This is a genomic window from [Empedobacter] haloabium (assembly GCA_008011715.2).
GTDB lineage: Bacteria > Pseudomonadota > Gammaproteobacteria > Burkholderiales > Burkholderiaceae_D > Rugamonas > Rugamonas haloabia.
Map to the genome: position 1 here is coordinate 1,667,884 of CP136508.1, position 57,671 is coordinate 1,725,554.

Below are 57,671 nucleotides of genomic sequence, written 5' to 3' on the forward strand. Positions count from 1 at the left end.
GTGGGTAGGGGTGAAAGGCTAAACAAACTTGGAAATAGCTGGTTCTCTCCGAAAACTATTTAGGTAGTGCCTCAAGTATCACCATCGGGGGTAGAGCACTGTTATGGCTAGGGGGTCATCGCGACTTACCAAACCATTGCAAACTCCGAATACCGATGAGTGCGAGCTTGGGAGACAGACGTCGGGTGCTAACGTCCGGCGTCAAGAGGGAAACAACCCAGACCGCCAGCTAAGGTCCCAAAGATTGGCTAAGTGGAAAACGAAGTGGGAAGGCTAAAACAGTCAGGATGTTGGCTTAGAAGCAGCCATCATTTAAAGAAAGCGTAATAGCTCACTGATCGAGTCGTCCTGCGCGGAAGATGTAACGGGGCTAAGCCAGTCACCGAAGCTGCGGATATCCGCAAGGATATGGTAGGAGAGCGTTCTGTAAGCCTGCGAAGGTGTCTTGTAAAGGATGCTGGAGGTATCAGAAGTGCGAATGCTGACATGAGTAGCGATAATGCGGGTGAAAAGCCCGCACGCCGTAAGCCCAAGGTTTCCTGTTCAACGTTCATCGGAGCAGGGTGAGTCGGCCCCTAAGGCGAGGCAGAGATGCGTAGCTGATGGGAAGCAGGTTAATATTCCTGCACCGTCGTATGATGCGATGGGGGGACGGATCGCGGAAGGTTGTCTGACTGTTGGAATAGTCAGTTTCTGGTTCATAGGAGGTACTTAGGCAAATCCGGGTACGTAATCCAAGGGATCGGGACGAGCGCTCTTGTAGCGCGAAGCAATCGGAAGTGGTTCCAAGAAAAGCCTCTAAGCTTCAGTCATACGAGACCGTACCGCAAACCGACACAGGTGGGCGAGATGAGTATTCTAAGGCGCTTGAGAGAACTCGGGAGAAGGAACTCGGCAAATTGGTACCGTAACTTCGGGAAAAGGTACGCCCCGGTAGCTTGACCACTTTACTGTGGAAGGGTGAAAGGGTTGCAATAAACTGGTGGCTGCGACTGTTTAATAAAAACACAGCACTCTGCAAACACGAAAGTGGACGTATAGGGTGTGACGCCTGCCCGGTGCTGGAAGATTAAATGATGGGGTGCAAGCTCTTGATTGAAGTCCCAGTAAACGGCGGCCGTAACTATAACGGTCCTAAGGTAGCGAAATTCCTTGTCGGGTAAGTTCCGACCTGCACGAATGGCGTAACGATGGCCACACTGTCTCCTCCCGAGACTCAGCGAAGTTGAAGTGTTTGTGATGATGCAATCTACCCGCGGCTAGACGGAAAGACCCCATGAACCTTTACTGTAGCTTTGCATTGGACTTTGAACCAATCTGTGTAGGATAGGTGGGAGGCTTTGAAGCGGGGACGCCAGTTCTCGTGGAGCCAACCTTGAAATACCACCCTGGTTTGTTTGAGGTTCTAACCTTGGCCCGTGATCCGGGTCGGGGACAGTGCATGGTAGGCAGTTTGACTGGGGCGGTCTCCTCCTAAAGTGTAACGGAGGAGTTCGAAGGTACGCTAGGTACGGTCGGACATCGTGCTAATAGTGCAATGGCATAAGCGTGCTTAACTGCGAGACCGACAAGTCGAGCAGGTACGAAAGTAGGACATAGTGATCCGGTGGTTCTGTATGGAAGGGCCATCGCTCAACGGATAAAAGGTACTCTGGGGATAACAGGCTGATTCCTCCCAAGAGTTCATATCGACGGGGGAGTTTGGCACCTCGATGTCGGCTCATCACATCCTGGGGCTGTAGCCGGTCCCAAGGGTATGGCTGTTCGCCATTTAAAGTGGTACGTGAGCTGGGTTTAAAACGTCGTGAGACAGTTTGGTCCCTATCTGCCGTGGGCGTTGGAAATTTGAAGGGGGCTGCTCCTAGTACGAGAGGACCGGAGTGGACGAACCTCTGGTGTACCGGTTGTCACGCCAGTGGCATTGCCGGGTAGCTAAGTTCGGAAGAGATAACCGCTGAAAGCATCTAAGCGGGAAACTTGCCTTAAGATGAGATTTCCCGGAGCCTTGAGCTCCTTGAAGGGTCGTTCGAGACCAGGACGTTGATAGGTCAGGTGTGGAAGTGCAGTAATGCATTAAGCTAACTGATACTAATTGCCCGTACGGCTTGTCTCTATAACCTTGACGGTTACAGAGCATTTGCCTGTGTTTGAGTTTTACCAGTAACACCCAACTTACTTCTTCCAGATTAGTAGCCGCGTTGCCCAACAGGGAACGAGGCTACGTACAAGTCATGCCTGATGACCATAGCAAGTCGGTCCCACCCCTTCCCATCCCGAACAGGACCGTGAAACGACTTTGCGCCGATGATAGTGCTGCAACCAGTGTGAAAGTAGGTTATCGTCAGGCTGTTATATAGAAAAACCCCCGTCCAGTGATCTGGCGGGGGTTTTTTCATTTCTGCCCGCACATGACTGCACGCCGGCTCGGCGTAAGACGGACCAACGCCGTGCCGGCTCTTCGGCAAATCCCGATTTTTTCCAGATTTACCCTGCCTGGGTTTGCTGGCTATCCCGATGAAAGCTGCTATCGTGAAGAAGTAGGTTCTTGCGCCATCCAGTATCGACAGCTGAAAGGAGCGGGGTCCCATGCTGCAGTACTTCTCTTCGTTGATGCTCGAGATGTATGAGACGGCCGAGCAGGTTGCCTGCAGCGACTTTTCCGCCCGGGTTGCCGATCTGCTTGCAAGGGTACTGTCGTTCGATGTCGCTGAGTTGGGCTGTGGCGTCGTGCGCGAACGTCGGCAGAGCCTGCGGCAGGTGGTCGAAGGCGATTCCGTCGTGCTGTCGTCCAGCTTCCACCTCGATTTGCCGCCTCCTGCGCTCTGCAGCAGCGCGCAGCTGCGTCAGCTGTTCGATCCCGGCCGGCTGCTTGGCCATGCGCAACGACAGGGGCTGCGCCAGCTGCTGCTGATCGGTTCTGTCGAAACGCCGCTGCGTCCGCCCGATTGGCTGTTGCTGGGGCGCCGTGGGCGCCGGCCGTTCACGGCCGGCGCTGCCTTGTACGCCACGGCGCTGTGGCCGCATCTGTTGCGCTGCAAGCAGCTGTGCCAGCGGCGCTATCTTGCCGAGCAGGCCAGCGTCACCACCATGGGAGGATTCGCCCTCGTCAGCGCGTATGACGCAGTGGACGTCTGCGATGACGCGTTCAACGGCCTGGCCCGCCTTGAATGGCCGCACTGCCTGGCAGGGCAATTGCCAGGGGGAGTGCTGGTCACATTGCGCAGCCAGGGCCGTTACGACGGTCGCCTGACCCGGTGGTCGCTCGAACCGGGCCCCGGCGGCGCCTTCCTGTGCAAGGTCACCCAACGGCAGCCTTTCGACCTGCTGACGCCGGCGGAAGCAGTAACGGCCCGGCACTACGCGCAGGGCCGGACCCACGGCGAGATCGCCGCCCTGCTAGGTGTCAGCAGTAACACGGTGCGCACCCATCTCGCCCACGTGTTCTCCAAGCTGGACATCCACCGCAAATCGGAACTGCCGGCGCGCCTGCGCTAGCAGTTCCGCTCCACTCTGTCAGCCCAGCGGGACCGGCGTGATGTTCACGCCGATCAGCTCGACAGGGCCGAAGTCACCGTCGAAGTCGGTGACCTGGATCGGCAGGTTGAACGAGAACGGCTTGCCGGCCACCGCCTGGTCGACGCCGGCCGGCGCAATGTCGAAGCTGGTGCCGCCCAGCACTTGACCGCCCACCGTCTGGCCCGCGAAGTTCGACACCTCGACGCGGTTGAAGCCGGTCGCCGTGCTGACCTTGATGAGGGGATCGTCGCCGCCCGTGCCATCGCCGGTGGTGCCTTCGGACAGGCCCGTCAGCACGATGCCGCCGTTGTACAGCATGCCGGACACCACGCTGCCATTGATCGTCGCGCTGTGGAAGGTGCCGTCATAGATCGTCACGCCGTCGACCGTGACCTTCGTGATCGTATCGAGCACGTCGCCCGGGTCGTTGACCAGCACCTTGTCGTTGTCGGCATCGAACACCTGGATGTAGGCGGTGGCGGTGGTTCCGCTGGGCGTGTTCTGCGTCAGCAGGAAGGAGTAGCCGTTGACGGTCTGGTGCGTCCCGGCGACGAAGTCGCTGCCCAACGGCGAGCCGGCCAGCGCGGCGCCGGTGGCGAAGTCGATGCGCAGCGTTTCACCCAGCGTACCGCTGGCGTTCATGCTCTGGTTGTCCACCCCGGCGCCGTTGGTGCTGACGTTGACGGAATGCGCCGTCGGTACGCCGTGTCCCGTGTCGCCGCCCGAGAACAGCAGGTCGAGCGTCGTGCCGCCCACGTTGTCGATCAGGTTGTAGGTTGGATTGCCCGAGCGGATGGGTGCGGCACCCAGGAAGCTGACGCCGCTGCCGTCGTCGATGGCGCGGTCGAAGTCGATCGTGTACTGGTCGGTGGCGCTATTGAGTGTCGCGGTAAACACCGTCGCGCCGGAGACGGTCTTGGCCGTCAGCACATGGGTGCCAAAGCCGGACAGCACGATAGTTTCGCCGCCCGATTTCAGCAAGGTCGTGCCGTCGCTGGCATACAGGAAGTCATCGGCGGCGACCACGTCCACGAAGCGGGCGGTGCCGGGGATATCGGCGCCCACGCTGGCGGCCGCATGCATGGCCGCCGTACCCGTCGCGGTGCCGTTGTTGATCAGTGTGATCGACGCGGGGTTGAACGGACCGGGACCGTCATCGTCGAAGCGTACGTTGCCGCCCAGGTCCAGCTTCGCGGTGGACGTGGCGAAGTCGCCGTCGCCATCCGTGATGCGGACGGTGCCGTTCAAGGTGACCAGCCCGTTGGCCAGGATCGCTTCCTGGTCGGCGAAGTTCGAGCCGACGCCAGGCAGAGCATGGTCGATGCGGCTGTATTGTTGCAGCGTGACGTTGCCGTCGGCGCTCGCGCTCAGGTCGAACACGGTATTGCCGGCTGTAACGCCCGCAGCGGTCGCGGCCGTCGAACCGACGACCTTGCCGGCCACCGTGTACAGGAAGATCGTGGCGCCGCCGCTTTTCAGCCCGGAATTCTCGCCTTCGGCCGTCAGTCCCAGCGCATAGCTCCACGTGATCGTGCCAGGGCCATCGGTGTCATAGCTGCTCGAGCCGATCGCGAAGGCGGCGGCGAACGACTGGGTGGCGCTGTCCGTGGCGGGGCCGATCGTCTGTGCGTCTTGCGTGTTCAGGATCGTCGTGTCGAGCGCGACCGCTGCGCTGATGCGCGGGCCGGCGTCCTCGAAGTTCATGCGCGAGCCAATCTCGGCGGTATCGCTGGCGACCTGCAGCAGCGTGAAGCCGCCGATGTCGAAGCTGGCGCCATTGGCGCCCGTGCCGGTATTGTTGACCTGCAGGCGATTATGGTCGGTCACCGTGTGGTAATCGATCGTATAGCCTGCCTGGACTCCCGTGACGGTCGCGGTGCCGCTGCTGAAGGTAATCGTCAGCCCGGCCGTATTGACGCTGCCGTCCGAGTTTTCAATGATCGTGCCAGCGGCGTTGCGCACGATCACGTTATCGATCGCCACCGCCGTATTGTTGTTCAGGTTGTCGACATAATCGACGCCGCTGTGCACGGTCGTGCTGTAGGCGACCAGTTGGACCGTTGCGAGTTTGCCCTGTTGCATCTGGACGATGTCCAACGATGCCGCGCGGGCGTCCAGCATGCCGGTGAATTGGATATTACTTTCCAGTACCGCCTCGCCATGCGACAGGTTGGGGATCGTCAGCGCCGGGTTGGCCCCGGTCACGAACGAGAAGATCATGCCTTCACCCGCATCGACCATCTGGTTGTTGGCACCGATGGTCGTGGAACCGCCGCCTTGACTGGTGTTGACCGTGTCGCCGGTATTGATGCTGGCACCGGTGGACTGGTTGGCCGGCTTGGCACCTGTCACCACGATGGCGGCGGTCGCGTCGCCCATTGTCAGGAACAGGTTCTGGCCGGAAGGCGCATTGGCCAGTGAAAATTCCACTTCCTTGTCGACCGTCACGAATACCTTGTTCAGCAGGTTCAGCGACTCGTCGGGATTGGTGGTCGGGTCCTTGATGGCGGCGTATTGCACCATCCAGATTTTCGCCCCCGACAACGGCGTACCGGTTTCCTCCAGGTAGGCGGCAAACACCGTCGTGCCGTTGGCCTTGCCGTAGACGATATTGTTATTGACCGGATCGGTCCACAACGTGATCGGGATATTGCCGACGGTCGTGAACAGGCCGCTGGCGTCGCCATCGAGGGCGTTGCCGGCGCTGTCCGTGAAGCCGATGCCGACGGCCTTGGGAATGCTGAAGCTGAGGGCGTTGGCGCCCGTGTTGCTGCCGTTGTAGCCGCTGAGGGCGGCATTGATCGGCGTGGCCACGACGCCAGTCGCGCTCAGCCGGCTGGTGAAGGGTTGTGGCAGCGAGCTCGCCAGGATGTCGTTGTCATCGGCATCGCCGGGAACGGAGGGTGTGGCGAGCAGGTTCTGCAGACCAATGGACTCGTCGAGTGTGACCTCGGCGCCGTAAGTTACATTCAATATAGCCATGACGAACTCCTATCGTTATCGGAATCAAAGTTCTTGCCTGGCGCGCGCGCCGCGCGGCACCACCCACACCATAGGCGGGCGGACGCTCCCGCGAATCACGCAATTGCATGATCCGGTCCCAGCCGCAGGTCAGTCCGCTCCTACGCTACCGCGGCGCACGCTCCTATACAGCGCCCCAGCTGCCGCGCGCATGATCGATCTGTTCTCGCAATCAGCGACACCTTTCCAAGGAGGAGCAAGATGAGTTCGAAACAGCAGAAGCCGCCTGTCACCCGCCGCTCCGGCGATACCACCGAACCCACTGTGTCGCAGGACAGCATGCAGTCCAAGCCTCCTGGCGTGGTGGACCGCGGCGGTGGCAATGTCCAGTCGGCCTCCATCGAGGAGGGCGGCGCTTCGGTGCGTGACCGTGGTGCGATGCAGGGGGCGCGGCAGGACGACGTGGGCAGCGAGCGCGGTGGCGCCGGTGCCCAGCAGGCCGGCTGGAGCGCCCGGCAGCAGGCCCAGCAATCGGAGGCACGTGCCGAGGAAGACCGGCAGGGCTTGCCGCAGCAATCCGGCCACGGCGGGCTGGAACAGAAGCAGCGCGCCGGCTCGCAGGAGTCGCCGGTGGGGCCGCCGGGCTCGCGCCAGTCCGGTTCGCCCAGCAATGCCCAGCGGCAGGACAGTCCGGCACAATCCCGGACCGACTCGGGCAGCAGGACGGCCCGCTACGACGACAGCGGCGAAGGCGGCGGGACCCGCTACGATTCCGGCTCCAAGCGAGGCAAATGAGCCAGCACGGCCGGGCGGTGGCGGTGCGGGACGCCGCCCGGAACCGATGACATTCCCCTTGCCCGGCTGGTGCCGGCCAGGGACGGCATCGTTGCGGCCCGCGCGCAGCGATCGATAGCACGGCTGTACAATGCCACTTCGACAAGAAGGGAGCGGCATGAACGAACAGCTGGCCAGGGACGTGGTACTGGTGAAAGCCATCGAGACCACGGACCAGAAACGCGAAATCCTCAGCGACGACGACCGTCGCTACGCCAACCGCACGGCACGCGAGCTGGCCCAGTGGCAGGCGTCCGAAACGAAGTCGGCCGCCACCCCCGACCATTTCCTGCAGCAGCGTTCCGAACAGATCATCAAGAAGCTGGCCCAGCGCCATCCCGCCTTCGCCACGTTCGCCAAGCGCCGCACCGGCCTGCATGCGCTGGCCTGGCTGCTGCCCGTGCTGGCCTTCGTGCTGGGCGCGGGCCTCGACCGCATCACCGATCCGCACCGCGTCGACCTGCTGTCGGCACCGCTGCTGGCGATCATCGGCTGGAACCTGCTCGTCTACGCCATCATGCTCATCTGGCTGTGCATTCCGAAGGCCGGCGTCACACGGGCGCGGGCCGGCTGGATCCGGCGCCTGTCGGTCGGGCCGTCCTCCTTGCCGCGCAAGATGCCGCATGCGCTGTCGGCCGCGCTGTTCGCCTTCATGGCCGAATGGGGCCAGCTCAGCGCGCGGCTGAACGGGGCCCGGCTGGCCCGCACGGTGCACCTGTCCGCTGCGCTGTTCGCGCTGGGTGCGCTGGCGTCGCTGTACGCGCGCGGCATCATGGCCCAGTACGGCGCCGGCTGGGAAAGCACGTTCCTCGACGCGACCCAGGTGCACCAGCTGCTGTCGCTGCTGTTCTGGCCGGCGCTGACGCTGTTCCCACTGCAGGGCTTCACACTGGCGGAGGTGCAGGCGCTTCACTTCGCCAGCGGCGCCGGCGCCACGGCGGCCGGTGCCCGCTGGGTGCATCTGTACGCCGCCACGCTGCTGTTGCTGGTGGTGCTGCCGCGTCTCGTGCTGGCCGGCGTGGCTGCCCTGCGCGCCGGCTGGCTGGCGCGCCGCTTCCCGCTCGACGTGACGCAGCCGTATTTCCGCCAGCTGAGCGACGTTGCCGGTGGCGAGGCGGGCGTGCTGCGTGTGCTGCCGTACAGTTTCACCTTGGACGAGGCGCGCGCCAGGGGGCTGGAAACCGTCGCCGTCAGTCTGCTGGGCGAGCGCGCCAAGGTCCGGTTGCTGCCAGGCGTCGCATACGGCGCCGACGCGCCCGCGCTCGCGGACGACGCGCCCGTCACCCTGACGGCCGTGCTGTTCAACCTTGCCGCCACGCCGGAGAAGGAAAACCATGGCGCGTTCCTGGCCGCCGTGGTGCGCACCATCCGTCCGGCCACGGTATTGCTGGACGACTCCGCCTTCCGTGCCCGCACACCGGACGCGCAACGCGTGCGCGAGCGGGTCGAGCTGTGGCGCGAGTTCTGCATCTTCCATGGCGCCGAGCCTGCCGTCGTCGACCTGCTGGCGCCGGCCGGGGAGGTCGCATGAGCGACGACACGACCATCCAGCTGGCGTTGATTTCGCACACCAACAACGGCAAGACGACGCTGGCGCGTACCCTGCTGGGCGCGGACGTGGGCGAGGTGCGCGACGCGGCCCACGTCACCGCACTGGCCGAATCCCATCCGCTGCTGCAGACGCAGCAGGGCGACCGCCTGCTGCTGTGGGACACGCCCGGTTTCGGCGACTCGGTGCGGCTGATGAAGCGGCTGGCGATGTCCGGCAATCCCATCGGCTGGTTCCTGCGCGAAGTGCTGGACCGCTACCGCGACCGGCCGTTCTGGCTCAGCCAGCAGGCGCTGCGGGCGGCCCGCGACGCCGCTGACGTCGTGCTCTATCTGGTCAACTCGGCCGAACGGCCAGAGGACGCAGGCTATCTGCCGTCGGAGATGAAAATCCTGGAGTGGCTGGACAAGCCCGTGCTGGTCCTGCTGAATCAGATGGGGCCGCCGCGCCCGGCCCATGAGGAGCTGGCCGAACAGCAGCGCTGGCGCGCGCACCTGCGCCAGTTTGCCGGCGTCCGCGACGTATTGCCGCTGGATGCCTTTGCCCGCTGCTGGGTGCACGAGGCCGTGTTCTATGACGCCATCGCGCCGTTGCTGCCGGCCAGCAAGCAGGACGCTTACACGCGCCTGCGCGCCCAGTGGGACGACAACAACCAGCGCCGCTTCCACCAGTCGATGACGGTCACCGCGCAACTGCTGCTCGACGCCACCCGCGACCGCCAGCTGGTCGAGACGGTGGACAAGGGCGCGCTGGCGGCGGCGCTGAAACTGGTCGGGGTGGGCAAGGGGGACGAGCGCAAGCGCCAGGAGCGCGCGATGAACACGCTGGTGGCACGGCTGAACATGTCGATCAGCCAGGCCACCGTCGGCCTGCTGGCGCTGCATGGACTGGACGCCAGCGAGGCGCCGAAGATCAACGCCCGCGTCAGCAACCATTTCACCGTCAAGGCGCCGGTCGAAAAGACGCAGGCCGCGCTGCTGGGGGCGATCGTGTCCGGCGCGGCGACGGGGCTGTCGGCCGACCTGGCCGCCGGCGGGCTGACCTTGGGCACCGGTGCGCTGCTGGGCGGCGTCATCGGCGCACTGACGTTTGCCGGCGCCGCCTGGGGCTTCAATGCGAGCACGGACCGGCAGCATCCGGCGATCAGCCTGTCCGACGAGTTCCTGCGCACGATGCTGATTTCCAGCGTGCTGCGCTACCTGGCCGTCGCCCACTTCGGCCGGGGCCGCGGCAATTTCGTCGAAAGCGAGGCGCCGCCGTTCTGGCAGCAGGAGGTGGAGCAGGCGGTGGCGCTGCACGAGGACGAAGTCCGGCGCCTGTGGCCGGAGTTGCGCGAGCCGGACGAAGCCGACCTCGGCATCGCCAGCCGGCTGCTGACGAAGATCACGGCGCATGTGCTGGGCCGGCTTTACCCGGGCGCGAAACTGCCGGCGGCCACGGAGCCAGCCGCTAAAGGCTGAGCCCGTGTCCCACCGCGGGGTCAGTCACCAGAATGGGACACGAGCCCGGCTGTAAGCAGGCCGATGGCGCGGGTGTACAGATGAGGCCGTGTCCCGTTTCGGGGTCTGACCCCGTGGTGAGACACGGCCTGGACCGTATCGCGTCAGTCGCTCAGCGCAGCTGGATCGGCTTGAAGTACGGCGCCACCGGCGGTTTCGGGAACTGCACGCCGGCGTAGGCCTTACGGAAGCACTCGGCCTTGGCGTTCGATACGTCCGTGACGGAATCCGTGACCTTGCCGTCCGCGTCCAGGGTCAGCACGATCGTGACGGGGTATTTCGACTTGTCGTGGCAATTGCCGCGCTCGTCCAGCTTCTTCTCGTTGTTGAACTTGAGCGAGACGTCCTCGTACCTGGTTGCCTTGTCGCTGGGGAACTGGGCGTTGAATTTCGCCATGCTGCCGGCAAAGGCCGGGTTGGCCGGTGGCGGGGCTTCATCCCGCGAGGTGCCGCCTTGCTGGGGCGCCGTCTGGCAGCCTGCCAGCAGGGCGAGCGTGGCGATGGCGGCGGGACCGAAGAGTTGTTTGACCATTGAGATGCTCCTTATTGTTATCGGGATGAAGTTGTCTCAGTGTATATAAATTGCCAATTTGACAGCGCACGGCTGAGCTAGCCATAAAAAAACGGCGCAGGCCTTGCGGGCTGCGCCGTCGTCGTGGCTGACTGTCAGGTCACACGCAGGCCGCTTCCTCTTCCTTGGGCGGCAGGGCGATGCGGTTGTCCGTGCTGAACTGGTAGTCCTTGAACACGTGTTCGGCCGTCAGCAGCTGGTATTCGCCGTTGGGCAGCTTGTGCGTTGTGTCCTTCAGGCGGTAGGTGTAATGACCGCAGGTCCAGCAGTTGAAGTTGCGCATGTGCGTGCACAGGCAGGTCTTGTCCATCACCTTGATGCCCTTGTCGCTGCCGCCGTTGGCGACAACTTCGCGGTTGTACGAATTGATGTAGGCACAGTTGCCGGTGGCGTCCAGCAGGTAGCCATACGACTCGCAGCCCGGCCGCGTATTGGTGCCGATCGCTGGCGTGCTGCGCAGCATGCGCATCGGGTAGCCCGTCGGCGAGATGCCGTTGACGATGATGTCGTCCTCGGTGGCGCGGATGTATTCCTGCTTGACCTTGTCCGGCAGGCCGCATTCCTTGGTGATCGTGAAGCGGGTGGCGACCTGCACGCCGGCCGCGCCCATTTCCAGGAACGACACGGCATCGCTGCCGGTGAACACGCCGCCCGCGGCGATCACCGGGATGTCCAGCTGCTCGGCCTTCAGGTAGGCCAGCACCTCGCCGGTGATCGTGTGCAGGTCGTAGTTCTGCCAGTCGTCCAGGCCGAAGCCCAGGTGGCCGCCGGCCAGCGGACCCTCGACGATGACGTAGTCGGGCAGGCGGTCCAGCTTCTGGTTCTTGCGCAGGAAGATCTGCAGCGCGCGCACCGAGGAGACGATGATGCCCAGCTTGGCGTCGCGAAAGCGCGGATGGTCGGCCATCAGGCCGAAGGAGTTGAAGTGCAGGCCGGCGGACAAGGTAATGCCGTCGATGCCCGCGTCCAGCGCCGCGTTCAGGCGCACGCGCAAGGTCTCGCGCGGGCCGTTCATCGTCAGCTTTTCCATGCAGTTGACGAAGATGAGCCCCGGCCCCTTCTTTTGTTCCATCGTGCGGCCGATGTGCAGGCGCTGCGCCTCGGCCAGGCGGCCCAGGTCGAACTGCACCACCGCCTTGTCCATATTATTGATGTTGAACTTGTAGAGCTTCGTCTTTTCCTTGACGAACGTCGTATCGAAGCGGCGGTCCGAGACGTCTTCGACCATCGCGTCGGAGATATGACCGATGCCGCCCAGGCGCGCCGCTTCCAGCGCCAGTTCGGAAGTGGAAATGTCCACCCCCATGCCGCCGATCATGATCGGCACGTATTGCTTGTCGCCGAACCGCAGGCGGAAATCATCAACTCGTTTCATTGCTATCCTTAGACTGCCGGGCATGCCGGAAGGGTATCCCGGACCACCTGAATCAAGCGCTGCGAATTCGTCTGTCGCAGCTCAAAGCTCTGCCAACGTTACTTTCGACTCCGACATCAGTCGCGGAAGTTATTGAACTCCAGCGGCGTGTCCGTCACTTCCTTGCGCAGCAGCGCCATCGCGGCCTGCAGGTCGTCGCGCTTGGCGCCGGTCACGCGCACCGATTCGCCCTGGATGCTGGCCTGCACCTTCATCTTGCTTTCCTTGATGATCTTGGTGATCTTCTTGGCCGTTTCCGTTTCCAGGCCGTTCTTGACCTTGATGACCTGCTTGACCTTGTCGCCGCCGATCTTCTCGATCTTGCCTTCGTCCAGGAAGCGCACGTCGACCTTGCGCTTGGCCAGCTTGTTGGTCAGCACGTCCTTCACCTGGCTCAGCTGGAATTCCGAATCCGCGAACGCCGTCAGTTCGTGCTCCTTCTGCTCCACGCGTGCATCGCTGCCCTTGAAGTCGAAGCGGGTGGTGATTTCCTTGTTCGACTGGTCGACAGCGTTGCGCACCTCGATCATGTCCGCTTCGGAAACTACGTCAAACGATGGCATATTCTTTTTCCTCTCAACTTTTCTTAATCTTGTGCTTGCGCGTGCAATCCACCGCCCACGCAACAATCCGACATTTTAACGGACAACCAGGCGAACGCTCGGTCGTTTTTGTGCTTTACCCTCTATAATCGAGCAAATTACTCTGCCAGCTATGCATTCCGAACTAAGCCTTCAGCACGATATTTCCCTGCGTCCGTTCAATACCTTCGGCATCGAAGCGCACGCCCGCCATTATCTGCGCGTCACGGACGTCGAACAACTGCGGCACGCCTTGCTTGACCCGGCCCTGGCGGCCTTGCCCCGCCTGGTGCTGGGCGGCGGCAGCAACCTGCTGCTGACGGGCGACTTCGACGGCCTGGTGCTGCACATCGCCAGCACCGGCAAGGCGGTGCTGGCCGGGGACGCCGATCACGTGCACGTGCGCGCGGCGGCCGGCGAGAACTGGCACGAGTTCGTGCAGTGGACCCTGGCGCAGGGCCTGGGCGGGCTGGAAAACCTGGCCCTGATTCCCGGCACGGTGGGCGCGGCGCCGATCCAGAACATCGGCGCCTATGGCCTGGAAACCAAGGACGTGTTCCACAGCCTGACCGCCTACGATCCCGCCACGGGGGCCGAGGTGACGCTGGACGCCGCCGCCTGCCGCTTCGCCTACCGCGACAGCATGTTCAAGCACGACGACGGTCGCCACCTGATCATCACCAGTGTCACGTTCGCGCTGCCGCGCGCCTGGCAGCCGAACCTGCGTTATGCCGAGCTGGGGACGGCGCTGGCGGAGCAGGGCATCGCCACGCCGACGCCGCGCCAGGTCGCGGACACCGTCATCGCGATCCGCCAGCGCAAGCTGCCGGACCCGCGCGTGATCGGCAACGCCGGCAGCTTCTTCAAGAATCCGGTGGTCAGCGCGGCGCAGTGCGCGGCGCTGCTGGCACGCCATCCGGCCCTGGTGCATCATCGCCAGCCGGACGGCAGCGAGAAGCTGGCCGCCGGCTGGCTGATCGACCAGTGCGGCTGGAAGGGGAAAAGCCTGGGCGCCGCCGGGGTCTATCCGAAACAGGCGCTGGTCCTGGTGAACAACGGCGGTGCGACGGGAGCGGACGTGCAGCGGCTGGCGCGGGCGATCCAGGACGACGTCGAGGCGCGCTATGGGGTGCGGCTGGAGCCGGAGCCGGTGTTTGTCTGATTGTGAAGGGAACCCGTGGTGTCAGGCACCTGTTAGCGGGTCTTCGACCCGCTAACAGGTGCCTGACACCGGGGGCTCGGTGGCAGCCAACATTCGGTCGATTTCACTTCGGGGTCAGTCCCTTGCGGGGCGGTCCGGCGACCCGGCAGACCCCAAGACCCGAGCTACTCGATCTCGGCGATGCTGACCGCCCGGTTGCGGCCGTCGTTCTTGGCCACGTACAGCGCCCGGTCGGCGCTGTCGATCATGTCGCGTTCGACCACTTCGGCCGTCGGCACCACGGTGGCGATGCCGATCGACATCGTCACCACCTTGTGCGGCGACTGCGGATGCTCCATGCCGATCTCTTCGAGCTGGCGCAGGCACTGCTCGGCCACCTTGCGGGCGCCGGCAGCGTCCGTATCGGGCAGCACGATGGCGAACTCCTCGCCGCCGTAGCGTGCCGCCAGGTCGGTCGGGCGCTTCAGGCAGGCGGTCAGCACGGCCGCCGCCTTCTTCAGGCACAGGTCGCCGGCCAGGTGGCCGAAACTGTCGTTGTACAGCTTGAAGCAGTCGATATCGCACAGCAGCAGCGAGAGCGGGCGGCGCTGGCGCTGGCCGCGTTGCCACTCCAGGTGCATCGTCTCGTCGAAGCGGCGCCGGTTGGCGATGCCGGTCAGGCTGTCCAGCGCGGCCAGCTTCTGCAGTTCGATATTGGCGTCCGCCAGGTTTTTCTGGCTCTCGCGCAGGAAGCGGAAGGCCTCGTCGCGCTGCAGGCGGCTGATGTAGGCGCCCGAGTGGTAGCGCACCCGCGCCAGCAGCTCGAGCTTGTCCGGCAGCTTGACGAGGTAGTCGTTGGCGCCGACCGCGAAGCCGTGCGCCTTCAGCTTCGGCTCTTCCTTGGCCGACAGCACGATGACGGGCACGTGCGTCAGTTTCTCGACGCTGCGGTAGTGCCGGATCAGGTCGAAGCCGTCCGCATTGGGCATCACCAGGTCCTGCAGGATGACGGTCGGCTGCAGCCGCAGCGCGCAGTCCATGGCCTGCGCCGGATCGGTGACGAAGTGGAATTCGATGTCGGGCTGGTCGGCCAGCATGCGGCGCACGGCCTCCACCACCAGCAGCTGGTCGTCCACCAGCAGCACGCGCACCTTGAAGGCAGTGAAAGTCAGTTCCTGTTCCGCGCCTGCGGAGATAACCTGCGACATCGGATCTCTCTGGTTTGATCGTCCGACAGTGGCTGGTGCCGCGCGATCCGTTAATCAATCCGAACGCGGCGCCAGCGGGAGGCAACCACGTTCAGCTCCTGCCGCCGACGGTACTGCGCAGGAAAGGGCCGATCTTCGGCAGCGGCAGCACCAGCTGCGCCGCATCGAGCTCCGCGGCCGCGCGCGGCATGCCGTACACGGCGCTGGTGGCCTGGTCCTGCGCCACCGTCGTCTTGCCGGCCTGGCGCAGCGCCAGCAGCCCTTCGCCGCCGTCGCGGCCCATCCCGGTCAGCAGGATGCCGATGGCTTCGCCACGCCAGTGCTGCGCCACGCAGCGGAAAAAGACGTCGACGGAAGGCCGGTAAGCGTACTCCCTCGGCACCGCATCGTACCCCAACTGCAATTTTTCATCCAGTACCAGATGGTCGTTACTCTTTGCAATCATCACGGTGCCCGGCATCAGCGGGTCGCCTTGCTCGATGGCGCGCACGGGCATGATCAGCTGCTCGGCCAGCCACTTGGCGAAGTGGTCGGCGAAATTCTCGTCGATGTGCTGGACGACGACGATGCAGCAGTCCGCCGGTGCATGCCAGCCGCCCAGCGTGCGGGCGATGGCGACCGGGCCACCGGTCGAGGCGCCGATGGCGACCAGCGTCTGCACGCCCGCGCCGCGCCGCTCGACGGTGTGCAGGGGCGCCGGCCGCGTCATCGCCTGGTTGCCGCCGCTGTGGCGGATCAGTTTTTCCATCGTGCGCAGCTTGGCCAGCAGCTGGCCGCCGCCCTCGGCCTGGCCCGCCAGCATGGGCGTGGCCGTCACGTCCAGCGCGCCGGCGCCCAGCGCGCGGAACACCTGGTTGACGCTGTCTTGCGGGCGCCCCGTGACGATCAGGATCGCGCACGGCGACTCCTCCATGATGCGGCGGGTGGCTTCGACCCCGTCCAGCTCCGGCATGTTCAAGTCCATCAGCACCAGGTCGGGCCGGTTTTCCGCGCACATGCGCACCGCTTCCAGGCCGGTCCGGGCGATCCACAGCACCTGGTGGTGCCGGGTCGCGGCGATGACGCGCCGCAGCGCCTCGGCCGCCATCGGCACGTCGTTGGCGATGCCGATCCTCATTTGCTGGCATCCCCGATCAGGTCGTGCACGGCGTCGAGCAGGGTTTCGTCATGGAAGCTGCCCTTGGTCAGGTAGTAGTCGGCACCGGCCGCGAGGCCGCGCGCCCGGTCCTCCGGGCGGTCCTTGTACGAGACGATCATGACGGGCAGCTTGTGCAAGTGGATATCCTTCTTGATCAGGTTGACCAGCTCGATGCCGTCCATGCGCGGCATGTCGACGTCGGTGATGACGAGATCGTAGTCGCCCGAGCGCACCACGTTCCAGCCGTCCATGCCGTCGACGGCGATGTCGACCTCGAAGCCGCGCCCCGTCAGGAGCTTGCGTTCCATCTCGCGCACGGTCAGCGAATCGTCCACCACCAGGATGCGCTTCATTCTACGCCTTGCGGCAGAGTCGGCGCGCGCCAATTGGTGCAGGCCGCCTTCGGCCAATAGTTTCTCGATGGATAGCAAAAGGTCCGACACGTCCAGGATCAGTACCGGCTCGCCATCGTTGAGGAGGGCGGCGGCGGAGATGTCGCGCAGCTTGCCGAAGATGGGGTCGATGCTCTGCACGGCCAGGCTTTGCTCGCCGCGGATGCCGTCGACCACCAGGCCGTAACGGCGCGCGCCGGCGCCGATCACTATCACCGTCAGCAGCTCGTGGTGTTCCATGTCGCCCAGCTCCAGCACCTGGGCCGACGACACCAGCCCCAGGTGCTCGCCGTTCAGGTCGAAGAACTGCTTGTTTTCCAGCGTGTGGATGGCCGACTGCGGCACCTGCGCCACCCGTTCCACCTTGACGATGGGGATGGCATAGGCCTCGCCGCGTACGTCCACCACCAGCGCGCGCATGATCGACTGCGTCAGCGGCAGCGTGATCGCGGTATGGAAGCCCTGGCCAGGCTGCGACTCGATGCGCACCACGCCGTTCTGCTGGCGGATGGTGTCCTGCACGATGTCCAGCCCGACGCCGCGGCCGGAGATCTCGGTGATGTCTTCCTTCAGGCTGAACGCGGGCAGGAACAGGAACTCCATCAACTCCGCATGCGACATCGCCTCGGCCATCGCCGGCGTGGCCATGCGCCGCGCCACCACCGCGGCGCGGATGCGGGCCGGATCGACGCCGCGGCCGTCGTCGACGATGTCGATGTTGAGCATGCCGGCGCGGTGGCGCGCTTCCAGCACGATGCTGCCGGCGGCCGGCTTGCCCGCCGCGCTGCGTTCGGCCGGCGTTTCCAGTCCATGGTCGACGGCATTGCGCAGCATGTGGTTGAGCGGATTCTCGATGCGCGCCAGGATGTCGCGGTCGACCAGCGTGTCCTCGCCGCGGATCTCCAGCCGCACTTCCTTGCCGAGGGTGCGGGCCAGGTCGCGCACCATGCGCGGGAAGTGCTGCACGCCGTCGCGGAACGGGCGCATGCGCAGCGCCAGCACCTCGTCCACCAGCTGGCCCGCCACGTTCTGCAGGCGCCGCTCGAAGTTTTCCATGTCGGTGATCTGCGCCAGCGTCATCTGCTTGAGCGGATGGCTGCGCTGCAGCACCAGCGCGGCCTTTTCCTGCAGTGCCGGGTCGCCGCTGCGCGCCACGGCTTCCTGCAGGTCGTCCAGCGCGGCCAGCAGCGCCGACTGGCTGCGCTTGAAGCGCTGCATCGATTCGAGCAGCGGGTGCATCTGGTGCGCGCTGATGCGGCTCTCGCTGGCCAGCGACAGCAGGCGGTCGCCCTGTTGCCGGCTGGCCGCGGGGGCGGCGCGCCCGGCCGGTGCCGGCGCCGTTTCGGGCAGCGGCGCTGCCGCCGGCTCGGCGGCTTCAGGTGGCTGCGGCGCGGGTGCCGGGGCGGCGACAGCGGCGGGCCCCGGAGCCGGCACGGGAGCGGGCACAGAGGCGGGCACAGAGGCGGGCGCGGGTGGCGGCTCCAGCGGCTCGGGCAGGAAGGCGATGCCGGCGATGGCGTTCATCGTGCCGGTGATCGTCGCGTCGTGCGCACCCAGCCAGGCCGGCAGCTCGCTTTCCTTCAACTGCGAGCACTGCACGATCAGGTCGACGCCGGCCAGCAGCACGTCGACCCGGTTCGGCGTCAGGCGCAGCTTGCCGTGCTGGGCGGCGATGAACGCATCCTCCATGCCGTGCGCCAGTTGCACGATCACGTCCAGCCCGACGATGGCGGCGGCCCCTTTGATCGAGTGGGCGGCGCGCATCATCGGCTCGATCGCCGCGCCGTTGCTGCCCCGTTCCAGCGTCAGCAGGCCGTCCGTCAGGATCTGGGTCTGGCTGCCCGCCTCCATGCGGAACAGCTCCAGCATGGAGAACTGGCTCAGGTCTTCCGGCTCGCTCATCGCAGGATTCTCGCAAGTTGATGGCCGACCAGGCCGGCGTCCAGGCAGCCCACCTGCATGTCCTGTTCCGGCAGCACGCCAGTCAGGAAGCGCAGCAGGCCCTTGTTGATGGTCGCGGCGGGCGGCAGCACGCGGCCGGAGGCGTAACGCACGATGCCGTGCAGGTCCGCCACCGGCAGGGCGTAGGCCTGGTCTTCCCATTGCACCAGCAGCAGCCGGGCGAACGTATGGCGGCCCTGGCGGCTGCTGCCGCCTTCCTCCGCGATGCCCAGCAGCTCGGCCAGCGCCACGCAGGGGTACAGCCGCCCGGCGATATTGACGATGCCGCGCAGGCCGCGGCTGGTGCGGTGCGGCACCTTGTGCGGCAGCGTGTGCGGCGCGATGCGCAGGAACATGGCGGTGGGCAGGGCCAGCCATTCCCGGCCAATGCGGAACACGACGGCGGAGGCGTCCTGCCGTTCCTCGACCGCTTCGGGCGCGCGGAAATGTTCGGCCCATTCGCGCAGGTAGCCGGCATCGACCGGGCGCGCCAGGTGCTGCAGGGCGGCGCCGGCGTATTCGTCGCAATGGCGGCAGTGGCCATGGCCGGCCAGCAGTTCGCAGCTGCGGTCGCCCGCCACGCCGATGCGGCTCCAGCAGCCGGCACCGTGCGCGCCGGTCGCGGCGGCGGGCTGGTTGCGCTCTTCGTCAGGATTCATCGTCATGCCTTACTGGTGTGGTTGCGGCGCCGCCAGACCCGCGCGGCGCGGGCCTTCAGCATTGCCGCGGCGGTCGTGTCGCCATGCTGGCCCGCCAGCAGCGCCAGGTGGCACAGCGCGTCATAATGGTCCGGCTGCAGGTAGATGCAGCGGCGCAGGTGCTGCTCGGCTTCGTCCGGCCGCGCGCCTTCGGCCAGCAATCCGAGCAGGAACCACGCCTCGGCGTTGTCCGGCTGCTGCGCCAGCACGGCGCGGCAGGCTGCCTGGGCCTGGGCCGGACGGCCCTGGTCGGCCAGCTGGCGCGCCTGCGCCAGGTCGGCCACCGGCGCCAGGGCCGCGATGGCCGGCGCGATGGCCGGCGCGACTGCGGGCGCAACTGCGGGCGCAACTGCGGGGGCAGCGGCCGGGCGTGGCGCCACCGGCGCCGGGGCGGCGGCGCGTGGCCTGGCGCGCGCCAGCGTGGCCTTGGGTTTCGGCGCCGGCGCGCTGCCCTCGTCGCTGCGCGGCAGCGGCAGCCGGTTCCAAAGAGGTGCCTGCGCGCCTTCCGGTATGGCGGCCTTGCGCAGCGCGAACGCCTGCCGGTAGGGCAAGGGCACGAAACCGTTGCGGGTGAACGACGGCACTTCCGCGTAACCGGCCAGCATGACGCCGTCGTCCGCCAGCAGCACGGCCAGGCGCGCGATCGCGGCGGCGGTCGTCTCGGCGTCGAAATAGATCAGCAGGTTGCGGCAGAAGATCACGTCGTAGGTGCGCGGCGCGGCGATCTCGCTGGTCAAGAGGTTGCCCTGGCGGAAGCGCACGCGCCGGCGCAGGCCCGCGTCGATGGCGTACTGGTCGTCGCCCAGCGGCGCGAAGTGGCGGTCGCGGAACGACAGGTCCTTGCCGCGAAAGGCGTTGCGGCCGAAGATGCCCGCCTCGGCACGGGCGATGCAGGCCGCCGACAGGTCGATGGCATCGATGGCGAAGGCCGTCGGCGCGACGCCGGCGTCGGCCAGCGCCATCGCCAGCGAGTAGGGCTCCTCGCCGCCCGCGCAGGGGATCGACAGCATGCGCACCAGCCGCGCGCCGGCCGCCAGCCGGGCCTTGGCGAATGCGGTGGCGACGGCGAAACCCTGGGCGTCGCGGAACAACCAGGATTCCGGCACCACCACCAGCTCGATCAGCGCCGCCAGTTCGTCCTGCGTCAGCTGCGCGTGATAGGCCTGCTGGTCGTCGACCCCCAGCGCTTCCATGCGCTGGCGCACGGCCCGGTCCACCGTCGCGCGCGACAGGTTCAGGCCCGTGGCCTGGCGCAGCAGCGCCAGGGTTTTCATGGCGTGGCCGCCGCCGGCCCGGCGGGGAAGAGCGTGGCGCGCAGCGTCTCCGGCAGCAGACGTTCGGGATGCACCAGCTGCACCAGGCCATGTGCGTCGCCCGCCACCTGGCCCAGGAACGGCGCGGCCTGCACGCCGCTGGCGGCCAGCGCCGGTTCCGGCACGTCCTGCACGCCGACCACGCGTTCCACCAGCAGGCCCAGCGCGTAGACGCCGCCATCCTGGCCGGGATAATCGACCAGCACGATGCGGGTGTCGACCTGGCGTGCCGCCGGAGCGGCACCGCTGCTCAGCGCCACGTCGATCACGGGCACGCTGGCGCCGCGCAGGTTCATCAGGCCGGCCACCGCGGCGGGCGCCAGTGGCACCGCCTTCAGTTCCATCAACGGCAGTACCTGGCGGATGATGCCCAGCGGCAGGCCGTAGCGGTCGGCCCCGATGTGGAACACCAGCAGCTTCACGGCGCGCTCCTCGCCTGCCGCCTCAGACGGTCACCGCGAAGGTGGCGACCGAGGACTGCAGGTCGCTGGCGGCATACTGGAGCTGGTGCACTGCCTCGCTGGTGGCCTTGAGCGACTCCACCGTCTGCTGGGTGGCGTCGTTGAGCTGCATCATCGTCTCCGTGATCTGCTGGGCGCCGACCGACTGCGCCTGCATGCCTTGCAGTACCGCGTCGAACTGCGGTGCCAGCTTCTGCACCTGGTCCATGACGGTGGACAGCTGGTCCGTCACGCCCCGTACCTCGCCCACGCTGCGCCGGATCTCCTCGGAGAACTTGTCCATGCCCATCACGCTGGCCGACACGGCCGACTGCATTTCCTTGAGCATCTGTTCGATGTCCCAGGTCGAGACGGAGGTCTGGTCGGCCAGCCGGCGGATCTCGGTGGCGACCACGGAGAAGCCGCGGCCCGCCTCGCCAGCCTTCTCGGCCTCGATGGCGGCGTTCAGCGACAGGATGTTGGTCTGGTCGGCCACCTTGGTGATGGTGGTCAGCACGCTGTTGATGTTGCTGGCCTTTTCCGACAGCGCGGCCAGCTTGGCGTTGATGGAGTCGGTCGCCGAAACCATGTTCTGCATGGTCTGGTCCATCCGGCGCAGGTTGCCCTGCGCCTCGGCGGTGGCGCTGGTCGTGTAGTCGGCCACCGCCGTCGCGCTTTCCATGGTCTTCAGCAACTCGCTCGTGTTGGAGGCGATCTCCTTGGTGGTGCTGAGCACCTCGACGCTGGTCTGGGCCTGCTCCACGCCGGTGGCCTCCTGCTCCTTGGCCGAGGCGGCGATCTCGGTGGCCGAGGTGGTGACCTGGATGCCGGCCTTCTGCACGTTGTTGAGCAGGATGCGCAGGTTGTCGAACATGCGCGCCAGGCCATGGCCCAGCTGGCCGATGGCGTCGTCGCCGGTGATCGTGACCTTGCCGGTCAGGTCGCCCGACGCCGCCTTCGAGACGACCGCCAGCAGCGCGTCGACCTTGGCGCGCAGCTCGTCGGTGGCCGCACGCTCGCGCTCGCGGTTGTCCTGCACCGCCTGGGCCATGCGGTTGAATTCTTCCGATACCTTGCCCAGCTCGTCGCGCGAGACGATGTCGATACGGGCACCCTGGTCGCCGCCGGCGATGCGGCCGACGACGCCCGTCAGGTTCGTCAGCGGCGTCATGATGGCGCGCGTCAGCACGTAGACGATCGCCATCGACAGGGCGATGCAGGCCGCGCCGCCCGCCGCCAGCAGCGTCGTCATATTGCGCTGCTGCTCGGCGGCCGCTTGCGAACGCTGGGCCAGCAGTGCGTTCTCGTCGGCCCGGGCCTCGTCCAGTACCTTGTGCAGGGCCGCGATCATCGGGCTGCCTTGCTGCAGCTGCGGCATCTGGCCGATCGTGTCGGCCGCGCCAGGCGTCTTGCCCAGTTCCTGGCGGCGCGCCACCTGTGGCTCCAGCACGGTGCGCACCCAGCCCTGGATCATGCTGTCGAGTTTGCGGATACGGTCGACCTGGGCCGGGTTGTCGACCACCTGTTTCTGCAGTGCGGCGATGCTGGTCGGCAGCTCGGCCAGCTGTTCGCGCACCTTGGTCAGGCGCTGCTGGTCACCCGTCAGGTAATAGCCGCGCGTTTCCGACTGCAGCGACATGAGGTCGATGCTGACGCGGTCGATCGCGTGCAGCACCTGCATCGTGTGGCGGTCCCAGTTGTTGGCCTCGGACAGCCTGGCGAAGTTGGTATAGGCCAGCAGCAGGAGGACGAGAATGATGGCGAGGATGGCGCCGAACCCGGCGTAGAGTTTGTTCTTGATGCTCAGGTCTTTGATCATCGTGGCTCCGGATGAGGACGAGTTCGTATCGGTTGCAATGTAACATTTTGCGGTGACGGCAGCCACTTGCGCCGGGCAGGCGTGCGCCCCGGGCGTCAAACCAAGGGTCTTGCACGCGCTCCGGGACGCTCGAAAACACCGGTGTCAGGCACCTGTCCGAGGGTCGGAAGACCCTCGGACAGGTGCCTGACACCAAGGGTTGAGCATGCGCCGCCAGTAAACGACACCGGGGGCAGGCCCCGCCGCGCCAGCGCGACGGTGCCTGCCCCCGGAAATTATTGCTGGGCTTACTGTCCGCGCTTCAGCCGGGCATTGGCGGCGATGCGCATGCGCAGCGCGTTCAGCTTGATGAAGCCGCCGGCGTCGGCCTGGTTGTAGGCGCCGCCGTCTTCGTCGAAGGTGGCGATGGTCTGGTCGAACAGCGAGTCGGTCTTCGAATCGCGCGCCACCACGATCACATTGCCCTTGTACAGCTTGACGCGCACCCAGCCGTTGACGGTTTGCTGCGTGTGGTCGATCAGCGTTTGCAGCGCGACGCGCTCCGGCGCCCACCAGTAGCCGTTATAGATCAGCGAAGCGTAGCGCGGCATCAGGTCGTCCTTCAGGTGCGCCACTTCGCGGTCCAGGGTGATCGACTCGATGGCGCGGTGCGCCTTCAGCATGATCGTGCCGCCCGGCGTTTCATAGCAGCCGCGCGACTTCATGCCCACGTAGCGGTTCTCGACCAGGTCGAGGCGGCCGATGCCGTGCTTGCCGCCGATGCGGTTCAGTTCCGTCAGCACCTCGGCAGGGCTCATGCGCTTGCCGTTCAGGGCAACGATGTCGCCCTTCTCGTATTCGATGTCCAGGTACTCGGCCTGGTCCGGTGCCGCTTCCGGCGACACGGTCCAGCGCCACATCGATTCCTCGGCTTCCGCGCTGGGGTTCTCCAGGTGGCGGCCTTCGAACGAGATGTGCAGCAGGTTGGCGTCCATCGAGTACGGCGCGCCGCCGTTCTTGTGCTTCATGTCGATGGCGATGCCGGCGTCTTCCGCGTACTTCAGCAGTTTTTCGCGCGACAGCAGGTCCCATTCGCGCCACGGCGCGATCACTTTCACGCCCGGTTTCAGCGCGTAGGCGCCCAGCTCGAAGCGCACCTGGTCGTTGCCCTTGCCGGTGGCGCCGTGCGAGATGGCATCCGCGCCGGTCTGGTTGGCGATCTCGATCAGGCGTTTGGCGATCAGCGGACGTGCGATCGAGGTGCCCAGCAGGTACTCGCCTTCATAGACGGTATTGGCACGGAACATCGGGAACACGAAGTCGCGTACGAACTCCTCGCGCACGTCGTCGATGAAGATGTTTTCCGGCTTGATGCCGAACTTCAGGGCCTTGGCGCGCGCCGGTTCCAGTTCCTCGCCCTGGCCCAGGTCGGCCGTGAAGGTGACGATCTCGCAGTGGTAGTGATCCTGCAGCCACTTCAGGATGACGGAGGTGTCCAGGCCGCCCGAGTAGGCCAGGACTACTTTTTTAATGTCGCTCATTTCAATTTCCAGTCTGCTTCAAACAGGGTCGTGGCATACCGCTTCGATGTTGTGCCCGTCCGGGTCCAGCACGAAGGCGCCGTAGTAATTGGGATGGTAGTGTGCACGGATGCCGGGAGCGCCATTGTCGCGCCCGCCAGCCGCCAGCGCGGCGGCGTGGAACGCGTCGACCAGCGCGCGGCTGTCCACGCGCAGTGCCACGTGGACGGTGTTGCCGGCCGTGCCGCCGGACCTGGCTTCCGAGATCCAGAAGTCCGGCTTCGGCGCGATGCCGAAGCCCGCCACGCGAACGGTGCCCGTGATCTCCGGGCCCAGTTCCATCAGCATGGCATAGCCGATCGGTGCCAGCGCCTTCTCGTAGAACGCGCGGCTGTTTGAAAAATCGGTGACGACGATTCCAACGTGGTCGATCATGGCTTTGTCTCCGCGATAGTGGTTTTATTTGCCGTCGAGGCGGCCCAGCAGCAGGTATTCGATCAGGGCCTTCTGGATGTGCAGGCGGTTTTCCGCCTCGTCCCACACCACCGATTGCGGGCCGTCGATGACCTCGGCCGAGACTTCCTCGCCGCGGTGGGCCGGCAGGCAGTGCATGAACAGCGCGTCCGGCGCGGCGCGCGCCATCTTGGCGCTGTCCACGATCCAGCCGTCGAAGGCCTTCAGGCGTGCCGCGTTTTCCTGCTCGTAGCCCATGCTGGTCCACACGTCGGTGTTGACCAGGTGCGCGCCCTCGCAGGCATCCGACGGGTTGTCGAACAGCGTGAAGCGCTTGGTCGACACCAGCGACATGTCGATGTCGTAGCCCTTCGGCGTGGACACGTTCAGGTGGAAGCCGAACACCTCGGCCGCCTGCAGCCACGAATACAGCATGTTGTTGGCGTCGCCCACCCACGCCACCGTCTTGCCCGTGATGGGGCCGCGGTGCTCGTAGTAGGTGAAGATGTCGGCGAACACCTGGCAGGGATGGTGTTCGTTGGTCAGGCCATTGATGACGGGCACGCGCGAGTTGGCGGCGAAGCGCTCGATGATGTCCTGGCCGAAGGTGCGCACCATGATGATGTCGCACATGCGGGACATGACCTGGCCCGCGTCCTCGACGGGTTCGCCGCGGCCCAGCTGCGAGTCGCGCGTGTTCAGGTAGATGGCGGCGCCACCCAGCTGGTGCATGCCGGCCTCGAACGACAGGCGCGTGCGGGTCGAGTTCTTCTCGAACACCATCACCAGCGTGCGGTCGATCAGCGGATGATAGATCTCGTAGTTCTTGAACTTGCGCTTGATGACGTGGGCGCGTTCGATCACGTATTCGTATTCCTCCAGCGTGAAATCGGAAAACTGGAGGTAGTGCTTGATCGGTTTTTGGATAGACATGATCACTTCGGTTTTGTGCCGGGGGCACCCCGGGGGCCCAGCTTAGCGAATCAATTATATGATGTTTTTCAATAAATGGTGACCGGCTCGGCCGGGTCCGGGCTGGGCGCCACCAGCGGCAGCTCCAGGGTGAAGGCGGTGCCGCGCGGCCCGCTCGTCACGCCGATCTGGCCGCCCAGCAGCGAGGTGACGATGTTGTAGCTGATCGACAGCCCCAGCCCGCTGCCGCCCTGGCCCAGCTTGGTCGTGAAGAACGGGTCGAAGATGCGGGTCAGGTTTTCCGGGGCGATGCCGCCGCCGTTATCGTCGAACACGATGGTAACGCGCCCGTCCACGGCCGGGTGCGCCATCAGCCGGATGCGCCCGCCCTCGCGGCCGTCGAACGCGTGCAGCAGCGCATTGTTGATCAGGTTCGTGATGACCTGGCCGAACGGGCCGGGATAGCTGTCCAGCGCGATCCCGTCCGGCACCTCGACGACGATGCGGTGGCTGGAGGCGCGGATACGGTTCATCATCGTCGCCACGATCTCGTGCGTCACCTGCTGCAGGTTGAAGGTGCGGCGCTGCTCGGTGGTGCGGTCCACCGCGACCTGCTTGAAGCTGGCCACCAGGTCGGCCGCGCTGCGCAGGCCGCGCATCACCAGCTCGGACGCGCGGCGGGCGTCGGCGATGAAGGCGGTCAGTTCGGAGCGGCGCAGGCCCGGGCCGTTCAAGGTCCTCTCCAGTTCCTCGGTCTTCTGCTCCAGCGTGCTGGCGATCAGCAGGCTGTTGCCGATCGGGGTGTTCAGCTCGTGCGCCACGCCGGCCATCAGCGCGCCCAGCGCCGCTAGCTTTTCCTGCGACACCAGCGCCGACTGCGCCTCCTGCAGCTGGCGGTAGGCATGCGCGTTGTCCAGCGCGATGGCGCCGTAGGCGCACAGGGTGCGGAAGATCAGCCGTTCGCGCTCGCCGAAGGCGTGCGGCTGGGTCGACTGCACCGTGACGACGCCCAGCACGCGCTCGCCCAGCACCAGCGGCACGTACAGGGCGCTGGCGCTGGCGTCGGGCAGGGGACCGCGCACGGGTTCGGTCGCCGCATCCTGGACGTACACCTCGCTGCGCTCGCGCACGCAGCGCGCGCACCATGCCGTCGTGTGATCCAGTTCGATCCGGGTCGGCGCCATCGGCTGGCCGCCTTCCAGCGCGAACGCGGGCACCAGGGCACGCCCGCCGTCGATCAGGTAGACGGCAAACACGTGCGGCGCCAGCAAGGCCTGCACGTAGCGGTTCAGCACTTCGTACACGGCCGCCGCGTCGAGGTGGATCGTGATCTCCTGGCCGATGGCGGACAAGCGCTCCAGCGTGGCGCTGGTCTGCTGTAGCAGCTCGGCGCGGCGCGCTTCCGACATCGCCAGCTCGCGGTGGTGCATGCCTTCCGCGCGCGCCTGCTCGGTTTGCTGGTGTACCTGCATCGCAATCGCGCGGCCGGTCGCCTCCTGGCTGTGCGTCTTCTCGTGCGAGACGCTGGCCGCGCGCGCCATGTCGTAGGCGCGGCGGTAGTCTTCCAGCCGCGCGTATTCGGCCGCCAGCGCGTCGTACAGATCGCCCGGCACCGTGTAGCCGGTGATCGTCGAGGCGATCGCCAGCGCGCGGTGCAGATAGTGCAGGGTGGGGTTGGCCTCCGTCATGCCTTCCGGCGCCGGCAGCAGGTGGTGCGCGCCGGCGCGGCTGTGGATCAGCGCCAGCACGCGCAGCCCGGCGATGTGGTTGTACGTGTTGTCATGGCCGTGCGCCAGTTCGACCGCCTGTTGCGCCAGCACCAGCGCTTCGGCGGGGCGGTCCAGGAAGCACAGCGCGTGGGCCTGGCCGCGCCGCGCCACCATGCGGAAATCGGCCTGGTCCAGCACATCGGCGCGCACGGCCAGGCGCTCGAACGCATCGAGCGCGCCGGCATAATCCGCGCGTGCCAGGCACAGGTCGCCCTGGTACTGCAGCGCGATCGCGAACAGCCGGCTGGCGGCATACGGCCGCAGGATTTCCAGCGCCTCGTGCAGCAGCTCGTCGGCCGCGTCCAGCCGGCCCAAGCGGCGCACGGTGTCGGCCGTGTGCAGCAGCGCCGCGCCGATGCTGCGCGGCCAGCCGGTGGGGCGGGCCAGGTCGAGCGCGCGCTGCATCCATTCCAGCGCCGAGTGGTGATCGTTCAGGTTGGAGAATTTCTCGCCGATGTTCGAGGCGGCGATGATGGCGGCGCGCACCTGGCCGGTTTCCAGCGCGGCCTCGTAGGTGCGCAGGTAGAAGCCGGCGGCGCCGCCGAAGTCGCTGCCCTGGCTGGCGGCGATGCCGAGGAAGTCGTTGATCCAGCAGTCCAGCGCGGGCGGCACGTCGGCCGCCAGGTCGAAGCGGTCGCCCCAGCGTTCGCGCGCGCTGCCGATGTCGCGCAGCACGGCCCAGCGCGCGCTGGCCGCGTCCGCGATGGCTTCGCGTTCGGCATCGCCGGCATCGCGCGCGGCCTGGGCGCTGCGCGCCAGTTCGGCGTCGCGGTACAGGTGGTCGCCGTTGTCCACCGCGATCCAGGCGCGCAGCCAGTGCGTGTCGGCGCAGCCGGCGTGTTCGCCCAGTTCGCGGAAGGCCTGCAGCGCTTCGTCCGCCTGCGCCTGGGCTGTCTCCAGTTCGCCCATCAGCCAGGCCACCTCGGCGCGCAGCAACAGCAGGCGCGCGCGCGCCGGCCGGGCTTCGGGCGCACTGGCCAGCAGCTGCTCCGCCTCGTCGGCCAGCGCCACGGCGCGCAGGCTGTCGCGCTGGCGCAGGTGCCAGGCCAGCGGCAGCAGCACCGGCAGGCGCGCCGCGCCCTTCAGCGGCAGCAGGGCCAGCTCCCATTGTGCTACGTCGTCGTCGGTGGCGAACATGTCCATGGCGGGCCTGGCGGGAGGATAGGAAGGTCTAGTAAAGTGTCTGGGCCGACTCGTGCAGCAGCTGGCCGTACAGCTCGTGCCGCATGGGCGCGATCTTGCCGGCGCCGACGGCGTCGAGGATGGCGCATTGCGGCTCGGCCAGGTGGCGGCAGTTGTAGTACTTGCAGCCGCCGAGATACGGCGCGAAATCGCGGAAGGCCCGTTCCAGCATGCCTTCGGACAGGTGATAGAGCCCGAATTCCTGGAAGCCGGGCGAGTCGATCACGCTGGCGCCGCCGGAAAGGTGGTACAGGCGGGTAAAGGTCGTGGTGTGCTTGCCGGTGTCGAGCTTGGCCGAGATCTCGCGCGTGGCGATGTCCGCATCCGGCACCAGGAGGTTGATCAGCGATGACTTGCCCATGCCGGACTGGCCGATCAGGATCGTCGACTGGCCGTCCAGCAGCGGCGCCAGCTCGGCCACCGTGTCGTCCGGGCGCTCCTTGGCCGACACCTCGTGTACCGGGTAGCCCATCGCCGCGTACACCTTCAGCCGCGTGCGCGCCTGCTCCAGGTTGGCCGTGACGTCCACCTTGTTCAGCACCAGCCGCACGGCGATGCCGGCCGCCTCGGCGGCCACGGTCGCGCGCGACACCAGGTCGTCCGAGAAGCTCGGTTCCGTGGCGACGACGATGAACAGCTGCGTCACGTTGGCCGCCAGCAGCTTGGACTTGTACTGGTCGGAGCGGTACAACAGCGTGCGGCGTTCCTGGATCTTGTCGATCACGGCCTGGTCGGGCGACGTGAACGTGACGTCGACGATGTCGCCCACCGCCACGTTGGTCTTCTTGCCGCGGGTGACGCACTGCACGTGGCTGCCATCGACGTCGGCCAGGTAGTGGCGGCCGTGCGCCGCGATGACGATGCCGGTCTTCTGCTGCTTCATTGGGCCGCCAGGTTCAGGTGCCGGATGCGGATCGAGGCCGGCGGGTGCGAGTCGTAGAACGCCGAGTGCAGCGGATCCGGCGTCAGGGTCGAGGCATTGTCCTCGTACAGCTTGACGAGGGCCGCCACCAGGTCGGCGCGGCTGGCGTGGCGGGCCGCGAACGCGTCCGCCTCGAACTCGTGCTTGCGCGAGCCCAGCGAGGCCAGCGGCGAGAACAGGAAGGTGAACACGGGCAGCGCCAGCATGAACAGGATCAGCGCCAGCGCGTCGTTCGACTGGCCCGGCGCGATGATGGGCGAGACGCCCAGGCCGGTGTAGAACCAGACCTGGTTCTTCAGCCAGCCCAGCAAAGCGAGGAACGCCAGCGACAGCGCGAACATCATGGCGATGCGCTTGACGATGTGTTTCAGCTTGAAGTGTCCCAGCTCGTGCGCCAGCACGGCCTCGATCTCGGCCGGCGACAGGCGCGAGAGCAAGGTATCGAAGAACACAATGCGCTTGTTGGCGCCGAAGCCGGAGAAGTAGGCGTTGCCGTGCGCGCTGCGCTTGGAGCCGTCCATCACGAACAGGCCTTTCGAGGCGAAGCCCACGCGCGTCATCAGGCCTTCGATGCGGCTCTTCAGCGACTCGTCGGCCAGCGGCGTGAATTTATTGAACAGGGGCGCGATGACGGTCGGGTAGAGCACCATCACCAGCAGTTGGAAGCCGGTCCAAACCAGCCAGGCGTACAACCACCACAGCTCGCCCGCCTTGTCCATCAACACCAGGATCACCCAGACTAGGGGCAGGCCCAGTGCGGCGCCGACCAGCGTGTTCTTCACCATGTCGCCGAAGAACAGGGCCGGGGTCATCTTGTTAAAGCCGAAGCGCTGCTCCAGGCGGAACTGGCGGTAGTAGTCGAACGGCACGTCGATGGCGCCGGACACCAGCGCGAACGCTACGACCAGGCCGATCTGGTAGGCCATGCCGCCGCCGGTGGCGCCGAACACCTGCACCGACAGCCATTGCAGGCCGCCCAGCAAGGTGAAGCCGACCAGCACCGCGCTGTTGACGAGCAAGGTGACCAGGCCGAACTTGGTGCGCGCCACCGTGTAGTCGGCCGCCTTCTGGTGCGCGTCCAGCGGGATCTTCTCGGCAAATTCGGCCGGCACGGCGGCGCGGTGGCGCAGCACATGGCGGATGTGGCGCGAGGCCAGCCAGAAGCGCACCGCCAGCATCAGCGCCAGGAAGGCGACAAACAAAATCGAAAACGCGTGTGAATACATTCTATGCCTGTGAGAAAATGGCGGTCTTGTTTAGGCCAAGAGATAATTATGTCACAAGAGAACGAAACTACCGCGGGGCAAGCAGCTCCGCAGCGTCCCAACGAAATGAACCTGGTGTGGGTCGACATGGAAATGACGGGCCTGGAGCCCGACACCGACCGCATCATCGAGGTCGCCATCGTCGTCACCGACATGCACCTGAACGTGCTGGCCGAAGGCCCGGTGCTGGTGATCCACCAATCCGATGCCACGCTGGACGCGATGGATTCCTGGAACAAGGGCACGCACGGCCGTTCGGGCCTGATCGACAAGGTCAAGGCCTCCACGGTGACGGAGGAGCAGGCCGAGGCCGAGCTGATCGCGTTCATGAAGCAATGGGTACCGGCGGGTAAATCGCCGATGTGCGGCAACACGATCGGCCAGGACCGCCGCTTCATGGTGCGCTACATGCCCAAGCTGGAAGCGTTCTTCCATTACCGGAACGTGGACGTGTCGACCATCAAGGAACTGTGCCGCCGCTGGAAGCCGGAAGTGATCGCCGGCTTCAAGAAGGCGCAGAAGCACACGGCGCTGGCCGACATCCTCGAGTCGATCGAGGAGCTGAAGTACTACCGCGAGCATTTCATAAAGCTGTGATGCGCAAACCGTAAGCCGGCGGCTTGTGTGTTGCTAGCGTTGCAAGAAGTTGACGCTGGCGATGCACGCCGTCACGGCGCATGGGATAGCTGGTTATAATTTTTGCCACGCCATCCGTCGAGGAATTTCCATGCGCCCGAAAACGCTTCCCGCCGCGACCCTGCTGTGTTGCGTGCTCGTCACCGGCCATGCCCAGGCCGCACCTTACCAGCTCACCTCGCATGTCGGCGGCGTGGCGACCTACTTCAACATCGACGGCTACGGATTCCACGATCTCGTGGACGGCAGCGGCCACACCGCCTTCGACATCACCTGGCGCGCCCTGATCGATTATTCAGGCAGCGGCGACTATGCGTCGCCTGGCTATGGCGCGGTCGAGTTGACCATCGCGATCAACGGCCAGCCCGCCCAGACCAGCACGATCGAGGGCCTATTCTTCGTCGATCGCAGCAATTTCTCCAGCACGCCCGAGGCCGGCACGGCCTTCGTCACGCAAAGCCTGATCATCATGCCGATGGGGTGGGGCAATGGCCTGAGTTTCAGGCAGGCGACGGCATTTCCCCCCGACCTGGCCAGCGACCCCGGCAGCCTGCCAGCGCACGTACCGGCCGGCGCCAGCAGTGGCCGGATCGAGTACTCGCTCTACTACAGCAACGAGGAGGGGGAATTCCGCTATGGCGGCATCGACGGCCAGGTGACGGACATGTCGTTCACACTGGTGCCGGTGCCCGAGCCGGCCGGCTGGGCCATGCTCGGTGCCGGCCTGCTGCTGACCGGCGTGGTGGCGCGCCGCCGCGTGTTCCAGCGCTGAAGAATCGCAAGCAGCAAAACAGCAAAACAGCAAAACAGCAAAACAGCATTATGCATGGAGCTTGCGCGCAGCACTCCTGGCATATTTCCAGCCCATACTCACGGAGTCCGACATGTATCGAAAAGCGATAGGCCCCGTTGTCCTGCTTTCTTGTGCGCTTGTAGCCGGCTTGGCCCACGCGAGGCCATACGAGATGACGTCGCACGTCTCCGGCGTGCTCGGTAGCCGAGCGGAGCTGCAGGATTATGGCTTCAATATTGTAGGCGCTCAGGGCGACCGTTTTGACATAACTTACCGGGCCGTGGTGGATTATTCCGGTTTCGGGCAATACGGGAGCTACGGATCTATCCCCGTCGAGATCACCTTCGGACTCAACGGGTTTGAGGGCCAGACCAACACGATCATGGGCGGATTGTCCATGTATCGAACCAGGTACACGAGTGGGCCTGACGTCGGCAAAACGTACCTGAGTTTCTCTTTCGTCAGTAACTTCCTGGTGGAACCGAACCGTGGCTTCGAATTCTATCACCTGGTTGAATTCGACGGGGCATTGGCGGCCAACCCGTACAGCTTGCCCTTCAATGTGCCAGAGACAGCCAGCAGCGGGGATATGATGGCTGTCTTTTATGAACGGGGCTGGTCGGAGACGCATTACTATGGCGAGGCTGGCGGCCCAATCGACAGCATCTCTTTTTCGCTGACGCCGCTGCCGGTCCCCGAGCCGGCCGGCTGGGCCATGCTCGGTGCCGGCCTGCTGCTGACCGGCGCGGTCGCGCGCCGCCGCCGGTGCTGAAGGCGGCGGGTACCGCGCGGATTACTGCTGCTCGGCGCCGCAGCACTTCTTGAACTTCTTGCCGCTGCCGCAAGGGCAGTCGTCGTTGCGGCCCACTTTCGGCTCGTCGCGCTTGACGGTGCCGACGGCGGCCTTGCGGCGCGGTACCCAGAACTTGTGGATCGCCGGCAGGTTGGCCTCGATCGCCAGCGCCAGCTTGTGCGCTTTGACCGGGTCTTCCACTTCCGGCAATTCGTCTTCGGCGATCTCGTCCGCGCCCAGCAGGTAGATCGGGCGCATCAGGTCGGCGATCTCGGAATCGAAGATCTCGTCCCACGAGCCTTCCCGCAGCTCCATGCCTTCCCAGAAGCCCCAGCACCACGCCTCGGCGTCGATCAGCATCTGGCCTTCGTGCTCGTGCTCCACGAACAGCGGCTCGAATTCCTTCGGCGCCACTTCGAACGTGACCAGCACTTCGTTCATGAAGCGCATGATCAGGTTGAGGATGCGTTCCTCTTCCTTGCCGTTCTTGAATTTCGGCGCCTGCTTGCCGTCCTCGCCCCACACGCGCGGCAGCCACTCGGCCGGCATGATGGTTTCCGGACCGATGGCGATGGCCGTCAGGTAGCCGTGCAGGTGGTCCATCGTCATCGAATCTTCCGGGCTGCGGTCGCCCAGCAGGAATTGGTCCAGTTCGTCGAATTCTTTTTCGGAAAGGGGCTGGTCGAGTTGCATGATAGTGCCTGTTCTGTTCAAAGTAATCCGACAGTATACGCGCTGCGCCTTACAATGGCGACATGACGCAACCACCACCCGCACCATCCCATCCGTTCGCAGCGCTGGACCCCGACCGCGTGCTGGACGCCCTGGCCAGCGTTGGCCTCTTCGGCGATGGCCGCCTGCTGGCGCTGAACAGCTACGAAAACCGGGTCTACCAGGTCGGTATCGAGGACGGCAAGCCCGTCGTCGCCAAGTTCTACCGACCCGAACGCTGGAGCGACGCCGCCATCCTGGAGGAACACGCCTTCATGGCCGAGCTGCGTGAGCAGGAAATTCCCGTCGTGCCGGCCCAGGTGCTGGCCGGGCGCACGCTGCACGAGTTCGCAGGCTACCGTTTTGCCGTGTTCGACCGCCACGGCGGCCGCGCGCCCGAGCTGGACCGCCCCGAAGTGCTGGAATGGACCGGCCGCTTCATCGGCCGCATCCACGCCGTCGGCGCCGCGCGGCCATTCGCGCACCGGCCGGCGCTGGACGTGGACACGTTCGGCGTCCAGTCGCGCGACTACCTGCTGGCCGAGGGCTTCATCCCGCCCGAGCTGGTCGAGGCCTGGCGCAGCGTGGCCGACCAGGCGCTCGATGGCGTGCGGCGCTGTTACGACCGCGCCGGCGACGTGGCGCTGCTGCGCCTGCACGGCGACTGCCATGGCGGCAACGTGCTGTGGACGGATGCGGGCCCGCACTTCGTCGACTTCGACGACGCGCGCATGGGCCCGGCGGTGCAGGACCTGTGGATGATGCTGTCCGGCGAACGGGGCGACATGGTGCGCCAGCTGTCCGATATCCTGGCGGGCTACGAGGACTTCATGGAGTTCGACGCACGCCAGTTGTACCTGGTGGAAGCGCTGCGCACCTTGCGCCTGCTGCATTACGCCGCCTGGCTGGCGCGGCGCTGGGACGATCCGGCGTTTCCTGCCGCCTTCCCGTGGTTCAACACGCAACGCTATTGGCAGGATCGCATCCTGGAGCTGCGCGAACAGGTGGCGCTGATGGACGAGCCGCCGCTGTGGCCCGTCTAGCGGGGCGTTGTCGAACAGGCATGCGAGCTCAACGGGTGAATTGACGGCAAAAAGCCACTCTGCTTGAACGGTTGACTGGACTGGAGGGGATCGATAATGGCAACTCGGAAACCAAACCCGCCCACGAGACCCGACATGCAAGCATTCGCCCAACCCCCAGCCGCCGATTATTCCGCCGACCTGCCGGAAGGGGATGCCTACGACGGCGCGGGCGACGGCAGCGCACCGCAGATGGAGGCGGACCGTGGCGAAAGCGGTCGTGCCGAGACCAGCCGTGCGGAGATGGAGATGCGCGCGATCCAGCAGGCGATTGCCCGGGTCGAAGCGGAGGCCAAGGCCGCGTGCGCCGCCGAGAACCGCGCCCATGCGGAAGCGCGTGCCCGCGCGCTGGCCGAGGACAAGGCCGCGATGGACGCCGCTGCGGCCGCCGTCGCGCTGCAGAACGCCCAGGCCGCCGAACAGGTGATCGCCGCCAACCGCGAGCGCCTGGAAAGCCTGCGCGCCGCGGCCCAGGCCAGCGTGGCGCAGCTGGAAGCGGTCAAGCAGGAAACGGCCGAGCTGCGCGCCCGCGTGGAGGCCGACAACCAGATTCGCCTGGCCGCCGAACAGCGCGCCCGCGCCGAGGAGGAAAGCCGGCGCCGCGCCACCGAGCAGATGGAAGCGGAAGCGCAGCTGGCCGAGCAGGCCGCGCGCGCCGCCGACGAACTGAAAAAGCATACCGAGCAGGCCCGCATGCAGGCCGCCGAGCGCGTCGCCGCCGTGCAGGCCGCCAAAGAGGAAGTGGTGGGCATCGCCAGTGCGGATGCGCGCATGGCGACGCTGGCGCGCGAGCGCGAACGCCAGGCCTACGGCGCGCGCCAGACCGCGCAGCAACTGGTCGAGGCGGAAGCGGAAGCATTGGAAGCGACGCGCCAGCGCGAGCGGGCCGACCAGGTCGCGCTGGAATCGGCCTTCAAGCGCGCCGCCGCCGAGGTGCACGCCGCCGAGGAGGCGCGCGCGCTGGCCCACCTGGAACAGGAGCGCGAGGCGATCGCGCTGGCCAAGGCGGAATCGGACCGCAGCGCGGCCATGTCCCTGCATTTGCGCCTGCAGACGGAAAAGGAAATGCGCGACGCGGCCCAGCACCGCGAGCGCCTGGAGGCGATGGCCGCGACGACGGCGCAGGCGCGCCGTGACGCCGACGCGCGCATCCTGGCGGCGACGGAAGCGCGCATCGAAGCGGACCGCCAGCTGCACGCGGTGGCACAAGCCCGCGCCGATGCCGAGCAGCAGGCCCAGGTCGAGACGCAAGCCCGCGTCGAGGCGGAAACCGTCGCTACGGAAGCGGCGCGCCAGCGTCGCGTGGCCGAACAGGCCGCCGCCGAAGCCGCCCGGGCCGACGCGGAAGAGCACCAGCGTGCCACCGTCATTGCGGAAGAGCAGGCGCGCCAGCGCCAGGCCGCCGTCGATCTGGTCAAGGCGCGCAACGAGGCCGAGGCACGCGAACTGGTGGCGCTGACCGAACAGGCGGCCGCCCAAGAGGCGGCCAACGCCATCGCCCAGGAGAAGGCCGAGCACGCGGCACGGCTGCTGGCGGCCGAGCAAGCCCGGGCGGCGGCCGAGCGCGCCGCCATCGAGGCGCTGAAGGCGCGCCTGGCGGAAGAGGAGCGGGCCACGGCGGCAGCCGAGGCGCGCGCCGCGGCGGAACGCGAGCAGGCCGAGGCCTTTGCCCGCAACGCGGCAGCCGATGCGCTGCGCCAGCAGGCCGTGCAGGAAGAAGCGGCGGCGCTGCGCGCGCTGGCCGAGCAGAACGAAGTGGAAGCACGCCAGAAGCAATTGGCAGCGCAGGCCGCCACGGCGCAGGCGCGCCTGGCGGTGGAGCTGTCGGAAGTGCACAAGGAACGCGCCCGCGCCGAGCAGGACAAGGCGGCCGCCGCCGAGGCGCTGCTGCAGGCCGAGCGCGAGTACGTGGAGAAGGAACGCCAGGGCCAGGCGCTGCTGGCCGCGCGTCTGGCGCAGGAGCAGGCCGCCGCCGCGGCGGAAGAGCGTGCCGCGCGCGCCATCGAAAGCCGGCTGGCGGCGCAGGCCGAGGCCGTGCGGGCGGCCGAGGAGCGGGCGCTGGCGGAAGAACAGGAAGCGGACGCGGCGCGCCAGCTGGCGCAGGCCGAACGGGAAGCCGCCGCTGCCGCGCAGGACAAGGCGGCGCGCCAGCAGGCCCTGATGGCCACGGCACAGGCCCACGCGGCGTTGCAGCGCAAGGCGGCCGATGCGGCGCAGTTGTTGCTGGTGGCGAAGCGGAAGTTGCTGGAAGCCGACGGCGGCGTGTGAGGTTTTGGGGACTGTCCCTTCGGGACTGTCCCCGGTTTTCATCCGCGACTCGAACGATAGCGATTAAAACCGGGGTCAGTCCCCGATGGGGACAGACCCCAAGACCGTAACGCTAAAGGCGTAGCGATTACTGCACCGTCACCTTCTCGACGTAATACTCGCTCTCGCCGAAGCAATTGGTCGGCACGCCCTTGTGCTGGGCGTACGACAGGTTGACGCGCTTGCCCATCGCCGCGCTCAGCTGCGCGGCGATGGCCTCGTCGCGCACGCTGAACTCGAATTTCTCCGGAATCGCGCCTGGCATCGAGGTCAGCAGGATCTCGCCTTCCCAGGTCTTGCAGATCCAGCCCCGTTTCGAGAATTTCTGCAGGAAGCCGGCCCGTTCGCCTTCCGAGTACGAGAAGTTGAGCGTGACCATGGCCCAGGCCCACAAGGCGAGGGCGACGGCCACGACGAGGCCGATCAGGATGAGGACGAGGCGCGAGGAGCGGGTCATAGGCTGGGCCGTGAGTTGAAAGCCGTGATATTACTGCATCACGCCACGGCCGTGCGCGCCTCGCGGCGGTACTTCAGCGAAGAGTACAGCGACACCACGATGAACGCCACGCCGGACAGCCCGGTGAACCATTCCGGGATGTGGTACTTGACGCTGGCGAACATGATCACGGCCAGGATGCCGATGGCCCAGTGGGCGCCGTGCTCCAGGTAGACGAATTCGTCCAGCGTGCCCTTGTGCACCAGGTAGACGGTCAGCGACCGCACGTACATGGCGCCGATGGCCAGCCCCAGCATGATGATCACGACGTCGCTGGTGATGGCGAAGGCGCCGATCACGCCGTCGAAGCTGAACGACGCGTCCAGTACTTCCAGGTACAGGAAGCCGCCGATGCTGCCGCGCTGGACCGCCTTGCCCAGCTCGCCATCGTGTTCCTCTTCTTCCAGCAGGCTGGACAGCCAGCCCACCGCGACGTAGATGGCGATGCCGACCACGCCGGCATACAGTACGGAGAAGCGCTTGACCTCGGGCACCATCTCAACGGCGACGCACACCGCCACCAGCGCCAGCAGGATCGCCAGCCCCTCCGTGCCCACCTTGCCGGCTTTCTTCTCGATCCACTCGATCCAGTGCAGGTCTTTTTCCTCGTCGAACAGGAAGTTGAGGAAGACCAGCAGCAGGAACGAGCCGCCGAACGCGGCCACCTCCTCGTGCACGGCCATCAGGTGGCGCGAGTACTCCTGCGGCGTGGTCGTCGCCATGGTCCAGACCTCGGACAGGCCCTGGTCCGTGGCGACCCCCACGATCGCCAGCGGGAAGACCAGGCGCATGCCGAACACGGCCACCAGGATGCCCACCGTCAGGAACAGCTTTTGCCAGAACGCGTTCCAGTCCTTCAATACGGAAGCGTTGACGACCGCATTGTCGAACGACAGCGACACCTCCATCACGCCCAGAACGGCGGTAATCCACAGCGCCGTCAGCGCTCCCTTGACGCCGCCATGGCTGTAGCCCCACCAGCCGCCCAGCACCATCAACACGACGGTGACGAGAATCGAAATACGGAAATGCTTCATGAATGGCTTCCCCTTGCTGTCTTGTTATCGGCAGGCCGATTCTACTTGACCTGCTTTTGCCGGGGAGCCGGCTTCTGCGATAATGGCGGATTGACAATCTGGACTTACCATGGACATCGCATATCTCGTCACGCCTTTGCTCACCTGGATCACCGTCGGCCCGATCAAGTTCCTGATCAACAGCATCAAGGCGCGGCAATGGGCGTTCAATCTCGTCGGCAACGGCGGTTTCCCCAGCAACCACAGCGCCGTCGTATCCAGCATGGCGACCCTGATCGCGCTGCGCGAAGGCATCGGCCACCCGGCGTTCGGCGTGGCCGTCGCGCTGTGCTTCATCGTGATCATCGACGCCAACAGCCTGCGCCAGCACGTCGGCCGTCAGGCCGCCGCCATCAACCGCCTGGCGGGCAAGGTGGTGGACGATGCGCCCGGCCACCAGCACCTGCGCGAACGGATGGGCCACACGGTGGTGGAAATCCTGGGCGGCCTGGCCACCGGCATCGCCATCGGCCACATCGTCTACGCACTGTTCCCCCGCGGCTGAGCCAGCCGCCTCCGGGGCAGCCGCGCCTGCCCCGTCCCCCGATTCCGCCACGCTGGCGTCCAGTCGCCCAATTCTGCAGTCCAGCCACAAAATCGGACGTTTCGTCACGCCGTGAATTGACCTTCGCCCCCCGCTCGGGGATACTCTTCGGCTGTTATCCTGATAACAAAAGTGTCCGTTTTTTACGGCCGAGCCGAAGCGCCGACGCCATCGATAATAAAAGCAAGCAGTAACGTCTGAAGCAGTCCAAAACTTCTCGGAGATCCTCTATGTTGCGCAATACCTTTACAGCCATCGCCATCGCCGCGGCACTCGTTGCCTGCGGCAAGCCGGACGGCGCCAACCCGGCGGGCGGGCCCGAAGCCGCCGCCAAGGATGGCAAGGGCGACGGCAAGAAGCAGGCCAGGCTGCTGATCGCGCCGGAGGATCTGCTGACCGTGCAGTCGAACGCGCTGGCGTCCGGCCCCGTGATCACGGGTTCGATCCAGCCGGAGCGCAAGGCCGACCTGCGCGCCGAGGTGGGCGCCGTCGTGCTGCAGGTGCTGAAGGAAAACGGCGAAGCCGTGCGCAAGGGCGACCTGCTGGTGCGGCTGGACGAGACGTCGATCCGCGACAGCGTCACGTCGGCCGAGGAAGCGGTGCGCTCGGCGCGCCAGGTGCTGGACCAGGCCGAACGCATGCTGGAACGTAACAAGACGCTGCGCACATCCGGCATGACGTCGATGCAGGCGCTGGAAGATGCCGAGGTGCGCCGCAACAGCGCGCAAAGCGAGCTGGTCGCGGCCAGGGCGCGTCTGGCCCAGGCCCGCCAGCAGCTCGAGCGCACCAACGTGCGGGCGCCGTTCGACGGCATCGTTTCCGAGCGCAAGGTGTCCAGCGGCGATACGGCGCAGATCGGCAAGGAGCTGATCAAGGTGATCGATCCAGGCAGCATGCGCTTCGAGGGCCTGGTTTCGGCCGACAAGATCGGCGTCGTCAAGGTCGGCCAGGGCGTGCTGTTCCGCGTCAACGGCTATCCGGGCCAGAGTTTCCAGGGCCGCGTCAAGCGCGTCGATCCGGCCGCCAACCCGGTCACGCGCCAGGTCGAGGTGCTGGTCGAGTTCGCCGACAAGCTGCAGCCTCGCGTGGCCGGCCTGTATGCGGAGGGACGTGTCGAGGCTCAAACGTCGAGCGCGCTGATGATCCCTGCCTCGGCGATGGTGCAGGCGGGCGACAGCAGCTACGTGTGGAAGATCAAGGACAACAAGCTGGCCAAGACCAACCTGGCGCTGGGCGCGCGCGACGAACGCACCGGCATGTGGCAGGTGACCAGCGGGCTGGCAGCCGGCGACCTGTTGCTGCGCACGCCCGGCTCGACCGTGCACGACGGCCAGGCCGTCCAGCTGACGGCGCCGAAGAACGTGGCGTCGGCCGCCCAGCCAGCCGCCGCAAGCAAGGGAAACTGATATGTTCCTGTCCAATTTCAGTGTCAAGCGGCCCATCGCGACGGTCGTGCTGATCATCGCGATGATGTGCCTGGGCCTCTTGGCCCTGAGCAAGCTGCGCGTCAACCAGAACCCCGACGTGGAGTTCCCGCTGATCGTCGTGTCGATCCCGTATCCCGGCGCCTCGCCCGAGACGGCCGAGCGCGAGATCACCAACCGCCTGGAGAAATCGCTGCAGAGCATCTCCGGCGTTAACGAGCTGACCAGCACGTCGGCCGAGGGCTCGGCCACGATCGTCATGCGCTTCAACTTCGGCAAGAACCTGATCGAGGCGTCGGACGAGATCCGCAACGCCATCGCGGCGGTGCGTTACAAGCTGCCAGTCGAGATGCGCGAGCCGATCCTGCAGCGCATCGATCCGTCGGCCCAGCCGATCATGCAGTTGTCGCTGTCGTCCAGGACGCAAAGCCATGCGGCCATTTCGCGCCTGGCCGAGGACGTGCTGGCCGACAAGTTCCGCGCCATCGATGGCGTCGCCACTGTCAGCGTGGACGGTTCGCTGCGGCGCGAGCTGTCCGTGCTGCTGAGCGCGGAGAAGCTGCGCGAGTACAACGTCTCCGTCAGCGACGTGACCAACGCGCTGCGCATGCAGAATACCAATGCGCCGGTGGGCAAGCTGCGCGGCACCCTGGAAGAGAAGAGCATCCGCCTGGTGGGCCGCATCGAACGGCCGGAAGACTTCCAGCAGGTGGTCGTCAAGCGCAACGGCGACGAGCTGGTGCGGCTGGCCCAGGTGGCCACGATCGAGGACGGTTTCGCGGAGAGCAACAGCGTATCGATGCGTTCCGGCCAGCCCAACGTGGGCATCTCGATCATCCGCTCGCGCGACGCCTCCACGGTGGCGGTCGCCAAGCGGGTGCACGAGGTCGTCAAGGAACTCAAGGGCACGCTGCCGGCGGGGACCTCGCTGGAGGTCACGGATGACCAGGGCGAGGATGCGCAAAGCAGCCTGAACAACGTGATCGAGGCGCTGGTGCTGGGTGCCGGCCTGACCATCTTCGTGGTCTACGCCTTCCTCAACTCGTGGCGCTCGACCTTGATCACGGCGCTGTCGCTGCCCACCTCCGTCATCGCCGCGTTCGTCGGCGTGTGGCTGTGCGGCTTCACGCTGAACTTCATGACCCTCTTGGGCCTGTCGCTGGCCATCGGCGTGCTGATCGACGACGCCATCGTGGTGCGGGAAAACATCGTGCGGCATATGCAGATGGGCGCCGACCGCCGCACGGCCGCGCTGAACGGCACGGCCGAGATCGGCATGGCCGTGGCCGCCACGACGTTCTCGATCATGGCCGTGTTCATCCCGGTCGCGTTCATGCCCGGCATCACGGGCGAATGGTTCCGGCCGTTCGCATTGACGGTGACGTGCTCGGTGGCCGTGTCGCTGTTCATCTCGTTTACGCTGGACCCGATGCTGTCGGCCTTCTGGGGCGACCCACCCAACCACCATGACGCGCCGCGCAAGGGTTTCGAGAAGTACCTGCAGCGCTTCAATCACTGGTTCGACCGCCAGGCCGACCGCTACGGCAACGTGATCGAGTGGGCACTGCACCACCGCCGCTGGATGGCGTTCATCGCGATCGCCAGCTTCGTCGGCGCGATCGCCCTGCAGGCCAAGTTCGGCGGCGCCAGCTTCGTACCGAAAGCGGACTTCGGCACGATCATGATCGATGTGCGCACGCCGTCGTCGTCCAGCCTGGATTATTCGCGCATGAAGGTGCTCAAGGCGGACGAGCTGGCCCGCACGCTGAAGGAAACCAAGGAAACCAATGCGTCGGTCAACCTGACGGGCGGCCGCGTCTACGTCAATATCGGCAAGAAGCACGAGCGCGACCGCAGTGCCGACGAAGTGGCCCAGGAGCTGCGCGAGAAGCTGGCACAGCTGGTGGGCGCCGAGTATACGGTGCTGGACGACCTCAGCAACAACGCCCGCAAGCCCGTGCAGATCGAATTCACCGGCACCGATTCGCGCAAGCTGATGGAGCTGACCAACCGCTTCATGGAAGAGCTCAAGCAGGTCAAGGGCGCGGTCGACGTCAGCCTGTCCGAGCTGGACCCGAAGGACGAGCTGCAGATCGAACTGAACCGCGGCCTGGCCAATTCGATGGGCATCGCCGCCGGCGACGCGGCCGCCGCGCTGCGCGTCGCGTTTGCCGGCATCGAGGTGGGCGACTGGGTCGACCCGACCGGCGAGACGCGCGACGTGGCCGTGCGCCTGGCGCCGGAAGACCGCAAGGCGGCCGAGAACATCGAGCGCCTGCCGATCGCCGTGGCCGGCACCAACCAGATGGTCCCGCTGGACCAGATCGCCACGATCACGATGGGCAAGGGCCCGTCCACGATCAAGCACAAGGACGGCAAGCGCATCATTTCCGTCTCGGCCAACGTCGAGGGCCGCTCGCCGGGCGAGGTCACGGCCGATGCGATGAAGCTGGCCAAGGCAATGGACTTCCCGCCCGGCTATGGCCTGGCGCTGGGCGGCTCCGGCAAGGACATGCAGGAAGTCTTCACGCAGATGGCCATCGCGCTGGTATCGGGCGTGGGCCTGATGTACCTGATCCTGGTGATGCAGTTCGGCTCGTTCACGGCACCGGGCGCCGTGATGCTGTCGCTGCCGTTGTCGCTGATCGGCGTCGTCGGCGGGCTGCTGCTGACGAACAACACGATCAACCTGATGAGCCTGATCGGCGTCATCATGCTGATGGGCCTGGTGGCGAAGAACGCGATCCTGCTGCTGGACGCGGCGCGCAAGCGCGAGGAAGAGGGCTACGGCCGCGAGGACGCGCTGATGTATGCCGGCCGCATGCGCCTGCGCCCGATCCTGATGACGACGTTCGCGCTGATCGCCGGCATGCTGCCCGTCGCCATCGGCGCGGGCGAGGGCGGCGAGTTCTACCGTCCGCTGGCCATCGCGATCATCGGCGGCACGATCACGTCCACCTTGCTGACGCTCTTGATGGTGCCGACGTTCTACGACAGCATCGAGATCACCCGCGACCGCATGGTGGCCAAGTTCGGCCGCCGCGCCGAGCGCTGGAACGTGGCCGTGGCCAGCGTGCTGACGGCGATCGAGGTGATCCTGGCGCTGACCTTGATCCGCCTGGTCTACCGCTTGCTCAAGGCACTGGTGATGAAGCTGACGGGACGGCGCCGCCGGCCCGCCCCACCGCTGGCGAAAGCTGCCTGACCGGCTTGCCCGTCGGCAGCATCAGCCGAACAATGTTCGACAAAGGCCGCTTCCCGCGGCCTTTTTTTGGCCGTCCGACGCCCGGCGGGTAGCGATTTGACAGCGTTGTTGACACGTGACATGTTGCTATGCACAAATAGCACACTCGTATCAAAACTTCCAGAGCTGTAGTATGCTTCGCCCCTCGTGGCCCATCTTTCGCCGGGCTGCGTGACGAAATAGCAATAAGACAGCAACGAATCAGATAACTATAGATAGTGAGACTCAAGTGACCCCAAAATACCTGACCCTGATCATCGCCGCGGCGCTGTCCGCCGCGTCCGTCTCCGCCCACGCTTCCGGCTACCGTTTCGGTTCCCAGAGCGTGTCGTCGCAAGGTACCGCCGAAGCCAATGGCGCCGAAGCCGCCGACGCTTCCACCGTGTTCGCCAACCCGGCCGGCATGGCACGCCTGGACGGCCGCCAGCTGATGGGCGGCGTGACCGCCGTCGTGCCGCATTCGACCTTCAACGACAACGGCTCGACCCGCTTCACGGGCACGCCGACCGGCGGCCTGACGTCGCAGGACGATTTCGTGCCGAAGGCGGTGGCGGCACCGTCGCTGTACTACACGCAGAAGGTGAACGACCAGTGGAGCGCCGGCATGGGCGTGTTCGTCCCGTACGGCACCAACCTGAGCTATGACTGGAACTGGTCCGGCCGCTACGCGCTGACCAATATCAAGCTGGTGTCGGTCACGCTCAATCCTTCGGTCTCGTTCAAGCCGAACGAACACCACGCCTTCGGTTTCGGCCTGAACGCAGAGTTCATGAAGGCCAAGCTGGGCCAGGGCGTGGACGTGCCAGGTTCGGTCGCGGCTGCCCGGGCAACGGGTTCGAGCGCGGCGCTGCTGCGCGCGATCGTGGCCGCCGGCGGCAACCCGGCCGTGCTGGCATCGGTGAATGACGCGCACGCCAGCGTGGACGGCAAGGACTGGGGCTTCGGCTGGAACGTCGGCTACATGTACATGCCGACCGAGAACACCCGCTTCGGTATCGCCTACCGTTCGTCCATCAAGCACGAGCTGAAAGGCGGCGCGGATTGGGACTTTTCCGGCGTGACGGCCGACCAGAAGGTCAACGCCGTGCTGCAGTCGGTCTCGCACCACGTGGATTCGGATGCCCTGGTCGAACTGCGTACGCCCGAGACGCTGTCCATCAACGGCTTCCACCAGTTCAACGACAAGTGGGCGGGCATGTTCGACGTGACCTGGACCAAGAACTCGCGCATGCAGAACATCAACATCCAGTTCCCGGGCACGGAATCGGGTGACGAGGTGATCCGCCAGCAGTGGAAGAACACCGTGCGCGTGGCGCTCGGCGCGAATTACAAGCTGAACGACGCGGTCACGCTGCGTGGCGGTATCGCCCACGACGACGCGCCGGTGCGCAACGAAACGCTGCGCCACGCCGCGCTGCCGGATGCCGACCGCCTGCAACTGTCGTTCGGCGCCAACTGGAAGGTTTCGCCGAATTCCTCGATCGACCTGGCCTACAGCTACCTGGACTTCAAGGAAGCCCGCGGCAGCTACGCCAACAACTGCCGTCCCGGCCTGACGGCCTGCACGGGCAACGGCGAGACCGTACGCGGCACGTGGAACACCCACCTGCAACTGGTCGGCCTGGCCTACAACTACAAGTTCTGATTCCGGAACACCTAGGAAAAAGCCGGCGCTCCGCGAGGAGCGCCGGCTTTTTTCATTGCCGTGGCGGCGCCCGCGGGCGCCGCTGGTCCGCTTAGCGGCCGGTGGTGCCGCCGGCCGGGGTCGTGGCGCCTTCCTGGGTGCCGGCCGTGCCCGCGCCGGTGGTGCCGGTCGCGCCCGTGCCGGAGGTGGTGCCTGCCGGCGGCGTGGTCGCGCCGCTGGTCGCGCCCGTGCCCGTCGCGCCCATGTCGCCGGTCGCACCGGTGGTGCCGCCGGTGGTGCCGGCCGCGCCGCCCGTTGCGCCGCTGTCGGTCGCGCCGGTGCCGCCCGTGGTGCCGGTCGCGCCGGTGCCCGAGGTGCCGGCGTCAGGCGTGGTGCCGGTGGCGCCCGTGGTGCCGCCGCTCGTTGCCGCCGGCGAACCGGTGTCGGCCGGTGGCTGGTCGGCATTGCGGTCCTTGCAGGCGCCCAGCAGTGCGGCGGACAGGGCTGCGGTCAGAATCATCGCGGTGGTTTTGCTCAAGGTTTTCATGTCGACTCCTTTTCCAAAGTGGTGGGATGGACGATGCTTCTATCGCCGACAACGCAAAGCTGCGGTGTCGATCGACTCTTCATGCCGTGCCGTTGTTGCTGATACTGCTGGCACGGTAGCAGCCTTGCTTGCAGCAGGCTGCGTCGCCGGTGCCGGGCGCTGTTCGCGTGACCGGGCCGGCGCGGGATTGCTCCTACGCGGCACATCGCTTTCCACTGCCGCCGTGGCAAACACCTCGATACTATGGACCGTGCGCAGGGGCGTCCGTTCGCTTGCGCACATCTCCATCATGTTTTTTGCATTTCAGGCCGGTGCCAGCGTACGCAGCAGGCCCGGCACCTCGGCCGAAATCTCGCGCGCCAGGTAGCCCAGCACACCATACTTGATGGACAGCTGCTCGCCGGCGGACGCGTGCAGCGCCACGCCCCAGGCCGCGGCCTGCTCCAGGCTGGCGCCGCGTGCCGCCAGCCCGACGATGATGCCGGCCAGCGCGTCGCCCGAGCCGGAGATCGCCAGGCCGATATTGCCGCCCTCGTGGCGCCAGTGCTGCCCGCCTGGCGCCGCGATGACGGTCGTTGCGCCTTTCAGCGCCACGACGGCGTTCCAGCGCCGCGCCGCCGCCAGCGCCGCAGCCTCCGGGGCGGCCGCCAGGTCGTCCTTGTCCTGGTCGGTCAGATGCGCCAGTTCCCCTGCGTGCGGCGTCAGCAGCACGGGTTCGGCGAAGCGGAAGTGCGCCATGTCCTTCGGCTCGTCCAGCAGGTGCGCCTCGCCGGCCATGCGCACGGCGGCCATCGCGCAGGCGTCGAGCACGATGGCGGTGCCGGCAAAGCGGGGCAGCAGGGCATGCACCAGTTCGGCAGTCGCCGCTTCGTCCTGCATGCCGGGGCCGACCAGCAGCGCGCCCGCCTTGCCGGCCAGTTCGCCCAGCTTGCGGGCCGCTTCCAGCGTGAAGCCGCCGTTCGCGGTCTCGGCCAGGCCGATCACGCGTGCCTCGGGAATCGCCATGCCGACCAGCGGGGCCACGCTGGCGGCGGTGGCGACGGTCAGCTTGCCCGCGCCGGCGCGCAGCGCGGCCGTGGCGGCCAGCATGACGGCGCCGGGCATCTCGCGCGCGCCGCCCACGATCAGCACGTGGCCGCGCACTTCCTTGTCGCCGTCGAACGAAGGCTGCGGCAAAGGCCAGTCGCGCAGGGTGCGCGCGGTGATATCGGTGCCGCCGTCAGTGGCGGCATGCATCGGTTTGCTCATGGCGATCCTTATGATTTGGGCGCGGCGGGCTGGTCCTTGCCGGCCGTGACCGGTACGCCGGTCTGCGTCAGCGGTGCAACGAAGTTGGCCATTTGCAGCACCAGCTTGCCGCGCTTGCCGGCAGCGGGGTCGAAGGCATAGGCGGTGACGCCGCAGTTGGGCACGTCGCCGGCCCGGTCGGTTTCCAGGATCTTCCGCTCGTCCATCCGTTCCAGCAGGTAGCGCAGGCAGTTGACGATGACCTGGTGGCCGACGATCAGCACGCGTTCGCCGCGGTATTCGCGGGTGATGGTGTCGAGCACGCTGCGCAGGCGCAGGATGACGTCGCACCAGCTCTCGCCCCCTGGCGGGCGGAAATAGAACTTGCCCACGTGGCGGCGCTGCTCGTGCAACTCGGGGTATTTGTCGGCGATGCCCAGCGGTGTCAGGCGGTCGATGATGCCGAATTCCTTCTCGCGCAGGCGCTCGTCGGCGACGACCGTCAGCAACTGCTCACGGTCGAGCTTGTTGACCACCGTCATGGCTGTTTCGCGTGCCCGCACGTAAGGCGAGAACAGCACGACGTTGGGGCGCTGCTCCGGCGCCATCGCGCAGAACCAGTCCGCCAGCGCCTCGGCCTGGCGGCTGCCGAGCTCGGACAGCGGGACGTCCATGTCGCGTTCGGCGATGTCGATGAGAAACTGAGAAGCGGCTTCCGCCGCCTCACGCGCCACGTTGCCGGCGCTCTGGCCGTGCCGCACTACCCAGATTTGTTGGGGCCATTTCTGTTCCATGGGAGTTCGTCGTCGTGATTCGGTGTGCGAATACTAGACGAAAGCGCAAAACGGTGGCGCAAGCGTAACCCGGGTGCGCGATGTTGGGGTCATGGTGCCGGCTGGCAGGCCGGCACCGCTGCGCAGGCGAGGAGCGGTGCTCCTCGAAACCCCTGCTGCGCTCCGCAGGGGACTGACCCCGAAGTTGGTTTCGGTAGCGGTCTGCTGGCAAACTTCGGGGTCAGTCCCCCCTGGGGACAGACCCCAGACTTCAAGCCGCCTTGGCGTCGGCGTCCACGTCCCCATCGTCATCGGCCTCGAACACGGCCAGGTCCGTCTCGCCCATGACCCGGCTGGTGACCGTGCCCGCCGTGATCGAACCGGACACGTTCAGGGCCGTGCGGCCCATGTCGATCAGCGGCTCGATCGAGATCAGGAGGCCGGCCAGCGCGACCGGCAGGTTCATCGTCGACAGCACGATCAGCGCCGCGAACGTGGCGCCGCCGCCCACGCCGGCCACGCCGACCGAGCCGATCATGACGACCGCCAGCAGCGGTACCAGGAACGCGGCCGTGTACGGGTCGATGCCGACGGTGGGCGCGATCATCACGGCCAGCATGGCGGGATAGATGCCGGCGCAGCCGTTCTGGCCGATGGTGGCGCCGAACGAGGCGGCGAAGTTGGCGATGCCTTCCGGCGTGCCCAGGCGCCGGGTCTGCGTCTGTACGTTCATCGGGATGGCGCCGGCGCTGCTGCGCGAGGTGAACGCGAACGTCAGCACCGGCAGGATCTTCTTCGCGAAGCGCAGCGGGTTCAGGCCGGTGCCGGCGACGATCGCCAGGTGCACGCCGAACATCAGCAGCAGCGCGCTGTACGAGGCCGCCACGAAGCCCAGCAGGTTCATGATGTCGGCGTAGCTGGAGGTGGCCACGACCTGCGTCATCAGCGCGAAGACGCCATACGGCGTCAGGCGCAGCACGATGGTGACGATGCGCATGACGATCGCGTGCGCCACCTTGACGAAGTGGTCGAACGAGACGAACAGCTCGGGTTTCTTGTCGGCGATGCCGTGGGCGGCGATGCCGACGAAGACGGAAAAGATGACGACCGCGATGGTGGAGGTCTTGCGTCCGCCCGTCATGTCGAGGAACGGATTGGCCGGCAGGAACGACAGGATCATGCCGGGCAGCGACAGCGCCTGGGCGTCCGCCAGCTTGCCCTGCAGGTAGGCGCCGCGCGCCACCTCGGCCTCGCTGGCCGTCAGCCCGACGGCCGTCAGCCCGAACAGCTTGGCCATCAGGATGCCCAGCGCGGCGGCGATGACGGTCGTGATCATCAAGGTGCCGATCGTCAGCGCGCTGATCTTGCCCAGCGAACTGGCGTTGCGCAGCTTCAGGATGGCCGCCACGATCGACACCATGATCAGCGGCATCACGATCATCTGCAGCAGCTTGACGTAGCCGCTGCCGACGATGTCGAGGTAGTCGCCGGTCGTCTTGAGCACGGGACTGGCGGCGCCGTACAGGCCCTGCAGCGCCGCGCCCAGCAGCACGCCCAGGCCGAGCGCCGTGAACACGCGCACCGTGAAGGTGGCGTGCTGCTTCTGCTGGCGGTACAGGAAGGCCAGAACGGCGAGGGCGACGGCAAGGTTGAGGACGATGGCAAGGGTGGGATTCATGGGTGCTTCCAGGGTTGTTGTCCCGGCGATTTTATCGGAATTGCCACGACTCTACCGGAAGGCGTGCGACTTGCTCAGCCGGAGTCTGCGAATATTCACGCATATCCATATGCAAGCAAAGCCGCATGAAAGCCCTGATCAAACTATTTGCCTTCGGTTATGTCGCCATCTCGCTGTTGTTCTGGATCAGCGGGCTGGCGCTGGTCGGCATGGCCGGGTTCGAAATCTGGGAGGCCGTGATGCCCGGCGACGAGGGGGGCACGCAGCCGCGCTTCGTCCGCATCCTGGAGTGCATCGGCCTGCTGACCATCGCCGTCGCCGCGTTCGAGCTGGGCCAGACCGTGCTGGAAGAGGAGGTGCAGCGCTCCGCCAATATCAGCACACCAACGCGGGTGCGCCGCTTCATGTCGCGCTTCATGATCGCCGTCATCGTCTCGCTGGCGATCGAATGCCTGGTATCGGCCTTCCAGTCGCTGCACGGCCATCCCGAGCTGTTGCCGCACGCGGCCGTCATCGGGCTGTGCGCGGCGGCGCTGCTGCTGGCCTGGGGCGGCTTCATCCGCCTGAACATTCCGGCCGAGCACCTGGAGCCCCAGGCCATGGAAGATGCCCAGGCCGAAGATGATAAGATCGAAACATAAATTACTCGGCGTAAATTATTTATTCTCATCACCAGGATAAACTGTCAACTGCCGTGCGCTTGCGTGTGGTAAGTCCGCCACACAACATTTGCGTGCCATGCCCCTGAGAGGGCTGTTGCCCCCACTTTGCAGATGCAAGTGTCTTTTCCCCATGGTAAATTGCCACATGGAAAAAATGCTTGGAGCGGAAAAATGACGGTCAAGATCAGCGGTCCCATCTTCTTTGGCAGCATGATCGACGAGGAACAGATCGGCACGGACGGCAACGACATCTTCGTTGGCGGATTCGGTGTCGATGGCGCCGGCGATGCCGGCAACGACACCATTCGCGCCGGCGCTGGCGACGACCTGCTCTTCGCTGCCGAAGGGGCCGATCTGCTCGACGGCGGCAGCGGCATCGACGAAGCCGACTATTCCGGCGTCGCCAGTGGGGTCACGGTCAGCCTGGCGAGCGGCAGCGCCTTCGACGGCGCTGCCACGGATACGCTGGCCGGCATCGAAAACGTCAGCGGCTCCGCGTTCGGCGACGCGCTGACGGGCGACGCCGGCTTTAATATCCTGACCGGCAACGGCGGCGACGACACACTGGACGGCGGCGCCGGCTTCGACATGGTTTCCTACCGCAACGCGGCGGGCGGCGTCAGCGTCAACCTGGCGCTGGGCACGTCCGGCGGTGCCGATGGCGCCGACTGGCTGTTCAACTTCGAAGGCGTGCAGGGTTCGCGCTTCGGTGACCTGCTGACGGGCGACGCCGGCGGTAACCTGCTCGACGGCCAGGCCGGCAACGACACGCTGACCGGCGGCGCGGGCAACGACACCCTGGCCGGCGGCAGCGGCGACGACACGGCCGTGTTCAGCGGCCTGCTGTCGGAGTACACGATCGCGACGGGCAGCGACGGCCGCGTCACCGTGACCGACCTGCGCAGCGGCCGCGACGGCACCGACATGCTGTTCGGTATCAGCCATCTGAAATTCGCCGACCAGACCCTGAACCTGACCCAGGTCGACCGCGAAGTGGCGTCGCTGGGCACGGCCACGGCGGGCGCCAGCGTCGCCAACCTGCTGGACGGCTCCTACGTGGTGGCCTACACGGCGACGGACGGCAGCGGCGACGGCATCTGGTTCCGCAAATTCGGCGTCGACGGCGTGGCCATCGACGGCGCCGCCGCGGCCATCAACGGCGCGACGGCGGGCGCACAGCGCGCTCCCGCGCTGGCCGGCCTGTACGACGGCGGCTGGGTGGCCGTCTACCAGAGCGCGACGGCCAACGGCTGGGACATCGTGCTGCAGCGCTTCAATGCCGACGGCAGCCGCGCCGGCGCCGAGCAGGTGCTGGGCAGTGCCGACGACCAGGTCCAGCCGGCGGTGGCGGTGACACCGGACCGCGGCTTCGTGGTCACGTGGCACGGCAAGGCGGCGGACGGCACGCAGGACGTGTTCGCGCAAAAATTCGACGGTGCCGGCCAGGCGATGGGCAGCGCGTTCACGGTCAACACGACCGTGGCGGGCGACCAGTCCGGCGCGGCGGTGGCGGAGCAGGAAAACGGTTATCTGCTGGCATGGCAGTCCGTCAACGGCAGCAGCAATGGCGTGATGGTGCAGTCGTTCCGCTGGGATGGCGAACGCGCCGGCACCGAACTGAAACTGGCAAGCACCGGCGTGGTGGGCAACGTCGAGGCGGCGTCCCTGTACAGCCCGGGCGCCGGTGCCGTCAACGGTGCCGTGGTCAGCTGGATCCAGGACGACGGCAACGCCGCGACGCCGGACGACACCGTGATGTTCCAGCGCTTCAATGCGGACGGCAACGCCGTCGGCGCCGCCGTGGCGGTCGCCAGCGCGGGCTTCCAGCAGGCCCAGTCCGTCACGGGCCTGGCCGACGGCAGCTTCCTGGTTGCCTGGGACAGCCTGGCCAGCGACGGCACCTCCACCGTCATGGCGCGCCATTACCTGGCCAGCGGCGCGCCCGCCGGCGCGGCGTTCCAGGTCAGCCAGAGCCCCGTGCAGGGTCGCGCCACGGTGACCGGCCTGGTCGAGACGGCCGGCGGCAACGTGGCAGTGAGCTGGACCGTCAAGGCGGCCGACGGCAGCGCGCGCGTCCATCAACAAGTGATCGGCTACGACGGCGGCGCCGAATTCGTCGCTGCCGCCAGCACGGGCACGGCGCCGGCCGCGCCCAGCCTGGAACTGGCGCAGACCGACGACGCCGTGAGCAGCGGCCGCGGCGACAGCGGGAGCGGCGAGACCTTGCTGGTCAGCGGCACGGCCGATGCCGGTGCCCTGATCACGCTGTATGACGCCGGTGTCGTGGTGGGCACGGCCACGGCGGACGGCAACGGCCGCTGGTCGAAGCAACTGGCCGATGTCGATCCCGGCAATCACGCTTTCACGGCCACGGCGACCGATGCGCTGGGGCAGGTCAGTCCCGCCAGCCTGCCGGTCTCGGTAACGGTCGCTGCCGATGACAGCAGTGCCGTCACCCCGGTACCGGTGCCGCCGCCCGCACCGGCACCTGCGCCGGCACCTGCGCCGGCACCAGCACCAGCACCAGCACCGGCACCTGCGCCGGCACCGGCACCGGCACCTGCACCAGCACCGGCACCGGCACCAGCACCAGCACCAGCACCAGCACCAGCACCAGCGCCGGCGCCGGCGCCAAGCAACCCCAGCAGCGGCAACCTGCCGACCGTGCCGGACAAGCTGCCCAACGGTGGCAACAGCGGCGATCGCGTCACGCTGTCGCTGGGCGCATCGGCCGCCTACGATGGTGGCGCCGGCCTCGACACGGCCGCGGTCGCCGCCCGGCACGAGAAGTTCACGCTGGCCAAGACAGGCGACACGTGGCAAGTGACGGACACCACCACCGGCAAGGTCAGCGCGCTGACGAATGTGGAGCGGCTGGCGTTTGCCGACGTGACGGTGGCGCTGGATACGAACGGCGTGGCCGGGCAGGCCTACCGCCTGTACCAGGCCGCGTTCGACCGCGCGCCGGACCTGCCGGGCCTGGGCCATTGGATCGGCAAGCTGGACCAGGGCGCAACGCTGGTCAGCGTCGCCCAGGCCTTCCTGGCGTCGCCGGAGTTCACCCGCCTGATGGGCACGACCGCGCCGACGGACGAGGCGTTCGTGACGGCGATGTACCGCAACGTGCTGCATCGCACGCCGGATGCGGAAGGCAAGCAGTTCTGGCTGGACAAGCTGAAGGCCGGGGTGTCGCGCGAGGTGGTGCTGACGGGCTTCTCGGAATCGGCCGAGAACCAGGCGGCTGTCGCGGACGACACGGCCGCTGGCATCGCCTACGTGCCGGACGTGACCACCAGCGCGGGCACGGCCGGCAACGACCGGGTCACGCTGTCGACTGCGGCACCCGTCAAGTTCGACGGCGGCAGCGGCCGTGACACGGCCGTGATCGGTGCCGAGCATGCCAGCTTCGCGCTGAAGAAGTCGGGCAGCGGCTGGGACATGGTGGACGCCGCGACCGGCAGCGTCAGCACGCTGACGAACGTGGAGCGACTGGCGTTCGCCGACGTGACGGTGGCGCTCGACGTCGACGGTGTCGCGGGACAGGCGTTCCGCCTGTACCAGGCGGCCTTCGACCGGGCGCCGGACCTGGCTGGCCTGGGCCTGTACATCGGCAAGCTCGACCAGGGAGCCTCCCTGGCCAGCGTGGCACGGGCCTTCATCGCCTCGCCGGAGTTCACCACGCTGATGGGCAGCGCCGCGCCAAGCGACGAGGCCTTCGTCGCCGCGATGTACCACAACGTGCTGCACCGCGACCCGGATGCGGCCGGCCTGCAGTACTGGCTCGGCAAGCTGCATGACGGCATGGCCCGCGAAGTGGTGCTGACGGGCTTCTCGGAATCGGCCGAGAACCAGGCCGCGCTGGTCGGCGTCACCGCGCAAGGCATCGAGTACATCCCGTTCGGGTGATACGGGCGACGACGGGCACCCGGCGTTGGCTGGGGGCCCGTCACCGCAGGTTGCTCACCGCAGCGCCAGTCGGCATGCCTGCAGGCAGCGCAGCACCCGTCCCAGCAGCAAGCCATTCAACAGGCCCAGCGCCATGCCGGCCGTCATCGCGAACAGCGCGTGGTCTTGCCAGGCCGGCGCCATGGCGGCCACGACGGCCAGCGCATAGCGGCCGCAGAACACCCCCAGCATCGACACCAGCGGCAGCCAGCTGCCGCGCTGCGTGACCGTGCCGGCCGCCCGGTCGACGGCGACGATGGCCTGTGCGCCCAACTGCCAGGCGATCGCCGCACCAACCGCCGCGCCCGCCAGCCAGGTGCTGGCCGATGCCGGCGTCAGGCCGAAGCGGCGCCCGATCTCCTGCAGCGCCAGGCCCGCCATCACGAGCGCAACGATGGCGACCGCGCGCACGGTCGTGGTGCGCTCGCGGCTGGCGGCGACGCCGCGGTTCACCAGGAAGGCCAGGATGGCCCAGACGTAGAGCGGAGTGTGGCTGACGATCTGGCTGATGGCATGTTGCATGTTGTTCTCCTGGTTGTCGATGGCGCCATGATGCCGGGCCGGACCGGGGCGGGCCAGCCGCTTGCGACGAAACCGGGGCCGGGCGGCGCGAAACGGTCCGGCACGGCGGCAAGACCGCCATTCGGGAGAGCCGGCGCTGTCCTGTCCAGCATGGCGACAATGACAAGGCGATTCTTTTATAGTTGGTCGACCTATGAAAGGAGCGTCATGCCTACCCTGAACATCAACGGCACCGATACCGCGCTGGACGTGCCGGACGACATGCCCATCCTGTGGGCACTGCGCGACGTGGCCGGCCTGACCGGCACCAAGTTCGGCTGCGGCGTCGCCCTGTGCGGCGCCTGCACCGTGCACCTGGACGGCCAGCCGGTCCGCTCCTGCGTCACGCCCGTCTCGGCCGCCGCCGGCAAGAAGATCGTCACTATCGAGGCCGTCGGCCAGGACCCCGTCGGCGCCAGGGTGCAGGACGCCTGGCGCCAGATCGACGTGGTGCAGTGCGGCTACTGCCAGTCGGGCCAGATCATGGCCGCCACCGCGCTGCTGCGCGCCACGCCGAAGCCGAGCGATGCGGACATCGACAACGCCATGTCGGGCAATATCTGCCGCTGCGGCACCTACGGGCGCATCCGCGCCGCCATCAAGATCGCGGCCGCGAAATAAGGAGACGCCATGGGTTATATGAAAGACGTGGACGGCATGACGTCGGCGGCGCGCCGCCGCTTCCTGCGCGTGGGCGCGGCCGCGGGCGGCGGCCTGTTGGTGAGCTTCCTGCTGCCCGGCTGCGAGCGCAAGGAATCGGATCGCAAGGAGCCGCCGTCCGAGAAGGCCGTCGGCCAGGCCGCCACCGCGGTCTCGGACCGGGCGCCGGGCCTGGCGCCGAACGCCTTCATCCGCATCGGCCGCGATGGCCTCGTCACCCTGGTCATGCACAAGGTCGAGATGGGGCAGGGCACCTACACGGCGATCCCGATGCTGATCGCCGAGGAGCTGGGCGTGGACCTGGCCAAGGTGAAGCTGGAGCATGCGCCGGCGGACAACAACCTGTACAGCGATCCGCTGCTGGGCGGCCAGGTCACGGGCGGCTCCACCTCGGTGCGCGGCGCCTGGAAGCCACTGCGCGAGGCGGGTGCGGCCGCGCGCCACGTGCTGATACAGGCCGCGGCGCAGCAGTGGAACGTGGCGCCGGAACAGCTGGCGGTGGCCAACGGCGCGGTCACGCATGCCGCCACCCGGCGCACCGCCCATTTCGGCGAGCTGGTGGACGCGGCGGCAAAGCTGCCGGCGCCCAGGACGGTGGCGTTGAAGGACCCGGCCACCTACACCCTGATCGGCAAGAAGCACGCCCGGCTCGACTCGCCGCCGAAGCTGGACGGCAGCGCGCTGTTCGGCATCGACGCCAAACTGCCCGGGATGGCGATCGCCACGGTGGCGGCGGCGCCGGTGGTTGGCGGCAAGCTGAGAAGCGTGGACGAGCAGAAGGCGCTGGCCGTCAAGGGCGTGCGCCAGGTGCTGAAGATCGACAATGCGGTGGCCATCGTGGCCGACCATATGTGGGCCGCCAGGCAGGGCCTGGCGGCGGCCGCGCCGCAATGGGACGACGGCGAGCACGCCAACCTGTCGACGGCGTCGATCGTCACCGAGATGATGAACGCGTCGCGCAAGACCGGCGCCGTCGCCACCGACAAGGGCGATGCGCTGAAGGCATTGGGCAAGGGAGGCGGGCGCAAGATCGAGGCGGTGTACGAGATGCCATTCCTGGCGCATGCGACGATGGAGCCGATGAACTGCCTGGTCGACCTGCGCGCGGATGGCTGCGACCTGTATTGCGGCACCCAGGTGCCCAGCCTGGCGCAGGGCGCGGCGGCGCAACTGACCGGGCTGCCGCTGGAGCAGGTCAGGGTGCACAACTTCTACCTGGGCGGCGGCTTCGGCCGCCGGCTGGAAGTCGATTACGTGACGCAGGCGGTGGCCTTCGCCAAACTGCTGGCCAAGCCGGGGCCGGTGAAGTTCGTCTGGACCCGCGAGGAGGACATCCAGCACGACATGTACCGGCCCTACTACATGGACCGGCTGGCCGCCCGGCTGGACGAGAAGGGCATGCCGCTGGCGTGGTTCCACCGCGTAACGGGATCGTCCGTGATGGCGCGCTTCGCGCCGCCGGCAGTGAAGAACGGCGTCGACCCGGACGCGGTCGAGGGCGCGGCCGACCTGCAGTATTCGATTCCGGGGCTGCGCGTGGAGTACATGCGCCACGAACCGCCGCTGCCGACGGCGTTCTGGCGCGGCGTGGGGCCGACCCACAACGTGTTCGTGGTGGAGAGCTTCATCGACGAACTGGCGCATGCCGCGAAGCAGGACCCGGTGGCGTATCGCCGCGCGCTGCTGGACAAGTCGCCGCGCCTGCTGGCGGTACTGAACCTGGCGGCCGAGAAGGCCGGCTGGACGACGCCCATGCAAGCGGTGGCCGGCCGCAAGGTGGGCAGGGGCGTGTCGGCGCAGTTCGCGTTCGGCAGCTACATGGCGCAGATCGCCGAGGTGTCGGTGGGGCCGGATGGCGACGTGCGGGTGCA

The 57,671-nt window shown here is 66.7% G+C and carries 43 protein-coding genes and 2 rRNA genes (2 of these 45 only partly in view); 20 read left to right on the forward strand and 25 right to left on the reverse strand.

What is annotated here, in order from left to right; genetic code table 11:
- From E7V67_007275 to E7V67_007285, 3 genes are all read left to right on the forward strand, one after another.
- Positions 1-2,113: ribosomal RNA gene (locus E7V67_007275) — 23S ribosomal RNA — on the forward strand; it begins 761 nt to the left of the window's first position.
- 121 nt (positions 2,114-2,234) lie between these two features.
- Positions 2,235-2,347: ribosomal RNA gene (gene rrf / locus E7V67_007280) — 5S ribosomal RNA — on the forward strand.
- Between the two features lie 239 nt (positions 2,348-2,586).
- Positions 2,587-3,495: a helix-turn-helix transcriptional regulator gene (locus tag E7V67_007285; GenBank protein WUR14903.1), complete on the forward strand. Its 909-nt coding sequence runs from the start codon at positions 2,587-2,589 to the stop codon at positions 3,493-3,495.
- Between the two features lie 18 nt (positions 3,496-3,513).
- Here E7V67_007285 and E7V67_007290 read toward each other — a convergent pair whose 3' ends face one another.
- On the reverse strand, positions 3,514-6,498 hold the full coding sequence (locus tag E7V67_007290; protein ID WUR14904.1) for a DUF5801 repeats-in-toxin domain-containing protein: 2,985 nt from the start codon (positions 6,496-6,498) through the stop codon (positions 3,514-3,516).
- Between the two features lie 240 nt (positions 6,499-6,738).
- On the opposite strand from E7V67_007290, the gene E7V67_007295 reads away from it, so the two are divergent.
- From E7V67_007295 to E7V67_007305, 3 genes are all read left to right on the forward strand, one after another.
- Positions 6,739-7,272: a hypothetical protein gene (locus E7V67_007295; GenBank protein ID WUR14905.1), complete on the forward strand. Its 534-nt coding sequence runs from the start codon at positions 6,739-6,741 to the stop codon at positions 7,270-7,272.
- A gap of 157 nt (positions 7,273-7,429) precedes the next feature.
- On the forward strand, positions 7,430-8,842 hold the full coding sequence (locus E7V67_007300; protein WUR14906.1) for a DUF2868 domain-containing protein: 1,413 nt from the start codon (positions 7,430-7,432) through the stop codon (positions 8,840-8,842).
- On the forward strand, positions 8,839-10,320 hold the full coding sequence (locus E7V67_007305) for a DUF3482 domain-containing protein (GenBank protein ID WUR14907.1): 1,482 nt from the start codon (positions 8,839-8,841) through the stop codon (positions 10,318-10,320). The genes E7V67_007300 and E7V67_007305 overlap by 4 nt, the downstream gene beginning before the upstream one ends.
- 151 nt (positions 10,321-10,471) lie before the next feature.
- On the opposite strand, the gene E7V67_007310 is transcribed toward E7V67_007305, so the two are convergent.
- The 3 genes from E7V67_007310 to E7V67_007320 all read right to left on the reverse strand — a co-directional run bounded on the left by E7V67_007310 (position 10,472) and on the right by E7V67_007320 (position 12,907).
- Entirely contained in the window at positions 10,472-10,891 is a 420-nt protein-coding gene (locus E7V67_007310) for a hypothetical protein (protein ID WUR14908.1), read from the reverse strand.
- Positions 10,892-11,030: 139 nt separating this feature from the next.
- Positions 11,031-12,305, reverse strand: a complete 1,275-nt coding sequence (locus E7V67_007315) for a nitronate monooxygenase (protein WUR14909.1) — start codon at positions 12,303-12,305, stop codon at positions 11,031-11,033.
- 116 nt (positions 12,306-12,421) lie between these two features.
- Positions 12,422-12,907 (reverse strand): YajQ family cyclic di-GMP-binding protein, encoded by a 486-nt coding sequence (locus E7V67_007320; GenBank protein ID WUR14910.1) that lies wholly within the window; start codon positions 12,905-12,907, stop codon positions 12,422-12,424.
- 151 nt (positions 12,908-13,058) lie between these two features.
- Between E7V67_007320 and murB the strand changes: the two genes are divergently transcribed.
- On the forward strand, positions 13,059-14,087 hold the full coding sequence (murB, locus tag E7V67_007325; GenBank protein ID WUR14911.1) for a UDP-N-acetylmuramate dehydrogenase: 1,029 nt from the start codon (positions 13,059-13,061) through the stop codon (positions 14,085-14,087).
- A 164-nt stretch (positions 14,088-14,251) separates the two neighbouring features.
- Here the strand turns inward: murB and E7V67_007330 are convergent, their stop codons facing one another.
- The 13 genes from E7V67_007330 to E7V67_007390 form a co-directional block, all read right to left on the reverse strand.
- Positions 14,252-15,274, reverse strand: coding sequence for a diguanylate cyclase (locus tag E7V67_007330; GenBank protein WUR14912.1), 1,023 nt, complete (start codon positions 15,272-15,274; stop codon positions 14,252-14,254).
- 91 nt (positions 15,275-15,365) lie between these two features.
- Positions 15,366-16,391 (reverse strand): chemotaxis-specific protein-glutamate methyltransferase CheB, encoded by a 1,026-nt coding sequence (cheB, locus tag E7V67_007335; GenBank protein ID WUR14913.1) that lies wholly within the window; start codon positions 16,389-16,391, stop codon positions 15,366-15,368.
- The gene (locus E7V67_007340; protein WUR14914.1) at positions 16,388-18,706 is read right to left on the reverse strand and encodes a hybrid sensor histidine kinase/response regulator; all 2,319 of its coding nucleotides are present in this window, start codon (positions 18,704-18,706) and stop codon (positions 16,388-16,390) included. Before E7V67_007340 ends, cheB begins: the two co-directional genes overlap by 4 nt.
- Positions 18,703-19,410 carry a chemotaxis protein CheW gene (locus E7V67_007345; GenBank protein ID WUR14915.1) on the reverse strand — a complete coding sequence of 236 codons (708 nt, stop codon included), beginning with the start codon at positions 19,408-19,410 and terminating at the stop codon, positions 18,703-18,705. The genes E7V67_007340 and E7V67_007345 overlap by 4 nt, the downstream gene beginning before the upstream one ends.
- The gene (locus tag E7V67_007350) at positions 19,407-20,717 is read right to left on the reverse strand and encodes a CheR family methyltransferase (GenBank protein ID WUR14916.1); all 1,311 of its coding nucleotides are present in this window, start codon (positions 20,715-20,717) and stop codon (positions 19,407-19,409) included. Before E7V67_007350 ends, E7V67_007345 begins: the two co-directional genes overlap by 4 nt.
- A complete protein-coding gene (locus E7V67_007355; protein WUR14917.1) occupies positions 20,714-21,178 on the reverse strand; it encodes a chemotaxis protein CheW in 465 nt (154 codons plus the stop codon). The genes E7V67_007350 and E7V67_007355 overlap by 4 nt, the downstream gene beginning before the upstream one ends.
- A 22-nt stretch (positions 21,179-21,200) precedes the next feature.
- The gene (locus E7V67_007360; protein WUR14918.1) at positions 21,201-23,015 is read right to left on the reverse strand and encodes a methyl-accepting chemotaxis protein; all 1,815 of its coding nucleotides are present in this window, start codon (positions 23,013-23,015) and stop codon (positions 21,201-21,203) included.
- 287 nt (positions 23,016-23,302) lie between these two features.
- Positions 23,303-24,535: an argininosuccinate synthase gene (locus E7V67_007365; protein ID WUR14919.1), complete on the reverse strand. Its 1,233-nt coding sequence runs from the start codon at positions 24,533-24,535 to the stop codon at positions 23,303-23,305.
- Positions 24,536-24,553: 18 nt separating this feature from the next.
- Entirely contained in the window at positions 24,554-24,949 is a 396-nt protein-coding gene (locus E7V67_007370) for a VOC family protein (GenBank protein WUR14920.1), read from the reverse strand.
- 24 nt (positions 24,950-24,973) lie between these two features.
- Positions 24,974-25,900, reverse strand: coding sequence for an ornithine carbamoyltransferase (gene argF / locus E7V67_007375; protein ID WUR14921.1), 927 nt, complete (start codon positions 25,898-25,900; stop codon positions 24,974-24,976).
- 68 nt (positions 25,901-25,968) lie between these two features.
- A complete protein-coding gene (locus tag E7V67_007380) occupies positions 25,969-28,791 on the reverse strand; it encodes an ATP-binding protein (protein WUR14922.1) in 2,823 nt (940 codons plus the stop codon).
- A gap of 28 nt (positions 28,792-28,819) precedes the next feature.
- Positions 28,820-29,713, reverse strand: a complete 894-nt coding sequence (gene rsgA / locus E7V67_007385; protein ID WUR14923.1) for a ribosome small subunit-dependent GTPase A — start codon at positions 29,711-29,713, stop codon at positions 28,820-28,822.
- Positions 29,710-30,978, reverse strand: a complete 1,269-nt coding sequence (locus E7V67_007390) for a M48 family metallopeptidase (protein WUR14924.1) — start codon at positions 30,976-30,978, stop codon at positions 29,710-29,712. Before E7V67_007390 ends, rsgA begins: the two co-directional genes overlap by 4 nt.
- A gap of 48 nt (positions 30,979-31,026) precedes the next feature.
- On the opposite strand from E7V67_007390, the gene orn reads away from it, so the two are divergent.
- From orn to E7V67_007405, 3 genes are all read left to right on the forward strand, one after another.
- Complete coding sequence (gene orn / locus E7V67_007395; protein WUR14925.1) at positions 31,027-31,614, forward strand: oligoribonuclease; 588 nt, start codon at positions 31,027-31,029, stop codon at positions 31,612-31,614.
- A 130-nt stretch (positions 31,615-31,744) separates the two neighbouring features.
- Positions 31,745-32,425 carry a PEP-CTERM sorting domain-containing protein gene (locus E7V67_007400; GenBank protein WUR14926.1) on the forward strand — a complete coding sequence of 227 codons (681 nt, stop codon included), beginning with the start codon at positions 31,745-31,747 and terminating at the stop codon, positions 32,423-32,425.
- A gap of 193 nt (positions 32,426-32,618) precedes the next feature.
- Positions 32,619-33,218: a PEP-CTERM sorting domain-containing protein gene (locus E7V67_007405; protein WUR14927.1), complete on the forward strand. Its 600-nt coding sequence runs from the start codon at positions 32,619-32,621 to the stop codon at positions 33,216-33,218.
- Between the two features lie 21 nt (positions 33,219-33,239).
- Here E7V67_007405 and E7V67_007410 read toward each other — a convergent pair whose 3' ends face one another.
- Entirely contained in the window at positions 33,240-33,932 is a 693-nt protein-coding gene (locus E7V67_007410; protein ID WUR14928.1) for a UPF0149 family protein, read from the reverse strand.
- A gap of 62 nt (positions 33,933-33,994) precedes the next feature.
- Here E7V67_007410 and E7V67_007415 point away from each other — a divergent pair, with 62 nt between their 5' ends.
- Entirely contained in the window at positions 33,995-34,993 is a 999-nt protein-coding gene (locus E7V67_007415; protein ID WUR14929.1) for a serine/threonine protein kinase, read from the forward strand.
- Between the two features lie 135 nt (positions 34,994-35,128).
- Complete coding sequence (locus E7V67_007420; GenBank protein ID WUR14930.1) at positions 35,129-37,300, forward strand: hypothetical protein; 2,172 nt, start codon at positions 35,129-35,131, stop codon at positions 37,298-37,300.
- 127 nt (positions 37,301-37,427) lie between these two features.
- On the opposite strand, the gene E7V67_007425 is transcribed toward E7V67_007420, so the two are convergent.
- The gene (locus tag E7V67_007425; GenBank protein ID WUR14931.1) at positions 37,428-37,796 is read right to left on the reverse strand and encodes a hypothetical protein; all 369 of its coding nucleotides are present in this window, start codon (positions 37,794-37,796) and stop codon (positions 37,428-37,430) included.
- 38 nt (positions 37,797-37,834) lie between these two features.
- The gene (locus tag E7V67_007430; protein WUR14932.1) at positions 37,835-38,872 is read right to left on the reverse strand and encodes a DUF475 domain-containing protein; all 1,038 of its coding nucleotides are present in this window, start codon (positions 38,870-38,872) and stop codon (positions 37,835-37,837) included.
- A 109-nt stretch (positions 38,873-38,981) separates the two neighbouring features.
- Between E7V67_007430 and E7V67_007435 the strand changes: the two genes are divergently transcribed.
- The 4 genes from E7V67_007435 (at position 38,982) to E7V67_007450 (ending at position 45,768) form a co-directional block, all read left to right on the forward strand.
- The gene (locus tag E7V67_007435) at positions 38,982-39,416 is read left to right on the forward strand and encodes a divergent PAP2 family protein (protein ID WUR14933.1); all 435 of its coding nucleotides are present in this window, start codon (positions 38,982-38,984) and stop codon (positions 39,414-39,416) included.
- 269 nt (positions 39,417-39,685) lie between these two features.
- Positions 39,686-40,861: an efflux RND transporter periplasmic adaptor subunit gene (locus tag E7V67_007440; GenBank protein WUR14934.1), complete on the forward strand. Its 1,176-nt coding sequence runs from the start codon at positions 39,686-39,688 to the stop codon at positions 40,859-40,861.
- A 1-nt stretch (position 40,862) separates the two neighbouring features.
- Entirely contained in the window at positions 40,863-44,084 is a 3,222-nt protein-coding gene (locus E7V67_007445; protein WUR14935.1) for an efflux RND transporter permease subunit, read from the forward strand.
- Positions 44,085-44,352: 268 nt separating this feature from the next.
- A complete protein-coding gene (locus tag E7V67_007450; GenBank protein WUR14936.1) occupies positions 44,353-45,768 on the forward strand; it encodes an outer membrane protein transport protein in 1,416 nt (471 codons plus the stop codon).
- 91 nt (positions 45,769-45,859) lie between these two features.
- Here E7V67_007450 and E7V67_007455 read toward each other — a convergent pair whose 3' ends face one another.
- The 4 genes from E7V67_007455 to E7V67_007470 all read right to left on the reverse strand — a co-directional run bounded on the left by E7V67_007455 (position 45,860) and on the right by E7V67_007470 (position 49,972).
- Entirely contained in the window at positions 45,860-46,294 is a 435-nt protein-coding gene (locus tag E7V67_007455) for a hypothetical protein (GenBank protein ID WUR14937.1), read from the reverse strand.
- Between the two features lie 303 nt (positions 46,295-46,597).
- Positions 46,598-47,542 carry an NAD(P)H-hydrate dehydratase gene (locus E7V67_007460; GenBank protein ID WUR14938.1) on the reverse strand — a complete coding sequence of 315 codons (945 nt, stop codon included), beginning with the start codon at positions 47,540-47,542 and terminating at the stop codon, positions 46,598-46,600.
- A gap of 8 nt (positions 47,543-47,550) precedes the next feature.
- Positions 47,551-48,315, reverse strand: a complete 765-nt coding sequence (locus tag E7V67_007465) for a histidine phosphatase family protein (GenBank protein ID WUR14939.1) — start codon at positions 48,313-48,315, stop codon at positions 47,551-47,553.
- Positions 48,316-48,565: 250 nt separating this feature from the next.
- Entirely contained in the window at positions 48,566-49,972 is a 1,407-nt protein-coding gene (locus tag E7V67_007470) for an L-cystine transporter (GenBank protein WUR14940.1), read from the reverse strand.
- A gap of 125 nt (positions 49,973-50,097) precedes the next feature.
- On the opposite strand from E7V67_007470, the gene E7V67_007475 reads away from it, so the two are divergent.
- On the forward strand, positions 50,098-50,613 hold the full coding sequence (locus E7V67_007475) for a hypothetical protein (GenBank protein WUR14941.1): 516 nt from the start codon (positions 50,098-50,100) through the stop codon (positions 50,611-50,613).
- A gap of 192 nt (positions 50,614-50,805) precedes the next feature.
- Entirely contained in the window at positions 50,806-54,540 is a 3,735-nt protein-coding gene (locus E7V67_007480; protein ID WUR14942.1) for a DUF4214 domain-containing protein, read from the forward strand.
- Positions 54,541-54,594: 54 nt separating this feature from the next.
- Here the strand turns inward: E7V67_007480 and E7V67_007485 are convergent, their stop codons facing one another.
- Entirely contained in the window at positions 54,595-55,101 is a 507-nt protein-coding gene (locus E7V67_007485) for a DUF6622 family protein (GenBank protein ID WUR14943.1), read from the reverse strand.
- A 207-nt stretch (positions 55,102-55,308) separates the two neighbouring features.
- Here E7V67_007485 and E7V67_007490 point away from each other — a divergent pair, with 207 nt between their 5' ends.
- Both E7V67_007490 and E7V67_007495 read left to right on the forward strand, forming a co-directional pair.
- Positions 55,309-55,761, forward strand: a complete 453-nt coding sequence (locus E7V67_007490) for a (2Fe-2S)-binding protein (protein ID WUR14944.1) — start codon at positions 55,309-55,311, stop codon at positions 55,759-55,761.
- Between the two features lie 9 nt (positions 55,762-55,770).
- Positions 55,771-57,671 carry the 5' portion of a xanthine dehydrogenase family protein molybdopterin-binding subunit gene (locus tag E7V67_007495; protein WUR14945.1) on the forward strand. It continues 343 nt past the right edge of the window, so 1,901 of the gene's 2,244 nt are visible here — the first part of the coding sequence; its start codon is at positions 55,771-55,773; its stop codon lies off the right edge, out of view.

Coding starts and splice junctions, on each gene's coding strand:
- E7V67_007285 (WUR14903.1), top strand. CDS start 2,587: ATGCTGCAGTACTTCTCTTCGTTGATGCTCGAGATGTATGAGACGGCC.
- E7V67_007340 (WUR14914.1), bottom strand. CDS start 18,706: ATGAGCGAGCCGGAAGACCTGAGCCAGTTCTCCATGCTGGAGCTGTTC.
- E7V67_007475 (WUR14941.1), top strand. CDS start 50,098: ATGAAAGCCCTGATCAAACTATTTGCCTTCGGTTATGTCGCCATCTCG.
- E7V67_007315 (WUR14909.1), bottom strand. CDS start 12,305: ATGAAACGAGTTGATGATTTCCGCCTGCGGTTCGGCGACAAGCAATAC.
- E7V67_007390 (WUR14924.1), bottom strand. CDS start 30,978: ATGTATTCACACGCGTTTTCGATTTTGTTTGTCGCCTTCCTGGCGCTG.
- E7V67_007400 (WUR14926.1), top strand. CDS start 31,745: ATGCGCCCGAAAACGCTTCCCGCCGCGACCCTGCTGTGTTGCGTGCTC.
- E7V67_007465 (WUR14939.1), bottom strand. CDS start 48,315: ATGGAACAGAAATGGCCCCAACAAATCTGGGTAGTGCGGCACGGCCAG.
- E7V67_007425 (WUR14931.1), bottom strand. CDS start 37,796: ATGACCCGCTCCTCGCGCCTCGTCCTCATCCTGATCGGCCTCGTCGTG.
- E7V67_007370 (WUR14920.1), bottom strand. CDS start 24,949: ATGATCGACCACGTTGGAATCGTCGTCACCGATTTTTCAAACAGCCGC.
- E7V67_007430 (WUR14932.1), bottom strand. CDS start 38,872: ATGAAGCATTTCCGTATTTCGATTCTCGTCACCGTCGTGTTGATGGTG.
- E7V67_007360 (WUR14918.1), bottom strand. CDS start 23,015: ATGATCAAAGACCTGAGCATCAAGAACAAACTCTACGCCGGGTTCGGC.
- E7V67_007365 (WUR14919.1), bottom strand. CDS start 24,535: ATGAGCGACATTAAAAAAGTAGTCCTGGCCTACTCGGGCGGCCTGGAC.
- E7V67_007415 (WUR14929.1), top strand. CDS start 33,995: ATGACGCAACCACCACCCGCACCATCCCATCCGTTCGCAGCGCTGGAC.
- argF (WUR14921.1), bottom strand. CDS start 25,900: ATGTCTATCCAAAAACCGATCAAGCACTACCTCCAGTTTTCCGATTTC.
- E7V67_007470 (WUR14940.1), bottom strand. CDS start 49,972: ATGAATCCCACCCTTGCCATCGTCCTCAACCTTGCCGTCGCCCTCGCC.
- E7V67_007300 (WUR14906.1), top strand. CDS start 7,430: ATGAACGAACAGCTGGCCAGGGACGTGGTACTGGTGAAAGCCATCGAG.
- E7V67_007420 (WUR14930.1), top strand. CDS start 35,129: ATGCAAGCATTCGCCCAACCCCCAGCCGCCGATTATTCCGCCGACCTG.
- E7V67_007405 (WUR14927.1), top strand. CDS start 32,619: ATGACGTCGCACGTCTCCGGCGTGCTCGGTAGCCGAGCGGAGCTGCAG.
- E7V67_007490 (WUR14944.1), top strand. CDS start 55,309: ATGCCTACCCTGAACATCAACGGCACCGATACCGCGCTGGACGTGCCG.
- rsgA (WUR14923.1), bottom strand. CDS start 29,713: ATGAAGCAGCAGAAGACCGGCATCGTCATCGCGGCGCACGGCCGCCAC.
- murB (WUR14911.1), top strand. CDS start 13,059: ATGCATTCCGAACTAAGCCTTCAGCACGATATTTCCCTGCGTCCGTTC.
- cheB (WUR14913.1), bottom strand. CDS start 16,391: ATGAGGATCGGCATCGCCAACGACGTGCCGATGGCGGCCGAGGCGCTG.
- E7V67_007440 (WUR14934.1), top strand. CDS start 39,686: ATGTTGCGCAATACCTTTACAGCCATCGCCATCGCCGCGGCACTCGTT.
- orn (WUR14925.1), top strand. CDS start 31,027: ATGTCACAAGAGAACGAAACTACCGCGGGGCAAGCAGCTCCGCAGCGT.
- E7V67_007310 (WUR14908.1), bottom strand. CDS start 10,891: ATGGTCAAACAACTCTTCGGTCCCGCCGCCATCGCCACGCTCGCCCTG.
- E7V67_007480 (WUR14942.1), top strand. CDS start 50,806: ATGACGGTCAAGATCAGCGGTCCCATCTTCTTTGGCAGCATGATCGAC.
- E7V67_007445 (WUR14935.1), top strand. CDS start 40,863: ATGTTCCTGTCCAATTTCAGTGTCAAGCGGCCCATCGCGACGGTCGTG.
- E7V67_007305 (WUR14907.1), top strand. CDS start 8,839: ATGAGCGACGACACGACCATCCAGCTGGCGTTGATTTCGCACACCAAC.
- E7V67_007455 (WUR14937.1), bottom strand. CDS start 46,294: ATGAAAACCTTGAGCAAAACCACCGCGATGATTCTGACCGCAGCCCTG.
- E7V67_007345 (WUR14915.1), bottom strand. CDS start 19,410: ATGACGATGAATCCTGACGAAGAGCGCAACCAGCCCGCCGCCGCGACC.
- E7V67_007380 (WUR14922.1), bottom strand. CDS start 28,791: ATGGACATGTTCGCCACCGACGACGACGTAGCACAATGGGAGCTGGCC.
- E7V67_007485 (WUR14943.1), bottom strand. CDS start 55,101: ATGCAACATGCCATCAGCCAGATCGTCAGCCACACTCCGCTCTACGTC.
- E7V67_007350 (WUR14916.1), bottom strand. CDS start 20,717: ATGAAAACCCTGGCGCTGCTGCGCCAGGCCACGGGCCTGAACCTGTCG.
- E7V67_007435 (WUR14933.1), top strand. CDS start 38,982: ATGGACATCGCATATCTCGTCACGCCTTTGCTCACCTGGATCACCGTC.
- E7V67_007320 (WUR14910.1), bottom strand. CDS start 12,907: ATGCCATCGTTTGACGTAGTTTCCGAAGCGGACATGATCGAGGTGCGC.
- E7V67_007290 (WUR14904.1), bottom strand. CDS start 6,498: ATGGCTATATTGAATGTAACTTACGGCGCCGAGGTCACACTCGACGAG.
- E7V67_007410 (WUR14928.1), bottom strand. CDS start 33,932: ATGCAACTCGACCAGCCCCTTTCCGAAAAAGAATTCGACGAACTGGAC.
- E7V67_007330 (WUR14912.1), bottom strand. CDS start 15,274: ATGTCGCAGGTTATCTCCGCAGGCGCGGAACAGGAACTGACTTTCACT.
- E7V67_007295 (WUR14905.1), top strand. CDS start 6,739: ATGAGTTCGAAACAGCAGAAGCCGCCTGTCACCCGCCGCTCCGGCGAT.
- E7V67_007460 (WUR14938.1), bottom strand. CDS start 47,542: ATGAGCAAACCGATGCATGCCGCCACTGACGGCGGCACCGATATCACC.